This is a genomic window from Oribacterium sinus, assembly GCF_963553175.1.
GTDB classification, from domain to species: Bacteria; Bacillota; Clostridia; order Lachnospirales; family Lachnospiraceae; genus Oribacterium; species Oribacterium sinus_B.
This window is the reverse complement of the sequence record NZ_CAUVME010000017.1, coordinates 1-53,695: the sequence shown is the minus strand read 5'-3', so window position 1 is coordinate 53,695 and position 53,695 is coordinate 1. Positions and strand designations below refer to the sequence as shown.

Annotated in this window: 53 protein-coding genes; 30 read left to right on the top strand and 23 right to left on the bottom strand. The window is 42.1% G+C overall.

Annotated elements, in window-relative coordinates; translation table 11 throughout:
* The first annotated feature begins 106 nt into the window (after positions 1 to 106).
* The 30 genes from miaB (at position 107) to RYO92_RS06280 (ending at position 32,537) form a co-directional block, all read left to right on the top strand.
* Positions 107 to 1,540, top strand: a complete 1,434-nt coding sequence (gene miaB / locus RYO92_RS06425; protein ID WP_315369842.1) for a tRNA (N6-isopentenyl adenosine(37)-C2)-methylthiotransferase MiaB — start codon at positions 107 to 109, stop codon at positions 1,538 to 1,540.
* Positions 1,540 to 4,185: a DNA mismatch repair protein MutS gene (mutS, locus tag RYO92_RS06420; RefSeq protein WP_315369841.1), complete on the top strand. Its 2,646-nt coding sequence runs from the start codon at positions 1,540 to 1,542 to the stop codon at positions 4,183 to 4,185. The genes miaB and mutS overlap by 1 nt, the downstream gene beginning before the upstream one ends.
* Positions 4,182 to 6,332, top strand: coding sequence for a DNA mismatch repair endonuclease MutL (mutL, locus tag RYO92_RS06415; protein WP_315369840.1), 2,151 nt, complete (start codon positions 4,182 to 4,184; stop codon positions 6,330 to 6,332). Before mutS ends, mutL begins: the two co-directional genes overlap by 4 nt.
* A complete protein-coding gene (gene miaA, locus RYO92_RS06410; RefSeq protein WP_315369839.1) occupies positions 6,333 to 7,307 on the top strand; it encodes a tRNA (adenosine(37)-N6)-dimethylallyltransferase MiaA in 975 nt (324 codons plus the stop codon).
* Complete coding sequence (locus RYO92_RS06405) at positions 7,259 to 8,548, top strand: methionine gamma-lyase family protein (protein ID WP_007156100.1); 1,290 nt, start codon at positions 7,259 to 7,261, stop codon at positions 8,546 to 8,548. The genes miaA and RYO92_RS06405 overlap by 49 nt, the downstream gene beginning before the upstream one ends.
* Positions 8,549 to 8,724: 176 nt before the next feature.
* Positions 8,725 to 9,414, top strand: coding sequence for a RadC family protein (radC, locus tag RYO92_RS06400; protein WP_007156101.1), 690 nt, complete (start codon positions 8,725 to 8,727; stop codon positions 9,412 to 9,414).
* Positions 9,414 to 10,274, top strand: coding sequence for a rod shape-determining protein MreC (mreC, locus tag RYO92_RS06395; RefSeq protein ID WP_007156102.1), 861 nt, complete (start codon positions 9,414 to 9,416; stop codon positions 10,272 to 10,274). Before radC ends, mreC begins: the two co-directional genes overlap by 1 nt.
* Positions 10,275 to 10,305: 31 nt before the next feature.
* Positions 10,306 to 10,797 (top strand): rod shape-determining protein MreD, encoded by a 492-nt coding sequence (gene mreD / locus RYO92_RS06390; RefSeq protein ID WP_040648512.1) that lies wholly within the window; start codon positions 10,306 to 10,308, stop codon positions 10,795 to 10,797.
* Positions 10,794 to 13,664 (top strand): penicillin-binding transpeptidase domain-containing protein, encoded by a 2,871-nt coding sequence (locus tag RYO92_RS06385; RefSeq protein WP_315369838.1) that lies wholly within the window; start codon positions 10,794 to 10,796, stop codon positions 13,662 to 13,664. Before mreD ends, RYO92_RS06385 begins: the two co-directional genes overlap by 4 nt.
* A gap of 14 nt (positions 13,665 to 13,678) precedes the next feature.
* A complete protein-coding gene (locus RYO92_RS06380) occupies positions 13,679 to 14,818 on the top strand; it encodes an FtsW/RodA/SpoVE family cell cycle protein (RefSeq protein ID WP_183684019.1) in 1,140 nt (379 codons plus the stop codon).
* Positions 14,819 to 14,828: 10 nt separating this feature from the next.
* Positions 14,829 to 15,221: a methylglyoxal synthase gene (locus tag RYO92_RS06375; RefSeq protein ID WP_040648314.1), complete on the top strand. Its 393-nt coding sequence runs from the start codon at positions 14,829 to 14,831 to the stop codon at positions 15,219 to 15,221.
* Positions 15,214 to 16,221, top strand: a complete 1,008-nt coding sequence (locus tag RYO92_RS06370; protein ID WP_315364965.1) for a D-alanyl-D-alanine carboxypeptidase family protein — start codon at positions 15,214 to 15,216, stop codon at positions 16,219 to 16,221. The genes RYO92_RS06375 and RYO92_RS06370 overlap by 8 nt, the downstream gene beginning before the upstream one ends.
* Before the next feature lie 80 nt (positions 16,222 to 16,301).
* Entirely contained in the window at positions 16,302 to 16,721 is a 420-nt protein-coding gene (locus tag RYO92_RS06365) for a twitching motility protein PilT (RefSeq protein WP_183684018.1), read from the top strand.
* A gap of 2 nt (positions 16,722 to 16,723) precedes the next feature.
* On the top strand, positions 16,724 to 18,100 hold the full coding sequence (locus tag RYO92_RS06360; RefSeq protein WP_315364964.1) for an HlyD family efflux transporter periplasmic adaptor subunit: 1,377 nt from the start codon (positions 16,724 to 16,726) through the stop codon (positions 18,098 to 18,100).
* Positions 18,101 to 18,231: 131 nt separating this feature from the next.
* A complete protein-coding gene (locus RYO92_RS06355; protein WP_243155874.1) occupies positions 18,232 to 18,747 on the top strand; it encodes a cell division protein SepF in 516 nt (171 codons plus the stop codon).
* A 125-nt stretch (positions 18,748 to 18,872) separates the two neighbouring features.
* Positions 18,873 to 19,961, top strand: a complete 1,089-nt coding sequence (gene aroB, locus RYO92_RS06350) for a 3-dehydroquinate synthase (RefSeq protein ID WP_315369836.1) — start codon at positions 18,873 to 18,875, stop codon at positions 19,959 to 19,961.
* On the top strand, positions 19,958 to 20,461 hold the full coding sequence (gene lspA, locus RYO92_RS06345; RefSeq protein ID WP_315369835.1) for a signal peptidase II: 504 nt from the start codon (positions 19,958 to 19,960) through the stop codon (positions 20,459 to 20,461). The genes aroB and lspA overlap by 4 nt, the downstream gene beginning before the upstream one ends.
* Positions 20,458 to 21,372, top strand: coding sequence for an RluA family pseudouridine synthase (locus tag RYO92_RS06340; RefSeq protein ID WP_315369834.1), 915 nt, complete (start codon positions 20,458 to 20,460; stop codon positions 21,370 to 21,372). The genes lspA and RYO92_RS06340 overlap by 4 nt, the downstream gene beginning before the upstream one ends.
* Positions 21,373 to 21,562: 190 nt before the next feature.
* Positions 21,563 to 23,512: a C40 family peptidase gene (locus RYO92_RS06335; RefSeq protein ID WP_315369833.1), complete on the top strand. Its 1,950-nt coding sequence runs from the start codon at positions 21,563 to 21,565 to the stop codon at positions 23,510 to 23,512.
* 113 nt (positions 23,513 to 23,625) lie between these two features.
* A complete protein-coding gene (gene rplU, locus RYO92_RS06330; protein WP_007156118.1) occupies positions 23,626 to 23,931 on the top strand; it encodes a 50S ribosomal protein L21 in 306 nt (101 codons plus the stop codon).
* A gap of 26 nt (positions 23,932 to 23,957) precedes the next feature.
* Positions 23,958 to 24,215 (top strand): 50S ribosomal protein L27, encoded by a 258-nt coding sequence (rpmA, locus tag RYO92_RS06325; protein WP_007156119.1) that lies wholly within the window; start codon positions 23,958 to 23,960, stop codon positions 24,213 to 24,215.
* A 105-nt stretch (positions 24,216 to 24,320) separates the two neighbouring features.
* The gene (gene obgE, locus RYO92_RS06320; RefSeq protein WP_315369832.1) at positions 24,321 to 25,625 is read left to right on the top strand and encodes a GTPase ObgE; all 1,305 of its coding nucleotides are present in this window, start codon (positions 24,321 to 24,323) and stop codon (positions 25,623 to 25,625) included.
* The gene (locus RYO92_RS06315) at positions 25,622 to 25,927 is read left to right on the top strand and encodes a YhbY family RNA-binding protein (protein ID WP_007156121.1); all 306 of its coding nucleotides are present in this window, start codon (positions 25,622 to 25,624) and stop codon (positions 25,925 to 25,927) included. Before obgE ends, RYO92_RS06315 begins: the two co-directional genes overlap by 4 nt.
* Positions 25,924 to 26,529 (top strand): nicotinate (nicotinamide) nucleotide adenylyltransferase, encoded by a 606-nt coding sequence (nadD, locus tag RYO92_RS06310; RefSeq protein WP_315369831.1) that lies wholly within the window; start codon positions 25,924 to 25,926, stop codon positions 26,527 to 26,529. The genes RYO92_RS06315 and nadD overlap by 4 nt, the downstream gene beginning before the upstream one ends.
* Before the next feature lie 94 nt (positions 26,530 to 26,623).
* A complete protein-coding gene (gene yqeK, locus RYO92_RS06305; RefSeq protein ID WP_315369830.1) occupies positions 26,624 to 27,217 on the top strand; it encodes a bis(5'-nucleosyl)-tetraphosphatase (symmetrical) YqeK in 594 nt (197 codons plus the stop codon).
* Complete coding sequence (rsfS, locus tag RYO92_RS06300; RefSeq protein WP_007156125.1) at positions 27,218 to 27,547, top strand: ribosome silencing factor; 330 nt, start codon at positions 27,218 to 27,220, stop codon at positions 27,545 to 27,547.
* 13 nt (positions 27,548 to 27,560) lie between these two features.
* Positions 27,561 to 29,357 (top strand): oligoendopeptidase F, encoded by a 1,797-nt coding sequence (gene pepF / locus RYO92_RS06295; RefSeq protein WP_315369829.1) that lies wholly within the window; start codon positions 27,561 to 27,563, stop codon positions 29,355 to 29,357.
* A 366-nt stretch (positions 29,358 to 29,723) separates the two neighbouring features.
* Positions 29,724 to 31,145 carry a peptide MFS transporter gene (locus RYO92_RS06290; protein WP_314670327.1) on the top strand — a complete coding sequence of 474 codons (1,422 nt, stop codon included), beginning with the start codon at positions 29,724 to 29,726 and terminating at the stop codon, positions 31,143 to 31,145.
* A gap of 215 nt (positions 31,146 to 31,360) precedes the next feature.
* Positions 31,361 to 32,062: a transcriptional repressor LexA gene (lexA, locus tag RYO92_RS06285; RefSeq protein ID WP_304070224.1), complete on the top strand. Its 702-nt coding sequence runs from the start codon at positions 31,361 to 31,363 to the stop codon at positions 32,060 to 32,062.
* 67 nt (positions 32,063 to 32,129) lie between these two features.
* Positions 32,130 to 32,537, top strand: coding sequence for a hypothetical protein (locus RYO92_RS06280; protein ID WP_304070222.1), 408 nt, complete (start codon positions 32,130 to 32,132; stop codon positions 32,535 to 32,537).
* A gap of 87 nt (positions 32,538 to 32,624) precedes the next feature.
* Here RYO92_RS06280 and RYO92_RS06275 read toward each other — a convergent pair whose 3' ends face one another.
* The 23 genes from RYO92_RS06275 to RYO92_RS06165 all read right to left on the bottom strand — a co-directional run bounded on the left by RYO92_RS06275 (position 32,625) and on the right by RYO92_RS06165 (position 53,246).
* A complete protein-coding gene (locus RYO92_RS06275; RefSeq protein WP_314670328.1) occupies positions 32,625 to 33,701 on the bottom strand; it encodes a tyrosine-type recombinase/integrase in 1,077 nt (358 codons plus the stop codon).
* 325 nt (positions 33,702 to 34,026) lie between these two features.
* Positions 34,027 to 35,475: a TrkH family potassium uptake protein gene (locus tag RYO92_RS06270; protein WP_315369828.1), complete on the bottom strand. Its 1,449-nt coding sequence runs from the start codon at positions 35,473 to 35,475 to the stop codon at positions 34,027 to 34,029.
* Complete coding sequence (gene trkA, locus RYO92_RS06265) at positions 35,465 to 36,859, bottom strand: Trk system potassium transporter TrkA (protein ID WP_315369827.1); 1,395 nt, start codon at positions 36,857 to 36,859, stop codon at positions 35,465 to 35,467. The genes RYO92_RS06270 and trkA overlap by 11 nt, the downstream gene beginning before the upstream one ends.
* A gap of 55 nt (positions 36,860 to 36,914) precedes the next feature.
* Positions 36,915 to 37,463 (bottom strand): Holliday junction resolvase RecU, encoded by a 549-nt coding sequence (locus RYO92_RS06260; protein WP_315369826.1) that lies wholly within the window; start codon positions 37,461 to 37,463, stop codon positions 36,915 to 36,917.
* Complete coding sequence (gene trpS, locus RYO92_RS06255) at positions 37,436 to 38,575, bottom strand: tryptophan--tRNA ligase (RefSeq protein WP_315369825.1); 1,140 nt, start codon at positions 38,573 to 38,575, stop codon at positions 37,436 to 37,438. The genes RYO92_RS06260 and trpS overlap by 28 nt, the downstream gene beginning before the upstream one ends.
* A 106-nt stretch (positions 38,576 to 38,681) precedes the next feature.
* Positions 38,682 to 39,188 carry a YraN family protein gene (locus tag RYO92_RS06250; protein ID WP_315369824.1) on the bottom strand — a complete coding sequence of 169 codons (507 nt, stop codon included), beginning with the start codon at positions 39,186 to 39,188 and terminating at the stop codon, positions 38,682 to 38,684.
* A 16-nt stretch (positions 39,189 to 39,204) separates the two neighbouring features.
* Entirely contained in the window at positions 39,205 to 39,858 is a 654-nt protein-coding gene (locus RYO92_RS06245; RefSeq protein WP_315369823.1) for a ribonuclease HII, read from the bottom strand.
* A gap of 51 nt (positions 39,859 to 39,909) precedes the next feature.
* Complete coding sequence (gene ylqF / locus RYO92_RS06240) at positions 39,910 to 40,797, bottom strand: ribosome biogenesis GTPase YlqF (protein WP_315369822.1); 888 nt, start codon at positions 40,795 to 40,797, stop codon at positions 39,910 to 39,912.
* 9 nt (positions 40,798 to 40,806) lie between these two features.
* Positions 40,807 to 41,334 carry a signal peptidase I gene (lepB, locus tag RYO92_RS06235; RefSeq protein WP_315369821.1) on the bottom strand — a complete coding sequence of 176 codons (528 nt, stop codon included), beginning with the start codon at positions 41,332 to 41,334 and terminating at the stop codon, positions 40,807 to 40,809.
* 106 nt (positions 41,335 to 41,440) lie between these two features.
* Positions 41,441 to 41,794, bottom strand: a complete 354-nt coding sequence (rplS, locus tag RYO92_RS06230) for a 50S ribosomal protein L19 (protein ID WP_315369820.1) — start codon at positions 41,792 to 41,794, stop codon at positions 41,441 to 41,443.
* Positions 41,795 to 41,955: 161 nt separating this feature from the next.
* Positions 41,956 to 42,708: a tRNA (guanosine(37)-N1)-methyltransferase TrmD gene (gene trmD / locus RYO92_RS06225; RefSeq protein WP_315369819.1), complete on the bottom strand. Its 753-nt coding sequence runs from the start codon at positions 42,706 to 42,708 to the stop codon at positions 41,956 to 41,958.
* Positions 42,705 to 43,229 (bottom strand): ribosome maturation factor RimM, encoded by a 525-nt coding sequence (rimM, locus tag RYO92_RS06220; RefSeq protein ID WP_315369818.1) that lies wholly within the window; start codon positions 43,227 to 43,229, stop codon positions 42,705 to 42,707. The genes trmD and rimM overlap by 4 nt, the downstream gene beginning before the upstream one ends.
* Before the next feature lie 51 nt (positions 43,230 to 43,280).
* Entirely contained in the window at positions 43,281 to 43,508 is a 228-nt protein-coding gene (locus RYO92_RS06215; RefSeq protein WP_007156146.1) for a KH domain-containing protein, read from the bottom strand.
* Positions 43,509 to 43,534: 26 nt separating this feature from the next.
* Positions 43,535 to 43,774 (bottom strand): 30S ribosomal protein S16, encoded by a 240-nt coding sequence (rpsP, locus tag RYO92_RS06210; protein WP_007156147.1) that lies wholly within the window; start codon positions 43,772 to 43,774, stop codon positions 43,535 to 43,537.
* A gap of 189 nt (positions 43,775 to 43,963) precedes the next feature.
* On the bottom strand, positions 43,964 to 45,343 hold the full coding sequence (ffh, locus tag RYO92_RS06205; RefSeq protein WP_315369817.1) for a signal recognition particle protein: 1,380 nt from the start codon (positions 45,341 to 45,343) through the stop codon (positions 43,964 to 43,966).
* Complete coding sequence (locus RYO92_RS06200) at positions 45,333 to 45,647, bottom strand: transcriptional regulator (RefSeq protein WP_308580126.1); 315 nt, start codon at positions 45,645 to 45,647, stop codon at positions 45,333 to 45,335. Before RYO92_RS06200 ends, ffh begins: the two co-directional genes overlap by 11 nt.
* Before the next feature lie 271 nt (positions 45,648 to 45,918).
* Complete coding sequence (gene ftsY, locus RYO92_RS06195; protein ID WP_308580124.1) at positions 45,919 to 46,794, bottom strand: signal recognition particle-docking protein FtsY; 876 nt, start codon at positions 46,792 to 46,794, stop codon at positions 45,919 to 45,921.
* Between the two features lie 9 nt (positions 46,795 to 46,803).
* On the bottom strand, positions 46,804 to 50,067 hold the full coding sequence (gene smc, locus RYO92_RS06190; protein ID WP_315369816.1) for a chromosome segregation protein SMC: 3,264 nt from the start codon (positions 50,065 to 50,067) through the stop codon (positions 46,804 to 46,806).
* Positions 50,048 to 50,773 (bottom strand): ribonuclease III, encoded by a 726-nt coding sequence (gene rnc, locus RYO92_RS06185; protein WP_314328080.1) that lies wholly within the window; start codon positions 50,771 to 50,773, stop codon positions 50,048 to 50,050. Before rnc ends, smc begins: the two co-directional genes overlap by 20 nt.
* Before the next feature lie 2 nt (positions 50,774 to 50,775).
* Positions 50,776 to 51,012, bottom strand: a complete 237-nt coding sequence (gene acpP / locus RYO92_RS06180; RefSeq protein ID WP_183683992.1) for an acyl carrier protein — start codon at positions 51,010 to 51,012, stop codon at positions 50,776 to 50,778.
* Between the two features lie 21 nt (positions 51,013 to 51,033).
* Positions 51,034 to 52,062 carry a phosphate acyltransferase PlsX gene (plsX, locus tag RYO92_RS06175; protein WP_315369815.1) on the bottom strand — a complete coding sequence of 343 codons (1,029 nt, stop codon included), beginning with the start codon at positions 52,060 to 52,062 and terminating at the stop codon, positions 51,034 to 51,036.
* A gap of 186 nt (positions 52,063 to 52,248) precedes the next feature.
* Positions 52,249 to 52,614 (bottom strand): hypothetical protein, encoded by a 366-nt coding sequence (locus RYO92_RS06170; protein ID WP_314833243.1) that lies wholly within the window; start codon positions 52,612 to 52,614, stop codon positions 52,249 to 52,251.
* 20 nt (positions 52,615 to 52,634) lie between these two features.
* Positions 52,635 to 53,246, bottom strand: a complete 612-nt coding sequence (locus RYO92_RS06165; RefSeq protein ID WP_314833244.1) for a hypothetical protein — start codon at positions 53,244 to 53,246, stop codon at positions 52,635 to 52,637.
* Positions 53,247 to 53,695 lie beyond the last annotated feature (449 nt).

The window sequence follows — 53,695 nt, the reverse complement described above, 5'->3', positions numbered from 1 at the left end:
GGAATAAAATTTAGAAATTGATTTTGAAATTGAGTATAGGAATAAAATTTAGAAATTGATTTTAGAAATTGAGTATAGAAATAGATCTTAGAAATGTGAGGGAATTGTGGGAAATAAATTATTTACGGAAATATTGGAAAACGCACCTGCCAATGAGCCGGAGCGCCAGTTTTACTTTATAGAACAAATCAAAGCCCTGTTGGATGTAAAAAAGGGAGAGGGCTATGAGGCCAAGGCCATGGTGACCGTCATCGGTTGCCAGATGTCTGCCAAGGACGGAGAAAAGCTTCAGGGAATTTTACAGGAAGCAGGCTATAGCATTACGGAGAAGGAAGAGGAAGCGGATGTAATCCTCTTTACCACCTGTACCGTCCGGGAGAACGCCAATCAAAAGCTTTATGGTCGTATCGGACAGCTTAAGCATCTCTATCAAAGAAATAAGGACTTAATCATTGGAATTACCGGTTGTATGATGCAGGAAAAGGATGAGGTGGAAACCATTCAGAGAAAATATCCCTATGTGCATCTGATTTTCGGTACCCACAATATCTATAAGTTGGCAGAGTATCTTTTGGAAACCATGCTCTCCAAGGAGAAGAAGGTAGAACTTTTGGAGGATAGTACGGAAATCGTGGAAAATCTTCCCTCCAAGAGGAAATATAGCTTTAGAGCAGCCGTAAATATCAGCTTTGGCTGCAATAATTTCTGTACTTATTGTATTGTGCCCTACGTGAGAGGAAGAGAAAAGTCCAGAGATTCTCAGGAAATTTTGAAAGAATGTGAGGCATTAATTGCCGACGGCGTAAAAGAAATCATGCTCCTTGGGCAAAATGTGAATTCCTATGGCTTGGACAAGAAGGAGGAATGTTCCTTTCCGGAGCTTTTGGCAAAAATTGCAAAGCTTCCCGGTCTTAAGCGACTCCGTTTCATGACTCCGAACCCCAAGGATTTTTCCGATGAGCTTTTACAGGTTATGAAGGAAAATGAAAACATTTGCAATCATATTCACCTGCCCCTACAATCCGGCTCTACTGCAATTTTAAAGAGGATGAACCGGCATTACAGTAAGGAATCCTATATGGCTTTGGTGAAAAAGGTAAGAGAAGTTTTGCCGGATGTGAGTCTGACGACAGACATTATAGTAGGTTTCCCCGGGGAGACGGAGGAGGATTTTCAGGATACCATGGAGGTGGTAGCCTACTCCAAGTTTGATTCCGCTTTTACCTTCCAGTACTCTAAGCGTACGGGAACTCCGGCTGCTAAGTGGGAAGCAGTTCCTGAGGATGTGGTTAAGGAGCGATTCCAGCGACTGTTAGAGCATATTCGTCTTCATTCAGAGGAGCGAGAAGGAAGAGACCTGGGTAAGGTCATGGAAGTTTTAGTGGAAGAAAAGGACAAAGAGTCCGAGAATATGCTGACCGGAAGACTGAGCAACAATGTGCTGGTTCACTTTGAAGGTGGAGAGCGCTTAATCGGAGAAATTGTTCCGGTTCGTTTGGATAAATCTATGGGCTTTTATTACTATGGGAGTGTTCTTTAATGGATGAAGCAAAATTATCCCCTATGATGCGGCAATATTTGGAGAGCAAGAAGGAGGTACCTGATGCCCTCCTCTTTTACCGCATTGGAGATTTTTATGAAATGTTCTTTGAGGATGCCATCAAAGCCTCCAAGGCTTTGGATTTGGTGCTTACAGGGAAGGATTGCGGTCTGGAGGAAAGGGCTCCCATGTGCGGAATTCCTTATCATGCGGCGGATTCCTATGTCAGCAAATTGGTTTCCCAGGGCTTTAAGGTCGCCATAGGAGAACAGGTAGAGGATCCAAAGCTTGCCAAGGGACTGGTAAAGCGGGAGATTATCCGAGTGATTACCCCCGGAACCCAGACCGAGGAAACTGCTTTAGAGGAAGGGAAAAATAACTATCTTTCCGCCATCTATCCGGGAAACAGCGGCATTGGTCTTGCCACCGTGGATATCAGTACCGGAGAGCTATACAGTTTAAGTGTTTCCGACAGCAAGGAGCTTCTGGATGAAATTTCCCGTTTTTCCCCAAAGGAGATTCTCTGCCCCATAGGCTTTTTAGAGGATAAAGAATTAAGCTCTGCTTTGGACAGTCGCTTTAGCCTAAGCATTACAGAAAAGGAGAAGGATTATTTTGGAAAGGAAGAGGCGGATAAGATTCTTTCTTCCCATTTTTCTTCTTCCATCCCCGGCTTAGGGCTAGAGCATGCCCCCTTGGAAAGAAGGGCTTTAGGTGCCTGCCTACGCTACCTGTACGATACCCAGAAGAATATTTTATCCCATATCCGGCATATAGAGCGGTTTCATCGGGAAGACTATATGCTTTTGGACCTTTCCACCCAGAGAAATCTGGAGCTTTGGGAAACCCTTAGAGACAAGAAAAAGCGAGGAAGCCTGCTTTGGGTACTGGACAAAACCCATACCGCCATGGGAAGTCGTATGCTTCGCCATTTTCTGGAACGACCGCTTCGGGAAAGAAAGAAAATGGAGGAGCGTTTAGATTGTATAGAAGAGCTTTGTCAGCGTTATATTGACGGAGAAGAACTTAGAGAATATCTGGACTCCATCTACGATATGGAAAGACTGATTGGGAAAATCAGCATTTCCTCAGCCAATGCCAGAGATATGCTGGCTTTAAAATCCTCTTTACAATTCCTGCCTGTGATTAAAAGAACTTTAAGCTCCTTTTCCGGAAAGCTTTTACAGGGCTTAGGACAGAAAATGGATGGGCTGGAGGAGCTTTATACCAGGATTGATGAATGTATTGAAGAGGATCCCCCCCTTAGCATTAAGGAGGGAGGAATCATTAAGTCTTCCTTCCATGAAGAGGTGCGACTTTTCCGGGAAGCGGGAGAGCATGGGAAAGAATGGCTGAACCGGCTGGAAGAGCAGGAAAGAGAAAAAAGCGGAATTAAAAATCTGAAAATCAAATATAACCGTATTTTCGGCTACTGCTTTGAAATCTCCAAGTCCTATCAGGGGGAAATCCCCGACTATTTTATCAGAAGACAGACTTTGGCCCAGGCGGAACGATACACCACCGTAGAATTACAGGATTTACAGAATAAAATCTTGGGAGCGGCTGAAAATTTACAGCAGCTGGAATACAGTCTCTTTGTAAATTTGCGGGAAGAGCTTTCCCGAGAGCTAGGAAGAATGCAAAAAACCGCCAAGGAAATTGCCTTTTTGGATGCCTGCCTTTCTCTTTCCAAGGTAGCTATGCAGGAGCAGTATGTTCGTCCAAAAATCAATGAAGAAGGTAATTTAACAATTGTGGATGGTCGTCATCCGGTGGTGGAAAAACTTTTACAGGACCAAAGCTTTGTCCCCAATGATGCAAGTCTTGGCAAAGAGGAAAAAATAGCGATTATAACCGGTCCCAATATGGCAGGAAAATCCACTTATATGCGACAAGTTGCCTTAATCGTGCTGATGGCTTCCATCGGCTCCTTTGTGCCGGCAAAGCAGGCGGATATACCTATCTGCGACAGAATCTTTACCAGAGTAGGAGCTTCCGATGATTTGGCCTCCGGTCAATCCACCTTTATGGTAGAAATGAGTGAGGTTTCCAATATTTTACGAAATGCTACGGAAAATTCTCTGTTGATTTTGGATGAAATCGGAAGAGGTACCTCCACCTTTGACGGCCTTTCCATAGCCTGGGCAGTGGTGGAATATCTTGCCAGGGAAATCAAAGCAAAAACCCTCTTTGCCACCCACTATCATGAGTTAAGTGTACTGGAGGGGAAGCTGGAAAATGTGAAGAACTACTGTATAGCGGTATCCAAGGAGCAGGGGGAAATACAGTTCCTTCGTAAGATTATGCCGGGAGGGGCAGACGAAAGTTATGGTATTGATGTGGCCAAGCTGGCGGGTGTTCCGGCGCCCGTATTGGACAGAGCCAGAGAAATCTCCAGCTTCTTAAATGAAAAGGACCTTCGTCTTCAGCATTTAGATTTTGAAGAGGCCCCGGAAGAAAGCTTTGTAGAGGATTTTCCGGAAAATACCTTAAAGGCCGGAGAAACGAGAAGAAAAAATTCCGATTCAGAATTAAGTAAGGAAGAGAAAGAAGTTTTAGACTGTATTCGAAATGATTCCTTTGAAAGCATGAGTCCATTGGAAGCCATCAATCTGTTGTTTAGTTTAAAGGAGAAACTTCGTTGAAAATTCACCTATTAAGCCAGGAGTGCATCAATCAAATTGCCGCAGGAGAGGTGGTAGAGCGTCCCAGCAGTATCGTAAAAGAGCTGGTGGAAAATGCTTTGGATGCTAAAGCTACGGCAATTTCCATAGAGATTAAGGGGGGCGGAATCAGCTTTCTTCGGGTAAGTGATAACGGAGAAGGAATCTTTTCTGAGGATTTGGAGAGGGCCTTTATGCCCCATGCCACCAGTAAAATCCAAAATCCCAAAGACTTGGAAGAGATTTTAAGCTTCGGCTTCCGTGGAGAGGCCTTGGCTTCTATTGCTTCCGTGGCTAAAGTGGAATGTATCAGCAAAAGGCAGGAGGATTTTCTTGCCCACAGAATTCTTGTGGAGGGAGGAAGCTTCTCTCCGGTGGAAGAAGTAGGTGGAATGGATGGCACCAGCATTTTGGTACGGGAACTTTTCTACAATGTGCCTGCCAGAAAAAAGTTTTTATTAAGTGAAAGCACGGAAGCCAGTAGGGTAGAGGAAATGGTGGAAAAGCTGGCTCTAGCCAATCCGGGCATTTCTTTTCATTTTGTAAAGGATGGAAAAAGTCGATTCCAAACCCTGGGCGGCGGGAAGCTTTCCGATGTGGTATTCGGTATTTACGGAAAGAGCTTTGCCAAGGATAGCCTGGAAATAAAGGAATCCTATTATCCTTCCAGTCTAACAGGATTGGCTACCCTGCATATTGAGGGGCTTTTGGGAAAGCCAAGCCTTACCCGTTCCAACAGGCAATATGAAATTTTCTTCGTGAATGGTCGTTTTGTGCGGGATTCTTTACTAAGCAGAGCCCTAGAGGACGCCTATAAACCCTTTTTGATGCAGCATAAGTTTCCCTTTGCCATCGTCTTTTTACACCTAAGCCCGAGTCTTGTGGATGTGAATGTGCATCCACAAAAGCTGGAGGTGCGTTTTCAGAATCGAGAAAAAATTTATCAGGCACTCTTTGACTGTGTAAGCAAGACTTTATCCAAAGCAGACTTGATTGACCATAGTCCCCTTTCCCTTTTCCAAAAGGAGAAGGAGGATAAGAGTACGGCATTTCTTTCCCCTTCCAGTCAGCTTTGGGAGAAAAAAGAGGAGAAAAAAGAGAATAAAAAAGAGAATAAAAATGATATTCCCGAAGAAGCAGTTAGAAGTGATCAAAACGATAAGCAAAGTGCCGAACAGATTTCTACAATAAAAGAGCAAGAGAAGGAAAAAGCAGAAGCTGTAAATCAAGGGTATCCTATAGGGGAGGCTTCAGAAAAGGCTTCAGAAAAGGCTTCAGAGAAGGCTTCAGAGAAGGCTCCGTTTAGAATTGAAGTTCCGGTGCTGAATCAGCAGAAAGCAGCAACAAGGGAAGAGAAGCTTATTTATGAAGAGTTTGATTTAACTAAGGGGATTCGTTTAGAAGAAGAAAAGGCTTCTGAAAAGGAAGAGAATACTGTCCCAAAGGAAGAGAATACTGTCCCAAAGGAAGAGCAGCTTTTCTCCGAATCGGAAGATCTCCCATCAGCAGAGCAGGAAAGTCTATTTTCTCCTTCCTTTTTCTCCGAAGAGGGAGAAAGGGAATTTCGCCTGATTGGGCAGGTTTTTCAGACTTACTGGTTGATAGAATTTCAAAAGGAACTCTTTATTATGGATCAGCATGCTGCCCATGAGAAGGTGAACTTTGAAAAGATGCGAAAGAATTACCTGAAAAAGCCGGGAATCAGTCAGGGAATTCTTCCCAAAACCATGGTCTTTAGTGCGAAAGAAGAAGAGCTCTATGAAAAGACCAAGGACTATTTTACCCATCTTGGCTATAGAATCCGAAAGGAAGAAGAGAAGCGATATGCCTTAGAAGGAATCCCTGCGGACTTTCCTTCTTTGGATGCGGAAATGCTTTTCCATGAAATTCTGGATGCTCTTGCAGAAGAAGGGAATCTTTCCGAAGCGGAGAGCGTCTATGATAAAATTGCTTCCATGGCCTGCAAGGCATCTGTAAAGGGGAATCAGCTCCTTAGCTTTAAGGAAGCGGAGGCTTTGGTACAGAAGCTTTTTACCTTGGAAAATCCTTATGCCTGCCCCCATGGACGCCCTACGATTGTGGCCTTCAAAAAGCAGGATTTAGAGAAAATGTTTAAGAGGATTGTATAAATGAATCTTTGGGAAAAACATAAGCCCTTATTGATTTTGGCAGGTCCTACCGCAGTAGGAAAAACCGGTACCTCCATTGCCTTAGCCAAGGCTTTGGACGGAGAATGTATTTCCGCTGACTCTGTTCAGGTTTACAAAGGACTGGATATCGGTTCCGGTAAGGTGAAAGAAGAAGAGAAGCAGGGAATTCCCCACCATCTTCTGGATATCCTTAATCCTTCTGAGAATTATGATGCCAGCCTATTTCAAAAGATGGCAAGGGAAAAAATTGCCGAGCTTTACAGTAGAGAAAAGCTTCCCATTTTGGTGGGAGGAACCGGATTCTATATTCAAGCCATGCTCTATGATATAGACTTTCAGGAGGAGAATCAGGAAGAAAAGGATAGAATCCGAAGGGAGCTAACGGACAGGATGGAGAGAGAAGGGACGATTCCCCTTCACCAGGAGCTGTCCCAAGTGGATCCGGAAGCGGCAAAGGCTATCCATGAAAACAACAAGCAGAGAATCATTCGTGCCTTGGAATATTATTATCTGCATAAGAAACCCATTTCCCAACATAATCAGGAAGAGCAAAAAAAAGAATCTCTCTATGATGCTCTATTTATTGTATTGTGTAGAGAACGGGAGAAATTATATCAGGGTATCCATGACCGTGTTCTGCAAATGAAGGAAGAGGGCTTGTTTCAAGAGGTTCAGGCGCTTTATGAGCAGGGCTATCGGGAAAATATGCCGGGCTGTAATGCTATAGGCTATAAGGAGGTTTTTGCTTATTTAGAGGGACGATACACAGAAGATGAGTGTATCGAAAAAATTCAGCAGCATTCCAGAAACTATGCCAAAAGGCAGATGACCTGGTTTAGAAGAGAGAAAAATACCATCTTCCTTTCTGAGGAGGAATTTGCAGGGGGTAAGGAGGAAAGAATAGAATGGATTATCAAAGAATCTATGAAGAAATGGGCATTTCTCCGGAAGTAATTGCCTATAGTGAAAAAATATTAAAAAATCTGGAGAGTCGTTTCAAAGAGATTGATGAAATTGCGGAAATCAACCAATTAAAGGTTTTACAGGCTCTGCAAAAGGCAAAGGTTTCAGAGGCCCATTTGCTGGGCAGCACCGGATATGGCTATAATGATATCGGAAGAGATGCCCTGGAAGAGGTTTACGCCAATTATTTTCATACGGAGGATGCCCTGGTCCGTTCCCAGATTGTCTGCGGAACCCATGCTTTGGCCATAGCCCTGCAGGGAAACCTTCGTCCGGGAGATGAAATTTTATCCCCGGTAGGTAAGCCCTATGACACCTTGGACGAGGTTATCGGAATCAGAGACTCCCTAGGCTCCTTGAAGGAATTTGGTGTGAGCTACAAAGAGGTCGCTTTACTGCCGGATGGTTCCTTTGATTATGAGGGCATTAAAAATGCCATTTCCGAAAAAACCAGATTGGTGGAAATTCAACGTTCCAAGGGCTATAGCGACAGAAAGAGCTTCAGTCCTAAGGAAATTGGAGACTTGATTCGCTTTATCAAGGGCTGTAAGAAGGATTTGATCTGCATGGTGGATAACTGCTATGGTGAATTTGTATGTACGGAAGAGCCCAGTGACTACGGAGCCGATATGGTGGTAGGATCCCTCATTAAAAACCCCGGCGGAGGACTGGCTCCCATCGGAGGCTATATTGCCGGAAGCAAAGAATGTATTGAAAGGGCAGCGGTGCGACTGACTGCTCCCGGCTTAGGAAAGGAGCTTGGTCCTTCCCTACACTGTAACAAGGATTTCTTTCAAGGTTTTTTCCTGGCACCGACGGTTACCGCTTCAGCAGAAAAAAGTGCGATCTTTGCGGCAAGCCTTTTTGAATCCCTGGGCTATCCCTGTCACCCTAAAGCAGATAGTCCAAGAAACGATATTATTCAGGAAATTCGTATGGGCAATGGAGAAGCTTTGCTGGCTTTTTGTAGAGGAATTCAGGAAGCTTCTCCGGTGGACTCCTTTGTTCGCCCGGAACCCTGGGATATGCCGGGCTATGAGGATCCGGTGGTAATGGCTGCAGGGGCATTTATTTCCGGCTCCAGTATTGAATTGTCCGCAGACGCCCCCCTAAGAGAGCCCTATTCTGTATATTTTCAGGGCGGCCTGACCTTTGCCCACGGAAAATTCGGTGTAATCAAGGCTCTGGATAATATTTTCAAAGAAGGACTTGTGAATATTCCAAAGGAATAAATACCTAAGTAAATCTTACGAGAAATCTCAAGTGTCCCTTGTGCCGCTTGTTCGGAATAAAGGCTTTACTTTTGAAAGAATAAAAATATCCAAAGCTTAAGAAAAGTTTTTGCTCCTAAAGGGGAAAGCGTGTTAAAATAGAATCCTCTGTAGACTCCTCCGGATAGGAGGAAAATATGCATTTAACACTAAAAGAATCCGGGCAGGAATTGCCCAGAGAAAAAGCCATTCGTTTAGGCGTATCCGCTTTAACAGATGAGGAGCTTCTGGCTGTGATACTACGCACAGGAACCAGAGAAGAAAGTGTATTGGCTCTTGCGGAAAAGGTGCTTCATCTGAGTCCTGTTTATGACGGCTTAGTGGGACTTATGCAGTATAGTCTGGAGGATTTACAAGCTATTAAAGGAGTAGGGGAAACCAAGGCCTTAGAGCTGCAGGTCATAGGAGAGCTGGCCAAAAGAATTTGGAACCGAAAAATCCGGGAGGAAGTACAATCCTTTCGATCTCCCGGTTCCGTGCTTCAATATTTTAAGGAAGAATTACGGCATCTTTCCTATGAGGAAGTTCATGTTCTGTTTTTGGATACAAAAGCTCAACTGCTAAAGGATTTTCTTTTGTCCAAAGGTAGCTCTAATGCATCCATTCTTTCCGGAAGGGAAATCTTTATGGAGGCTCTTAGGGCTGCTTCCGTTTGTTTTATTTTGGTGCATAATCATCCCTCCGGAGATCCTCACCCCTCCAGAGAGGATGAACGGGCTACGGAAGAAATCTATAAAGCGGGAGAGTATCTGGGAATACACTTAATGGATCACATTATTATCGGAGATAATCAATATTACAGTTTTAAGGAACAGGGGAAAATATAGTGGAGCAGAAGAAAAATCAATATATTTTTATACTCTTAACGGTCTTATGCATTATGATGATCGTCTTGTCGTCTGTTAAGGATGGCTTTATGAATCCTCTTCGGAATGCTGTAGGAACCGTTTTGGTTCCTATACAGTCCGGTGTGAATTATGTAGGCTATAAGCTATATTCCCGTTGGGAAAAGCATAAAACCCTTTTGGAAGCTGAAGCGGAAAATGAAAAACTCACTGCAAAAATCGATTTATTGACTGAAGAAAACAATATCCTAAAGCAGAATGATGAAGAATTAAAACGCCTGCGGGATTTATATTCTTTGGACCAGCAATATTTACAATATGATAAAGTAGCCGCCAGAGTCATTGCCAAGGACTCGGAAAACTGGTTCCAAGTCTTCCGTATTGACAAGGGCTCCAAGGACGGCATTATGGTAGATCAAAATGTTATGGCCAAGGGCGGCCTGGTAGGGATTGTTACGGATGTAGGCCTGAATTATGCCACCGTACGTTCCATCATTGATGATGAGTCCAGGGTTTCCTGCATGGGAATTCAGTCCAGTGACACCTGTATCGTAGCAGGAGATTTACAGCTTTTTGAAGAGGGAAGACTCAGAATTACCAATATGAAGAAAGAAGCGGTCATTCAGGATGGAGACAGAATTGTTACCTCCAATATTTCCTCTAAATTTCTACCCGGTATTTTGGTAGGCTATGCCATCGGTATAGAAGAGGATGAGAAGCGTTTAATGAAAAACGGCTATCTGATTCCTGCCGCTGATTTTACGGATTTAAGGGAAGTCTTGGTGCTTAAAGAGCGAAAAGACGATCGTTTTCAAAAGGAGAGTAAGGACCTTGCAGAATAAGAAAGTAGGAAAGGCAAGCGCAAAAAGAATCATGGCAATGTTTTACTTTGCCCTTTTGATTCTGGCATTTTTATTGCAAACCAGTGTATTTCCCCTGCTTCCCTTTTTGTCCGCAAGTCCTAATCTGCTTTTGATTCTTTGCTTTTCCTTCGGCTTTTATTATGGCTCTTTACCGGGAATGTTTTATGGACTTTGTGCCGGACTTTTGATGGATTTGTTTTATTCCGGTCCCTTTGGATTCTATTCCCTGATTTTTGTATTGATCGGTTATGGTAACGGCTATTTTCATCATTATTACTATGAAGAATACATTACCCTACCATTGTTTCTTTGTGTAGTCAGCGGTCTTATTTATCACCTATATATCTATATTTTCCGTTTTGCCGTTCGGGGAAAGGGAAATATTCCTTATTATGCCTTGCATATTGTTCTCCCCTCTATTGTATTTTCCTTTTTACTTACCGTAGTTTTATATCGTTTTTTCTTTAGTGCCAGCAAGAAATTGGAGGAAAAAGTCTTATGATGAAAGAGTTATTCGGTTTTCTAAAAGAAATGCTAAACCGCCTGTTTTCCTCCAGACTCTTTGCATTATCCATCATATTTTTCCTTTTATTTTCTGTTTTAACGCTACATCTTTTTCGTCTGCAGATTTTGCATGGAAATGATTATTTACAGGAATACCAAAAAAACACTAAACAGGATTTGGTGATTCCCGGAACCAGAGGAAATATTTACGATAAAGACGGAAAGCTTTTGGCTTACAATGAATTACAATACAATATAACGATTGCGGAAACCGGAAGCTTTTCCGGAACCAGTGCCGGAATCAATAAAAGAAATTTAATGTTAAAAAAGCTGGCGGAAATTATTGAAAAGTATCAATATCCCGTCAAGAGCCAGTTTAAAGTACAAAAACAGGAAGACGGAAGCTTTGTCTTTACTACCACAAGCGATCAGGATAAGCAACGCCTCATTGCCAATGTTTTTCGAAAAACGCCGGAGAAGTTAAGTGAAAAGGAAGCTAACAGTACCGCTGAGCAATGCTTCTTACAGGCAAAAAAATTATACAACTTTACAAAGCTTCAGGATGAGAACGGAAAGCCCATCACATTATCGGATGAAACCGCTTTGGATATGATCGGTATTATTTATACCCTAAGGCTGACCTCCTATCAGCGTTATATGAGCACCACTATTGTAGATAATGTTTCCCGGGAATGTATGGCGGAAATTCTGGAATCCAAGTATGATCTCCCCGGCGTGGATATTGAAAATGTCTCTGTTCGAAAATACAATTATGCCCCTTACCTTTCCCATATCGTAGGATATACCGGTCAGGTACAGGAAAGTCAGCTGGCGGATTTACAAAAGCAGGACAGCTCCTATGCGGTAAATGATGTGGTGGGCGTTTGGGGACTGGAAAAGAGTGAGGATCTTGTCTTAAAAGGAAAAAAAGGATACAAGGAAATGTATCTGAACAACGTGGGAAGTATTATGGAGGTTATCTCCGAGGAAAAGCCCGGAGCGGGTAATGATATTTATACCACCATTTCCGCTAACGATCAGATTTCCATATATCATCTTTTAGAGCAGGAATTGGCAGGAATTTTAGCCTCCAAGATTACGGAACAGAATGAGCTGGACCAAAGTGCTTTAAAGCAGTCCCAGCTGATGATTCCCGTAAAGGACGCTTATTACCAGCTCATTAATAACAATGTCCTGAATAAAGAGCATTTTACCGCAGAGGATGCCGGAGATGCAGAAAAGCAGATCGGGGCTCTATTTCAAGAAAATAAAGAAGCCGTGCTTTCTCAAGTGGAAGCTGTCCTTATGCAGGATAGCGGCGGAGAATTATCCGCTCTTCCCCAGGAAATGCAGGGCTATATGGTTTATATCTACGATTACCTATTAGGAAAAGAAGGCGGAATCGTAAATCCGGAGGACTCCCGATTTAAATCTTCCCAGGCTCTTGCCTCCTGGAAAAGCGACAGTATATCCCTTCATGATTTTATCAAAAAAGGAATAGAAGAGGGGTGGATTGATACGACCAAGCTGAACTTATCGGAGGAGTATTCGGACAGTGCGCAGATTTACCAGCTCTTTGTTAATAAAATCATGAGTTTTTTACGAGAGGATTCCGGATTTGAAAAGCTGCTATACAAGTACGCTATCGCAAATCAAAAAATCAGAGGCAATCTTCTTTTGATGGCTCTTTTTGAACAAAACGTATTGCCCCAGGATGCCGCTTCCTATGATGCTTTAGCCCGGGGAGACAGTCATTTTGCCTATACCTTTCTGATTGATAAAATCAGAAAGCTGCAACTTACTCCCGCACAGTTCGCTCTGGATCCCTGTAACGGTTCCGTGGTAGTGACGGATGTAAAGACCGGAAAGGTTCGTGCTTTGGTCAGCTATCCCGGTTTTGACAACAATCGGATTAATGATGCCGCTTATTTAAAAAAATGTAATGAAGACTTATCCTTACCGCTGCTTAACGGTGCAACCCAAACCCAGTTGGCTCCCGGTTCCTCCTTTAAGCCCATTAGCTCCATTGCTTCTTTGGAAGAAAAGGTATTGGATTTAAGCACTGTCATTGACTGTACAGGTAAGTATGAGGAAGTTACACCTAATATTCGTTGCTGGATTTGGCCTTCCCGCCACGGAAATGAAACCTTGGTGGATGGTATCAAAAATTCCTGTAACTATTTCTTTGCGGATTTAGGACATCGTTTGGCAACGGATGCAGAGGGAAATTACAATGCGGAACTGGGAATGGAAAGAATCCGGAAATATGCGAGTGACTTTGGCTTAAACGAAAAATCCGGCATTGAACTGGATGAGGCAGAACCCAGAATTTCTGACTATGATCCGGAACGTTCCGCTATGGGACAGGGAAATCATGCCTATAATACTGCCCAGCTGGCAAAATACATTACCGCTGTTGCCAATGGAGGCAATCTTTATAATCTTTCTATAGTGGATAAAATTGCAGACCCTAAGGGAAAGACGGTGGAAGAAGTGGGTGCCTCTCTATTGAGACATTTGGACTATGCGGATAGCACATGGAATGCGGTACATGAAGGTCTTCGAAAGGTGATTACCGAGGGTGTAGCCAAGAATGTATTCTTAGGGCAAACTATTACCGTTGCCGGAAAAACCGGAACTGCGCAGGAAAGAGAAGATCGAGGTAACCATGCGGTGTTCGTTTCCTATGCCCCTTATGAAGATCCTCAGATCTCCGTTACGGTAAATATTCCCTACGGCTATTCCTCCGGAAACGCAGCCAGCCTGGCCAATATGGTTTATGACTATTGTTTCGGAAAACTCAGTATGGATACCATTTTACAAAGAGATGCCAGCTCCATTTTATCGGTCAATGTCAGTGACTAAAAGAAAGAGATGATATGAAGTGGAAATTAGATTATGACTTTAAGCAATATGATTTTCGGCTTGTCCTATACATGATTGCCTTAAATACCATCGGAATCTTTATCGTCCGCTCCGCAACATCGGCGGAAAGCTTTAAGGATCCCCTTGTGGTGCGACAGATTCTCGGCTCCTTTGTAGGACTGGCCATGTGTGTGGGCATCTCTTTAATTGATTACCGGAAGATTTGCAAATGGTCCCCTTGGATTTATGTTCTCTCCGTCCTGATTTTAGCCGGTGTTAAAATCTACGGTACCGCATCAGGACACGGTGCAACCCGATGGATTACCGTTCCGGTTTTGGGAAAGGTACAGCCCTCGGAGTTCGTAAAGGTGGGATTGATTCTATTCTTTGCGGACTACCTGCAAAAGTTAAAGGAGGATATCAATCACCCCCATGCCTTACTAATGGAAGCGCTTTACTTTTCCATTCCTGTGGGCTTGGTAATGATTCAGCCGAATCTATCCACAACCATTATTATGACGGTCATTGTTGCCGCCATGACCTTTGCCTCCCCCTTGAAATTAAAATGGATTTTCGCCTTTTTAGGGGTGGTAGTAGTGGTTTTGGGACTTCTTTTCTACCTTTTTTCCTCCGGACTCTATGATAAGATTCCGATATTACAGGGCTATCAGGTACAAAGAATTTTGACCTTTTTAAATCCTTCCGAAAACAGCAATGATTATTACCAGCAAATGTGGTCCATCATGGCCATCGGTTCCGGAATGTTTAACGGAAAGGGACTTTTTAATAATTCCATTTTCTCCGTAAAAAACGGAAACTTTTTGGTGGAAGAGGATAATGACTTTATTTTCGCGGTAATCGGAGAAGAATTGGGCTTTCGAGGTTCTTTAATAATTATTATAATCTTCTTGTTGATTATCTTAGAATGTCTTATAATAGCCTATAGGGCAAAAACCTTAAGTGGTCGGCTAATATGTGTAGGCGTTATGGCCTGGATCGGATTTCAGACCTATACAAATATTGCGGTGGCAACCGGACTGTTTCCGAATACCGGAATTACACTTCCCTTTTTTTCGCGAGGCGTTAGTTCCCTGCTGTCCGTATACTTTGGTTTCGGAATAGTCTTAAATGTTGCTTTACAAAGGAAGACGTAGGAGGGTAGAGATGAAGGTAGGTTTAATTGCGCATGATTCCAAGAAGAAGCTCATGCAAAATTTCTGTATTGCTTACAGAGGTATCCTGACTAGACATGAATTATATGCAACCGGAACTACAGGCACTTTGGTAGAGGAAGTTACCAATCTGAAAATCCATAAGTTTCTCCCGGGAGAAACCGGAGGAGCCAGACAACTGGCATCTCAAATCGAACAGGGAAATTTGGATATGGTGATTTTCTTAAGAGATCCCTCTCCGGTAAGGGATACGGAACCGGAAGTAAATTCCGTAGTCAGATTATGCGATATTTACAATATTCCTATTGCCACAAATCTGGCAACAGGAGAATTATTAATTCACGCTCTGGAACGTGGTGAGTTAGAGTGGAGGAATATTGGCTAGAAGAAAGGCTTTGAGTACTTTTTTAAGAAGGAAAAAAGCCTTTCTTTTGCTGTGTATTTTTCCTCTTTGCCTTAGCTCCTGTAAACCGAAGCTGGAAAAGGCCTTTCAGGAAGAACAAAGTATACAAAGATTATCTTCCATTACCGTGGAAGAGGATATTCAGAACAGCACCAAAAGCTTTGCCAAGGATTTGGCTATTCCTTCAGATACAAGCGCGCAAATCCAGGATATGGACGCGGAATATTTTCTTTTGGTGGAAGAAGACGGTAAGGAAGGAGATCGGGCTATCTCCTTTAATCATCCCTATGACAGAACTTATCCCGCCAGCATCACCAAATTAATGACTGCTCTGGTTTGTGTATCTTCCGTGGAAAATCTAGATCAGGAATTTGTGGTTTCCGGCTCCTCCGTAATCAAAGAAGCAGGTTCTTCCACCGCATTTTTACAGGTTGGAGAGAGTCTTAGCATCAGAAATCTCTTATACGGTATGCTTCTCCCCTCCGGAAATGATGCAGCTGTCGCTGTGGCAGAGGCTACGGCAGGTTCTGTTTCCGCTTTTGTAGACAGGATGAATGAGAAAGCTTTGGAACTAGGTTGCCTTTCCAGCCATTTTACCAATCCCCACGGTTTGCCGGATGATAATCATTATACTTCTCCCTATGATATCTACCTCATTTTAAAAGAATGCATGAAATATGACAGCTTACGGGAAATTCTGGCCACAAAAGAAATTCAGGTACAATACAAAGATAAAAACGGTATTCCCAAGTCTCAGGTATGGAAGGCAACAAATTTATATTCTACCGGAGAGAAGGAGCTTCCCGACGGTTTGGAAATCTTGGCGGCAAAAACAGGAACCACCAAAAAAGCAGGCTATTGCTTAGCCTTAAGTGTGGACAAAGCTTCCACTGCTATCCCCTATTATTCTGTTGTAATGAAGGGGACAAATAAAGAGAATCTATATGAGAATATGACAAACTTACTTGATAAGATTTCATGAATAGTCTATACTTTTTATAAAAAGCAGGGCATTGTAGCATAGGCTATCGTTTCTTGTTCAGAATTAAAGGAGGAATGCATATGGTTCAGTTTATTGTAGGACAAAGAGGAAAAGGAAAGACAAAACAGCTCATTGATCGGGCGAACAAAGCCGTTACGGAAGCAAAGGGAACGGTGGATTTTTTGGATCGCTCCTCTCAGCATATGTATGAGCTTAACAACAAGGTACGTTTGATTAATGTCAATGAATTCCAGTTGGAGTCGGAGGATGAGTTTGTCGGCTTTATCAGTGGAATTATTTCTCAGGATCATGATTTGGAATATTTGATTTTAGATAGTTTTTTAAAGCTGGCCAGTCTGGAAGGAAAGCCTATCGGAGACTGTGTACGTAAATTGGATGCTTTGTCCGAAAAATACAAGATTAACATCATCAGCAGTTTGTCCATGGACAAAGAAGATGTTCCACTTGAATTAAGAGACCATATTGCGATTGCACTGTAACTATGCCAAGTTCAAGAAAGAGCAAAAAGAATAGCATGTGGAATATAGAGGGAATAATCTTTGTGATTATTGCTCTCTATATTCTTTTTAGTGTATTTTCCTACAGCCGAAGACAAAGCCTTCGTTTTTATGAAGTGGGAGAGGGTAGTCTCGTGAGAGAAAAACAGTATACCGGATTGATCATTCGGGAAGAAAAAAGCTATTCCGCCAAAGAGTCCGGTTATGTGCATTTTTCCGTAGCGGACGGAAGAAGAGTCAGTAAGGGAGGAGAGCTGTACTTTATTGACGAAACCGGAAATCTGGAGAAGTATTTACAGGAACACCCCGAACTTTTAGGAGAATTTACCCAGCAACAGATAGAAGATATTCGCCTTCGTCTTCAGGACTTTGCAGGCAGCTTTCAAAACAATCAGTTTACCGGGCTGTATACCCTTCAGGGCAGTCTTCAAAACACTCTCTTATTTAATACGGAAGAGGGAGAAAATACGGTACAAAAGGCTCTTTCCCAGTTAGGGATTTCCTATACCGTGATGGATGCGGAAGAAGCCGGTATTGTCTCTTATACCATTGACGGTTATGAGGACTTTCAAAAAGAAAAACTTACGGCGGAGATTCTGCAAAATGCCCAAAGCTCTGTAAACTATGCCCAAAACGGCGTTCGTGTAGAAGCCGGCAATCCTTTATATAAAATAATTACCTCCTCCCAATGGGAAATTTTATTTCCTTTGGAGGAAGGAGATGCCAAGAAGATGGAAAATACTACTACGGTAAATATTCATTTTCCGGTAAATTCCATGGATTTGCAGGGAAGCTTTTCTCTATATCGAGGAGAAGACGGCAAAATCTATGGGGATATTAAGCTGGACGATTATTTGGACTACTTTCTGGATTCCCGCTTTGTGACCTTCTCCATGCAGGAAAAGGAAGAAAGCGGATTAAAGATTCCGGTTTCTTCTGTAGTTAACAAAGATTTTTACATTGTCCCAAAGGAATTTTTAAGGCAGGGACCGGATAAGAGTAGCGGTTTTTATCGTCAAAAAGCTGATGGCAGTAGAGAATTTCTTTCTACCGATATTTATATGACAGATGATCAATATTGCTATTTAAAAATTGAAACCAACCCCTCGGCCCAGGATATCCAAAGTGGAAATGTTCTGGTAAAGGAGTCGGGAAATGCTTCCTTTGTGGTTGGACCAAGGAAAGCACTGGAAGGTGTCTATGATATTAATCGAGGCTATGCAATTTTCCATCCTATTCAAGTGATAGAAAAAAATGATGACTATCTCATTGTAGACTCCCACAGTAAAAACGGCATTTCCGTATATGATCATATTGTTTTACAAGGAAATATGGTCACGGATGGGCAGATTATCTATTGATTATGCCCTTTTACCCTGTAGCTGTATGAGAGCCTTAAAATATTCAGGTAAATTGATATTTTTTAAGCTTGACAATATCTTAAAATTGAGTAAAATAATCTTGTTTAATTAGACCAAATTGGGAGATCGATATGAGCTTTTTTAGCAATTTAATGAAGAAAATGAATTTGGATCGTGAAGACGAGTACGATGACTTAGATCAGGATTATGATTTTGAGGACGAGTACGAGGAAGAAGAGGAAGCAGCACCAAAGAGAAGCTCTTTCTTCTCCAGAAGAGAAGAGGAAGAGTCCGCTGAACCGAAGATTCGATTGTTTGGTAAGTCCAAAGAAAAGGTAGAGCCTAAATCAGCCAGCATGCAGGTTGTTATGATGAAGCCCAGCTCTTTGGGAGATGCAATCAACGTCAGTGATTATCTTTTGGATGGCACCTCTGTTTTATTGAATATGGAAGGCCTTCATACTGAAATTGCTCAGCGAATTATTGATATTGTTTCCGGAACAGTGTATGCCATTGGCGGAGATATCAAGAAGATTTCCACTTATATTTTCATCGCTGGCCCAGAGGATGTGGAATTATCCGGTGACTTTGCAGGAAGTGTATTCTCCTCTAATGCGGAGTATAACGGCATTCATCTGAATATGTAATCTCGTTTATTAAGGCATATCCTATGGGGTATGCCTTTTTTTGTCTTTCCGGGATTTCTGTCAAGCTCGGAAAGCTTTAATATTCTTATTTGTCTTTAAGTAATAGATTAAGGGGAAGAATTGGCATGAGAAAGTTAGACATTTATCAGGAAGATTCATTAATCTACAGTATTTTTTTAGAAAAGGATTTTTCGGCATTACCGGAGCGTTTAAACTCTGTATCTTCTAAAAAGAAAAAAGCGCTGATTGTAACTGACGACCAGGTTGCCAAGCTTTTTTTGGAGGATTTGAAAAATACCATAGAGGACTCTTTTTCCGCTATAGCTGTATGTATACTTCCGGCAGGAGAAGAGTATAAAGATTTAGAGCATATCCAAAAAATCTATCAGGCTGCTTTGGATATGGAATTGGAAAGAAAAGACATGATGATTGCTCTGGGGGGCGGTGTTGTAGGCGATATGACCGGCTTCGCCTCTGCAAGCTATCTCCGGGGAATTGATTTTATTCAGATTCCTACCACGCTTTTAGCCCAGGTGGATTCTTCCATCGGCGGAAAGACCGGAGTGGATTTTTATCATTATAAGAATTTAATCGGTGCCTTTCATATGCCTAAGCTGGTGTATTCCTCCATGCATTGTCTTTTATCTTTACCGAAGGTACAGTATGCCTCCGGTATGGGAGAAATCATTAAGCACGCTTTAATTCATAACGAAAAATATCTGCCTTATCTCCTGGAACATAAAGAAGCTTTGCAGGAAAGAAATCCTGAAATTCTCTTGGAGACGATTTATCAAAGTAATCGTATCAAGAAATATTTTGTAGAAAAAGACCCCTATGAGCATGGGGACAGAAAATTTTTAAACTTCGGTCACAGCTTAGGACATGCCATTGAAAAGGTTGCGGATTTTTCTTATAGCCATGGACAATGTGTGGCCTTCGGAAGCCTTATGGCGCTATCTCTTTGCAAAAATATTGCTAAAGAAGATATTTTAAAGGTACAGGAGCTGATGGAAGATATGGGATTGGAGACCCGTTGCAAGGCTTTAAAGCATGAAGATATTTTTGAAGCCTTATCCAAGGATAAAAAACAAAAAAATCAGCATCTCCAATTTGTTTTGCTCCATCAACTTTGCAGTCCTTATATTGAAGAGGACATCAGCAAAGAACGCATTGAAGAGGTATTGAAGCAGTATATGAGAAGTGAGGAAGTATGAGTAAAAAAGGAACATCATGGATCGTTTTCTTCCTATGCAGTGCCCTGTTGATTTTTCTGGATCAGTGGACTAAGGCATTGGCAGTGGAATATTTAAAAAGCGGAAAAGAAATACAATTGATTCCCAACATTCTCTCCTTACTGTATGTGGAAAATGCGGGAGCGGCCTTCGGTATCCTACATGGACAACAAATCATTTTCCTGCTCATTACAATCTTTGTGCTGGCGGGAGTCCTGATTATTTTTTACAAAACGCCGATAAAGAAAAGGTATCTGCCTTTTCTTTTTTCCCTTCTCTTGGTGTTTTCCGGAGCTATCGGAAATTGTATCGATCGGCAAAGACAAGCCTATGTAGTGGATTTTATTTATTTTCGTCCCATTGATTTTCCCGTCTTCAATCTTGCAGACATCTATGTAACCGGGGCTTGCTTTTTCCTTCTGTTTTTATTCTTCTTTTACTATAAAGAAGAGGAGTTTTCCTTCTTAAAGGAGAAGAAATGATTTGGGAAGTAGCAAAGGATGAAGAAGGACAACGTCTGGATAAATATTTGTCTGAACAGAAAGATCATGATTTCAGTCGTTCCTATCTGGGAAAATGTATTCAGGAGGGCTGTGTTTCTGTCAATGGAGAAATGGCCAAGGCTTCCCTAAAGGTGAAGGCGGGAGACCGTATAGACTTTGATATACCGGAACAAAAGGATCCGGAGGTCCTTCCGGAAGCCATTCCCCTTGATATAGTCTATGAAGACAATGATCTTTTGGTGGTTAATAAAGAAAGAGGAATGGTGGTTCATCCTGCAGCGGGACATTACAGCGGCACTTTGGTGAATGCCGTCCTAGCCCATGCAGGAGCTTCTCTTTCCTCCATTAACGGAGTGAATCGTCCCGGAATCGTCCATCGCATTGACAAGGACACCACAGGTCTGCTTTTAATCTGTAAAAATGACCTAAGCCATCAAAGTCTAGCAAAGCAATTGGAGGAGCATAGTATCACCAGACGCTATCATGCCTTGGTTTTTGGAAAAATCAAAGAGGAAGAAGGCACCATTTCAGCGCCTATAGGCCGGGATGAAAAAGATAGAAAAAAACAAGCCATATCCTACAAGCACGGGAAGGAGGCGGTAACCCATTATAAGGTTTTGGAACGATTTTCCGACTCTACTCTGGTGGAGTGCCGTTTGGAAACCGGTCGTACCCATCAGATCCGTGTGCACATGAAGAGCATAGGCCATCCCCTTTTGGGAGATCCGGTTTACGGACTGAAAAACAGGAAGGATGGGATTTCCGGACAGGCCTTACATGCCATGATACTGGGGTTCCAACATCCCAGAACCGGGGAGTATATGGAATTTTCCGCTCCTTATCCTGCGGATTTTCAAGCCTTATTGGAAAAGCTTAGAAAAAAAGGATAGTGACAAAATGTTAAAAGAGTATTTCGAAAAAAGATAGAAGGATTTGCAAAGTTTTTGATACTTTAAAACAGCCGCGAAAAGTAGTAAGGGATAAATATCTTTATAAGGTATTTTTATAAGGTATCTTTATAGGCATCATTACAAGTAATGTAAAAACTTCATTTTAATAAAAAGAGTAGGGGATAAACACTTGTCAAAGAGTAGAAAGAAAAAAGGAAAATGGAAACCGGCTATAGAAAAAGCTAAGTTATTTTTGAAGAGCAAGAAGAAGGAAAGTTTTTTGCTCTTCTTTCTTTCTTTGTTTATGATTTTATGCCTGTCCATCGTATATGCCCAAAAGATGCATGACAGACAAAATGCTTTAAACAAGAGTAGTGACAGCCTTCTAAAAACCAGCGGTAGTGTGACGGAAAAGGGGAAATGGACCAATACCCTCCATACGGATCGTAAGGAGGATGAATTTTTAAATCCTCGCCCCTTTATTGACCGGTACAATCTTGTGGATATCCGTCAGGACGGAAATCCCCTGGACTCTGTTGGAGGAAGAATCTATCAGGAACTGATGGAAAGAGAAAGTGCAGATCTTGCCAAGATCTATGATAGTACCGGAGACACCCCGGAGCATACCGCAAAGCTTTTAGGCCTGAAGCGTTCCACTATTCTGGGAAGATACAATCCCCAGGCATCCGGCCAATCACCGGATCAAAAAAACAGCTGGGCCATCCCTTATTTTAAAAATATTCATTATCGATACTACAACGGAGACGGAAAGGAAATTCAGGAATCCAGTAATGTAAAGGATATTTTGGCTATGGCCAGTGTTTATACCTATCAGCATAATTATCTGGATGAAGAGCGTTTTCGTGCCATTGTTAATGAGCTATATACAAAGTCTCATTCCTATAGTTTAAGCATCGGTCCGGTCTATTATGACCAGGGCTGTATTCATAAGGATGCTAAAGAGGAAATGCTGGCGGAGGAGGCAGACAATACCGCCGCTCCCGTAGGCGGGGAAACAAAAGCAAGCGAAGAAAGCTGGGCGGAAAGTGCTTCCGAAAAGTCCTCCGAAACAGCGACTGACAGCAAAGCAAATCAGAACACAAACGCTACAAAGGAGAATAAACAGGCACAGGAAAGTAAACAAGCACAAGAAAGTAAGCAAACACAGGAAACAAAGTCAAATCAGGAGAACAGCCAAAGGAGCTCTGCCGGAGAAGGGGGAGAGAGTAACTCCGAATCCAAATCCATGACAGAGCAGTCGGAAAAGTCTAGTGAAAATAAGGAGAACAGCGCCTCCCAAAATGCTGAACTAAGTGCCTCAAATCTGCCGAAGGAAACAACGGGAACAAAGGCAGAGCAGAAAGCAAACAGTATTCAAGAGCAGAAAAACTTACCCAAAAATTATTGTCCCGGACATGTGGATTTAACCATTAAAATCACCGTTATCGGCTTCGATGATGAAAACGGACTGAGAAATATTCAACTGGATTCTATCAAGGATTTGGAGGAACAGGACCAAAAGCCGGGAAGCCGTTGGCATGGCTGGGATGACTATACCATAGCTGCCGTAAAGCGTTTGAAGGAACAGGACTGGTTTAAAGACTACGGTCTCAGTATCTCTTCCGTTGAAAAGAAGTCTCCTCTTACGGAGGAGGAAATATCCGCGTATATGAAGGATTTGCCGGAGGATCTTAGCGAGGAAAGAAAAGCTTTGATTCATTTTGCCTTATCATCGGTGGGAAAAGTTCCCTATTTTTATGGAGGAAAAGCCGGGGTAAAGGGCTTGGAAGGAAACCATTTCGGAGCCACCATTTCATCTTCGGACTATAAGGGAAGAAATCGAAAGGGCTTAGACTGCTCCGGCTTTGTACAATGGGCTTACTGGTCCAGTGTGGATAGGAGCTTGGATTTCGCCTCCAGCACCCAGGAATTAATCGGAAAAGGCCAGAAAATCAAGCGCAGTGAATTAAAGGCGGGAGATTTGATTATTCAACCCAGCGGAGAAAGCCATGTGGTTGTCTTTATAAAATGGACCAAGGAAGGGAAAATGCTGGCAGTCCATGAAAACGGCACAGCGGGTAATATTTCCGTAGATGAAGTTCAGGCAAATTATCCTTATTATCGCAGTATTTTGCCATAAAAAGCTTGACGAAGAGGGCAGTTTACTGTAAAGTAACCTGGATGCCGCCTAGCGAGGTTTAAGAAGCATGTCTCACCACAGCTAGCGAGTAAATTTTTATAGGAGGATTCCTAATGTACGCAGTAATTGTAAGTGGCGGAAAGCAGTACAAAGTCAGTGAAGGCGATGTAATCCGTGTGGAGAAGTTGGAAGTAGAAGAGGGAGCAAAGATTACTTTTGATCAGGTTCTTCTTCTCAATGACGGTTCTTTGAAGATTGGTACACCAACAGTTGCCAATGCAAAGGTTAGCGGAACTGTTCTTCAGAATGGTAAGGGTAAGAAGGTTATCGTTTACCGTTACAAGAGAAAGTCCGGATACCACAAGAAGAATGGTCACAGACAGCTTTTTACAGAAGTAAAAATTGACAAGATTGGTTAATTTTTAGGAAAGGATAGGTAAATTACATGGCTCATCATAAGGGTATGGGCTCTACCAAAAACGGTAGAGATTCCGAGTCGAAAAGACTTGGTCAAAAGAGAGCAGATGGTCAGTTCGTTAAGGCTGGAAACATTCTGTACAAGCAGAACGGAACCAGAATTCATCCAGGTCTGAATGTAGGCTTGGGAAATGATTTCACCTTATTTGCAAAGGTGGACGGAGTCGTTAAATTTGGCCGTCTAGGAAGAGATCGTAAGCAAGTATCTGTACTTCCAAAGGCATAAGGAAACATTAACCCCATGCTGGTTATCCGGCGTGGGGTTTTCCTATAGTAAAGGAAAATATTTTGCAGGAAATCGTCCTGCTTCTTTTTAGAAAAAGGAGTATTCATGTTTGCAGATATTGCAAAAATTTATGTTAAAAGCGGAAAAGGTGGCAACGGCCATGTATCCTTTCGCAGAGAATTGTTTGTTCCTGCAGGAGGCCCGGACGGTGGAGACGGCGGGAAGGGCGGAGATATTATCGTAGAAGTGGATAAGGGGCTGAACAGCCTGGAACCCTTCCGTCATAAAACAAAATATGCCGCAGAACCCGGACAGGAGGGAGACGGCCGGAAGATGCATGGAAAAAACGGTAAGGATCTGATCTTAAAGGTTCCGGAAGGAACGCTCTTAAAGGATGATGAGACCGGTAAGCTGATTGCGGATATGAGCGGAGAGAATCAGCGAATGGTTTTATTAAAGGGCGGTAAAGGGGGCTTAGGCAATATGCATTTTGCCACCCCTGCCATGCAGGCACCGAAGTTTGCTCAGCCGGGAGAAGAGGCCAGAGAAATTACCCTTCGTATGGAATTACGGGTAATTGCGGACGTAGGCTTGGTAGGCTATCCCAATGTAGGAAAGTCCACCTTACTTTCCATGTGCAGCAATGCCAGACCGGAAATTGCCAATTACCATTTCACCACCTTAAATCCTCACCTTGGCGTTGTGAATTTAAAGGGCGACCGAAGCTTTGTCATGGCGGATATTCCGGGGATTATCGAAGGCGCCTCCTCCGGTGTCGGACTGGGCTTTCAATTCCTTCGCCATATCCATCGTTCCAGAGTTTTGATTCATATGGTGGATGCTGCCGGAACGGAAGGCAGAAAGCCTCTGGATGATTTTTTACAGATCCAAAAGGAATGTGAAGAATATGATGAGGAAATTCTCCGTAAGCCTATGATTGTGGCCGCTAATAAGATAGAGCTGGTACAGACTAAAGAGCAGGAAGAAGACCTGGCCCTTTTGGAGAAGTATTGTTCAGAGCATAAACTCCCCCTTTTCCGTCTTTCCGCAGCTTCCAATCAGGGAATTTTACCAATATTGGAGAAAACCTGGGAGCTATTGGAAGAAAATAAAGAGCAGGCTGTGGTTTATGAAAGCGAAGTGGATCTGGAAAATCTTGGTGCGGTAGAAATGCTGGCCATCAGCTATGATCATCCTGAAGAGGGTGTATTTGTCGTGGAAGGCCCCAAGATGGAGAAAATGCTGGGCTATACCAACCTGGAAGCGGAAAAGGGCTTTCTTTTCTTCCAACGTTTTATGGTAGAGCAGGGAATTATTAAAGAATTAAAGAAAATGGGCTTAAAGGAAGGGGATACCATCAAGATTTACGCCCATGAATTTGAATATTATGATACGGAGGACGAGGAATGAAATCCTACATCAAAGACAGTAAAATGCGTTCCGCTTTAAAAGGAGCGGCACAGAAGATAGAACCAACCCTTTCTTTGGGAAAGAATTCCATTACTCCGGAATTTATTGAAGCGGTAAGGGAATATATGGAAAAACATGAGTTAATGAAGATTCATGTTTTAAAAAATTGTATCGATGATCTTCGAGAACTGGGAAATACCATTGCTGAACGTTCCGGAACGGAGCTGGTACAGATTATCGGTCGTATGATTGTTTTATACAAACCGGCAAAAGAAGAAAAAGACCGGAAATTCTCTCTATGAAATCCATAGCCATTTTAGGGGGAAGCTTTAATCCGGTGCATTACGGACATTTAAAAATGGCGGAGGCCGCCATGGAAAGCACTCATTTTTCCAAGGTTCTTTTTATCCCCACCGGCACCCCCTATCATAAAGAGCAGAAGGATTTGCTTCCCTTTGCCGATAGGCTGAAGCTTTTGGAACTGGCTATCGAAAAATATCCGGATTTTGATTGCTCTCCTATAGAAGGAGAGAGGGATGGGAATTCCTATACTATCGATACGGTAAGAGAACTTCTGCGGCAGAATCCGACGAATTCCTACAGTCTTTTAATCGGAACCGACCAGTTTTTAACCCTTCGTTCCTGGCATAAAATAGAAGAACTGGGGCAACTGGTGGATTTTTATGTTGCCAATCGAAACGGGGAGATGGAGTTCTCTACATTCCAAAAGGAAAGGAAAGCTTTGGAGAAAGATCTTTCTTTACATTGCATCTTATTTCCTATGCCGGCTATCGACCTTTCCAGTACGGAGATTCGGAATCGACTGAAAGAAGGAAGGCCTATCCAAGGAATGCTTCCAAAGTCGGTGGAAGAGTGCATTTTGAAAAAGGGCTTCTACCGTTAAAGAAGGAAATCATAAAGAGGATATCTATATAGAAGAAGATATCTATATCGAAGAAAATATCTATAAAAGAAGATATCTATAGCAAAGAGGAATCATGGAAGAAAAAGAATTTATGCAAAAAATCGAAGAAATTCGAAAGCATTTGCAGGAGCATTTAAAGAAGGAGCGTTATGAACATTCTTTAAGTGTGGCCTTTACCAGCATTTGTCTGGCTATGGCCCACGGGGTAGATCTCCAAAAAGCGGAGCTTGCAGGACTTTGCCACGACTGTGCAAAATACATGGGAAAAAAAGAATTACTGGAGGCTTGTCAGAGAGAGCATATCCCTCTGCTTCCCGAGTATTTGGAGGCGCCACAGGTTCTCCACGGTATTTACGGCGCCTGTTATGCCAAAAAACATTTTCAAATCAACAATGAAGAGATTCTCTCCGCTATTTACTATCATACCCTGGGAAAACCGGCTATGACCACTTTGGAAAAGATTGTATATCTGGCCGATTACATAGAAGTCAGAAGAGGGAATCGAGAAGACTTAAATGCAATCCGGGAAATTGCCTTTCGAGATTTGAATTTGGCAGTGAAGCTCTGTCTGGAGGCAAGTATAGCCTATGTGAAAGAAAAGGGACAGCATTGTTGCTCTTTATCCCTGGATGCGTTAGCATATTATCAAGAGAAAAAGGAGGTATAAATGGAATCTTTGGACTTATGTAAAAAAATTGTATCTGTTTTAGATGAGAAAAAAGGAAGTGACATTATCGTTTTAGACATTTCCGAAATCTCCGTTTTATCAGATTATTTTGTTTTGGTATCCGCAGATAATGTAAGACAGCTGGATGCCTTGAAGGATGCCCTGGAAGAAGCCGTTCATTTGGATAATCGTAAAGCGGAGGGAGAGAGCAGCTCCGGTTGGATTCTTTTGGATTATAAGGATGTTATCGTGCATCTTTTTGATAAAGAAACCAGATCCTTTTACAACCTGGAAAAAATCTGGTCTGATGCCAAGAGAGTAGAATTATAAGAAAGGCTATAACATGAAGAGTGTAAAAAGACATGAGCTAAGTAGAGAAGAGGTTTGGCACTTTGATGATTTATATGCCAATGACGAGGCATTTTTAAAAGCTTTGGCGGAATCCGAAGAGAAAGCAACGGAAATTGCTTCCTATGAGGGACGTCTCGGCAGTTCTCCGGAGCTTTTATTGAAGGCTTTGAAAGAGAAAGAGGCATTAGCCTTATTATCCAGCCACTTTTTGGCCTACAGCATGATGAAAAGCGATGTGGATACCAAAAACCAGGAAGCCTTAAGCTTAAATCAGAAAGCAATGGCGGTAGAGGTTCGAAACGGAGAAAAATTAGCCTTTTTCGATCCGGAGATTCTTTCCTTGTCTTCGGAATATCTGGATAAAGCATTTTCAGACTGTAAGGAATTGGAGAAGTATTCCGTCTATATTAAGGATGTCAGAAGATTAAAAGAGCATACTTTAGATAAAAATGCCGAAAAGCTTTTGGCATCGGCCCAGTCCATGGCCAGCGGTCCTTATCAGGCATTTTCCATGCTGCAAAATGCCGATCTTCAATTTCCTTCCGTGGAAATGAACGGGGAAGAAATTCCCGTCAGTAACGCCCGCTTTGTCCCCTTACAGACCGGAAATAACCGTCCGCTACGTAAGGCGGTATATGAAGCCTTTTATAAGGTATATCAGGAGCACAGAAATACCTTTGCCGCTTTGTTCGACGCTCAGCTAAAGCAGCAGTATTTCTTTGCCAAAGCAAGAAACTATCCTACAGCCTTTGCCGCCTCCGTAGGAGAAGTGGATGTATCCGAGAAGGTTTGGGATCATCTGATTTCCGCCGTTCACAAGAAGATTTCCGCCTTTCATGATTATGTAGCTCTTCGAAAGGAAATGCTTGGCTTAGAAGATCTTTCCATGTATGACGTTTACGCGCCTATGGTAAAGGACTATGAGTACCATATTGATTTTGAAGAAGCCAAGGAAGTGATTTTAAAAGGTCTAAAGCCTTTAGGAGAGGACTATCAGGAGCTTTTGAAAAAATCTTATTCCGAGTATTGGATTGATGCCAGGGAAAATGACGGAAAGAGAGTGGGAGCGTACTGCAACCCTGTTTTCGGTGTCCACCCCTTTATTCTTATGAGCTATCAGGGCACCATGGACGACCTCTTTACCTTAGCCCATGAGCTGGGACATGCCATGCATTCCTATTATTCGGAAAAGGAGCAGGGCTTCCTGAATTCTCAATACAAGCTTTTTGTTGCGGAAGTAGCTTCCACCACCAACGAAGTGCTGCTGTTATACTATCTGATGGAACAGGCTAAAAAAAAGGAAGAGAAGCTCTATCTTTACAACCATTTCCTGGAGAGCTTTAAGGGAACCTTCTTTAGACAAACTATGCTTTCCGAGTTTGAACGTAAAGCCGCCTCTATGTTGGAAGCAGGAGAAGCCATCACTGCCGATAGCCTGGAGAAGGTCTATTATGATTTGAATAGCTATTATTTTGGTCCGGATATGAAGATTGATGATCTGATTGCCGTAGAGTGGAGCAGAATCCCTCATTTTTACTATAACTTCTACGTATACCAGTATGCAACAAGCTTTGCCGTATCCTGTGCTATTGCCAAAAGAATTTTAGCCAAGGAAGAGGGAGCTCTGGAGCAATACAAGAAGTTCCTGTCCAGTGGCTGCACCAATGATCCTGTGTCCTTGTTACAGCTTGCAGGAGTGGATCTTTCCACGGAAAAGCCCATGGTGGATGCCATCAGTATGTTCCATAGCATCGTGCAGGAAATGAGAGACTTATACCACGAAGCATAATTTCCCATAATTTTTAAAGAGGAAGTGACTGTAAAAAATTAAAATATAAAAGTTTTCGGCAATATAGGTCTGATTATGGGGTAGTCTGAGCCCGTCGGTACTTGCGAAAAACAAGAGAAACGCAGTTTTTCGCTTAGTATCCGCTACGTGGCGAGGCTAGCGAGAGCGTGCCCCAATTTCAGACCTATATTGCTTAGAAAACTATTGTAATTTTTTACAGTCACTTCTCCTTTTTTGTATCTATGGAATTTTTTGCAATAATAATTACCTATAAATCAACTTCAATTTAAGCCTCTGCTTGCGATTTGTCCAATTTTGTTATAGAATTGACAAGTAACAAACATTTCTATTTTGAAGGAGGACAGTATGGAGGAAGTTCAAAAGAAAGAGAAATTCCATCATCCTAAAGGGCTTTGGTTAGCCTGCATTGGTATGGCCGGTTCCAGCTATCTGAAGTATGCGGTATCCGGTATTACTATTTTTTTCTACACCTATTCTGTAGCAATGGGCGGTCTTGGTTTAAGCGATAAACAAGCAGGACTTATCATTTCCATCGCCGGAGCTTTCGGTTCCGTGCTGCCACTCTTAGGCTCCATTATTACAGACCGTTTTCTGGGCATGCAGAAAGCGATGATTATGGCATTCTTTTTACAGAGTGTTGCCTATGCCATTTTCTTCTTCTTTACCCCCCATGTTCCCATGATTATTGTGGGTATCGTGATTAACATGTGCTCCATGGCTTTTATGAACAACAACTTAACAGCCATTGTAGGAATGCTTTACTCCAATAAAGAGCATGCCAGAAAGGATGCAGCCTACGGTATCTTCTACATGGCGGTAAATATCGGAAGCTTCTTTGGACCGATTTTCGGAGGACTTCTTACAGACCACTGGATGGCTGTGAAGGATGCAGAGGGTAATATTGTTAAATACGGTTATAAGTATGCTTACCTGATGGTTGCCATCGGTATGTTTATCGTATTCCTGATCTTCCTTGTTTTAATTCCGAAGTGGTTAGGAGAGGTAGGAAAGCACCCCGCAAATGCAAAGGGCGCTAACAAAGAAGAGAAGCAGAAGGTAGAATTCAAGTTTAGTCCGGTGGAGAAAACACGTTTGATAGGAATGGGTATTATCTTCATCCTGGTAACCGTTTACTGGACAGTGTACTTCCAGACTTCTTATACCATCAATACCCTGGCAAATGATTATGTTAACCTTAATGTAGGCGGCTTCCATGTGCCTGTAGTATGGTTGATTTCCTTTAACGGAATTTTATGTATTATTCTTGCTCCGCTTCTTGGAAATCTTTGGATGACTCTTTCTCAAAAGAAGATGGATCCTCCTGTAAGCTTAAAGATGGCTGTGGGAATGATTATTACCGGTCTTGCTTTCTATATCATTTTACTCGGTTTCAATACCTTACATGGTGTATTGGATAAGACGGTAAAGATGGATCTTTGGTATATGCTTCTTGCTTACGCCATTTTAACGGTAGGAGAACTCTTGGTATCTCCTGTAGGTATGGCTTTGTTTAACAAGCTGACTCCGGAGCGTTTCTCCTCCCTGGCTATGAGTGTATGGTATTTAACCTATACCTTCTCCGGTATTGCTTCCGGATATCTGGTAGCGGTAGCTAAGGATTGGGGATATGGAAAGATTCTGAATATCTTAGGTGCAGCCCTTATCATCAGCGGTGTGGTTATGTTGGTGATTATGCCCTTTATTGAGAAGCTGATTGCTGTAGACAAATTAAGCACAGAAGAAGCAGCAACAGAGACTGCAGAATAGCTTTAAAAATGACTCTTTTCATCTCTCAGTGAACTGTCATATAATCAAGCATAAAGCTTTATAAGGAAAGTAACCCTAATTAATACGAATCTCCGATATTTCAAAGACTTCTATGAGTCAGGAAATATCGGAGATTTTTTCGTACAAACGTTTGCATAAAAAGAAAGAATATGCTATACTTTTATAAATTTTAAATTCTAAGAAAAGAGGCCAGGATGGGAAGACCAAGAAAAGTACCAAGCAAAGATAATTTAACAGAGAAGCAATTAGCGATTTACAACTACATTAAAGAATGTGTTCAGATTAGAAACTATCCGCCTTCTGTTAGAGATATTTGCACAGAGGTCGGTTTAAAGTCCACTTCCAGCGTTTTTAGTTACTTAAATGACTTGGAGCAGGCCGGACTGATCCGTAAGGATCCATCCCATCCCAGAGCCATTGAAATCTTGGACAAAAGCCATAGTGGAAAAGCCTCTAAAAGCAGTAAGACAAAGGAGCTTTCTCCCGTACATAGCTCACCTGTTGAAGAAAGTATGAAGGAAATGGTGTCCGTACCGGTAATCGGTACCGTTGCCGCAGGAACCCCCATCTTTGCCGAAGAGAATGTTAGCGACCATTTTCCCCTTCCTACAGAGATTTTACCGAATCAGGAGACCTTTATTCTGAAGGTAAAGGGAGATTCCATGATTAATGTAGGTATTTTCGACGGAGACTATCTGATGGTTGCAAAGCAAAATACCTGCAGTGACGGTGAGGTTGTGGTGGCTTTGGTAGAGGATAGTGCTACCGTTAAGCGCTTCTACAAAGAAAAAGGATATATCCGTCTACAGCCGGAGAATGATACCATGGAAGATATCATTGTTAATGACTGTCAGATTCTAGGAAAGGCCATTGGGCTGATTCGTGTTGGACTATAAGCTATACGCTATAAGCCGTTTAATAGATGCGTCTAAATTAATATTGTCGTTTTTTTTGAGGAATAAAATGCTGGAAAAATGGTCCGAACCGGGCATCGGTCAATTTTTAAAAGAAAGCTTTTCCATTAGCTGTAAAGCCGGAGAAGAAGAATTTCAGAAACTACAGAAAGAATTCCTACAACTGAATAGCCATCTGGAAAAGCAAGGGGTGAAGCTGCGTCTAGGGAGTTTAAAGGATGACAAGCTATGTTCCTGTAGCCTAGAGTTATCTCTAAAGCATATGAAGAGAGATGCCGGTAAAAAAAGGGAATATGGTACCCATAAGAGTATCGGGGCAGTTTATCTGTATCGTAAAGAGCATAACAGTAAAGATACAGCGCTGTATTCCGGGCTCCCTCTGCGTTCTTATCAAAGAAGAGTAAAGAAATATAAGGAAGAAGGACGATGGACAGAAGAAGAGAAGGCTTTTTTTTAGCCTTCTCTTTTCAATCTTACTCTGTTCTTATTCTTATTCTTATTCCTGTTCTTATTCCTGTTCTTATTCCTGTTCTTATTCCTATTCTTATTCCCCTTCTTCTTTTCTGAGTCTTACCAGATTTCTGACACTGCGGCGTCTTTCTTCTTCCAAAGCGGCATAATGCTTTTTGGTGGTATTTACGTCACTATGTCCCAAAACATCCGCCACCAGATAAATATCTCCGGTTTCCTGGTATAGATTGGTACCATAGCTGCTTCGTAATTTATGCGGAGTAATATGCTTAAGGGGAGTTACCTTTTGCGCATATTTTTTCACCATCAATTCCACGGTTCGTACAGACATTCTTTTATTTTGTAAGGATAGGAACAAGGCATTTTCGTGTCCTGAAGCCGGGATTTTCCCCTTTCTTTCCTCCATATAGGCCCTTAAGCCTTGTTCTACCTCATCGGAAAAGTAAATGGAAACCTCCTTGCCTCCCTTTCTATGGATACGGATAGCATTGTTTTGGAAATCTACATCGGAACAGTTTAAACCTACGCATTCCGACACACGGATTCCGGTCCCCAACATTAACTGCATCATAGCCAGGTCTCTAACTTGATTTTTCTCATGATAAAGCTTTTCTTTTTTGCTTAAATCTTCTCCGGACTCTACCTGATCCAGAAACTGTGCAACTTCTCCCTGATCCATACGAATAATCTCTTCCTGAGAAAGCTTCGGCAAGGAGAGAAGAGCGGTCTTATTCTCTTTGATTTGCTCAGTTTTATATAGATAGCCAAAGAAGCTTTTTAAACTGGAAATTTTCCTCTTTATGCTCTTGTTATGATTTAAAACTTCAACTTCCTCAATTTGTCCCTCTTTACCGGTCTTTTTCTTCGTTCTATATTTCAAATATTCCATATATTCTTCTAAATCCACCAGAGATAAACGATCCAAATCCCTGGCTTCAAAATCATAAATATCGGAACGAAGCTTTTTTTCCTCTATTAAAAATTGAAAAAAGACCTTTAAATCATAGGCATAGGCAATCTTGGTTCTGGAGGAAGTAACTTGATCAATACCGCGAAAAAAAGAAGCACAAAAGGCCGGTAGATCCTTTTGTAGCTGTCTAAGCTTTAAAGTATTTTGTTTGTCTAATTCTAAATGATATTGTAATGGCATAGCTTATTCTCTCTAATAATTTTATTCACTCTAATAAGGTTTTTTCTCCATAATCAATACAGAGTAAATCGTTTTAGCTTGAATCCGAATTTGATAGATACCAAAGCCATGTTCAAGCCGTTGCATCTTAGTTTTACCAGATTATAGCATAATCCCTTTTTAAAAAGCAATAACTATTCGTTAAACAAGAGTTTAGCGAATAGTTATTTATCTTTTCATCCTACAGTTTTTCTACTAAGCAATATCCATACTCTTACGTAATCTCAATCTAATTACGGCTTGTCTCTATTCTTTATGGACTAATTCATTCTCTTCCGGCTTTGAACTAATTCGTTCTCTTCCAGGTTTTTGGAGAAAACAGAATCAACATAGGAAATATTTCCAATCTTCCTGCCAACATATCAAAGATCATAACCGCCTTTGAAAATGGCGAATAAATCGAGAAATTTTCTATTGGTCCAACCTTTGCCAATCCCGGTCCGATATTGTTAAAGGTTGCGGAAATTGCTGAAAAGTTTGTGGTGAAATCAAAACCGTCAAAGCTGATAAGAAAAATGGATATTATATAAACAAAGCAATATGCAATCAAATACGTACTTACCGAACGTACCACATTGTAATCCAGGCTTTTTCCTTCTAAACGAATCCTCTTGATGGCTTCCGGATGAATAATGAGGTGCAGCTCCTTCCCCATATTCTTCAATAAGATAATCAATCGGGAAACCTTTATACCACCTCCGGTGGAACCTGCACAGGCACCGGAAATCATTAAGAATAAAATCACCATTTGACTGGGTACTGCCCAATGATTGTAATCCAAAGTTGAAAAGCCTGTTGTGGTAATAATACTTCCTACCGTAAAAAAAGCATGGTGAAGGGCAAATAACAGGCCATTTCCCATTTCTTTTAAATTATTAAAAGCGATGAATAAAGTTGAGCAAAGGATAATTAAAAGATAGGTTCTGACTTCTTCTGAGGAAAAAGCTTCTTTCCACTTTCTTCTTTGTAAAAGATAATAAACATTGAAGTTAATACCGAACAAAATCATAAAAATGGTAATCAAGAACTGGCTAAACATGGAATAATCCGCCATTCCGGAATTCCTGATGGCAAATCCCCCTGTTCCCGCCGTTCCGAAGCCGATACACAAAGCATCAAAAAACGGCATTCCGGAAAGTAAAAAGGCAAAAATACAAATTACCGTTAGAACAAAATAAATCTTATAAAGGGCTTTTGCGGTATCTGCTACTCTAGGCACCATCTTGGACACATCCGGTCCCGGAGATTCCGCCTTCATAATCATCATGTTATAACCGCCACCTAAGGGAAGAACCGTTAAAACAAGGACTAATACACCCATGCCTCCCATCCAATGGGAAAAGGAACGCCAAAAAATCAATCCCTTTCCTAAGGCCTCCACATCGCTTAAGATGGAAGAACCTGTAGTGGTAAAGCCGGAAACAATTTCAAAAACCGCATCGATATAATGGGGAATTTTTCCGCTAATATAGAAGGGTAAAGCTCCCACTAAAGAAAGCACCAACCAGCAGCCTGCTACGATGACAAAGCCTTCTCTGGTATAAAAGGCTATTTTTTTCGGTTTTTTTCGCGTTAAAACCGCCCCTACAACCAAGGACATCGCCGACACGGATAATATAGCCGCGGCAGAATTATGCTCCCGATATATGATGGCACAAATAAAGGGAAGCAATAAGCTGATTCCCTCTATTCTCAGCACCCAAGCCAGGATGTAGACAATCATACTAAAGTTCATAATGAATATCCTCTTCCTTCTTTACTTCCAAAATATCTCGTAAATCATTAAATCCCGTGTTGGTGGTAACCACAATCACCCGGTCTCCCACCTTCATAACATCAGCTCCTCTAGGGGTAATAATTTTATTCTGTCGTATAATTCCGCAGATTAAAACTCCTTGCTTAAAGGACAGCTCCGCGAATGGAATATTGATTAAGTCCGGATCATTTAATACCTTAAACTCCAAAGCTTCTGCCTTTCCGTCAGCAAGCTTATATAAGGTCTCTACATTGGAGCCCTTGGAATTCTCCAAAGCCCTTACATACCGAAGAATGCTCTCTGCCACAATCTGCTTGGGATAAATGACAGAACCCAAATTCATTTCATTGGTAACATTTTCAAAGGCAATACGGTTGATTTTAGTAATCAAACGGGCATCGGAAAGCTTTCCCGCATAAAGAGAAAGCATAATATTTTCCTCATCAAATCCGGTTAAAGAACAAAAGGCATCCGTATTTTCTATTCCTTCCTTCTTTAAGAGCTCGGCATCAATACCGTCACCGTTAATGATAATACTATCCGGAAGTACATCCGCCAGATACTCACAACGTTCCTTATTGGAATCAATGATTTTTAAACGCATATTTAAGTGCATTTCATCGATATAACGGGCAATATAATAGCTGATTCTTCCTCCCCCTACGATGATACAATCTCTAACGGGAGTATAATCCACACCCAGTTTAATAAAGAACTTACTTACATCCTTGGGTGCTGCAATAAAGCTCATTAAATCATCCGCTTCCAAAGCATCAAAACCATTTGGAATAAGAATATCCTCTCCTCTTTGAATCAAAGTAATAAGGACATTTAAGCCTGTTTCTTTTTGGAAGGTATGAAGAGGAATGCCAATCAACTGACTCTCCTTTGGCACTTTTACACGAATCAAATCCAGCTTTCCGCGAGAAAAGCTGTCTACCTTCATTGCGGAAGGAAAACGAAGCAGACGTTCAATTTCCTTTGCGGCAGTCATATCCGGGTTGATTACCATGGCCAGGTTCAATTCATCTCGAAGATAAGAAATCTCCGTAGTATATTGAGGGTCACGGATTCTGGCTATTGTACGACAATTTCCTTCTTTTTTGGCAAAGAGGCAACAAAGCATATTGACCTCATCCCGGCTGGTTGCGGCAATTAAAACATCCGCATTCTGTACTCCGGCTTCCCTTAGCGTCTGAAGCATGGCACCGTTTCCGTGGATTCCCATGATATCCAGAAAATCCACCGCATGACGAAGAACCTTTTCATCCTGGTCCACAATGGTAATATCATGCCCCTCTTTGTTTAATTGATCTGCCAGGGTAAGACCTACCTTACCGCAACCTACCACAATAATATTCATGATTTTTCCTCATTTAACTGCAAAAAATACAAAATCTTTATCCAAACCAATTTCATTAAGACTTATTCATCTCGTTCAGGCACAAAATATCCTGATTTAAAGCCTCTAAGAAATGAACCAGCAAATCCCGTTTCGCCTCTACCGGAAAAGCTTCCCGTAATTCGTCATAACGAAAGCTTTTCTTGCCCCCCTCTTCCATCCTCCGATAGAAATGCTCCAGCTCCCGATAGGGAACATAGTACTTCTCTCCTCTTTTGCTGAAGGATAGGATAATGAAGCTGATACCTCCCTGTAGCATGAAGCGCTTCATAAAATCCATTTGATGAGCATGAAGGTTTTGCAAGGGAAAGGAGTCCTTGTGACATTCCTTAGCATCAAAACAAATGGGAATCCCCTGAACGATTCCCATATAATCCACCGTTGACTTCTTATCAAAATAGGCCAGGGTGATTTGTTTATGACTTTGATCCAGCTTAATAGGAGTAATGGGAGTAGGAATCTTTTGAATGAGAGCTAAATTCTTTTCCTCATAAAGCGCAATGGTATGATTAATTTCCTCTTCCAAAAGAGAGCCTCTTAGCCCTCGTGATTTCCATGTACCCATGTTTCCCATTCCTGAATGATGGAATTGCCCTGGAAGTAATTGATTTTCATAGCTTCACATACTTCTCCCAGGGTTTCCTCTGTTCGCTGTCTGGCAAGCTTCGTGCCTGCCAAAAGAATCTCATAGACTTCCGGAATATTGTTTTCCCAATACTTTCTTTTCTCCCGGATAGGCTGTAGGATTTCTTCCATTACAGCCAGTAAGGTCTTCTTACATTTCACATCTCCAAGACCGCCTCGCATATAATGCTCCTTCATTTCCTCCAGATTCTGATAATCCGGACAGAAACGAGAGAAATCCTCCTTTGGGGCAAAGGCATCCAGATAGGTAAATACGGCATTTCCTTCCACATGTCCCGGATCCGCCACATTAATGTGGGTCGGATCGGTATACATGCTCATAATCTTGGTTTTTACCGTGCTTGGATCATCGGAAAGGTAAATGCCGTTTCCTAAGGACTTACTCATCTTTGCCTTACCGTCTGTACCCGGTAGTCTTCTTTGGCTGGAATGCTCCGGCAGAAGAATTTCCGGCTCTAAAAGCACTTCCTTTTGATAAAGCTGATTAAACTTACGAACGATTTCCTTGCACTGCTCAATCATGGGGAGCTGATCTTCTCCTACCGGCACGGTAGTTGCCTTAAAGGCTGTAATGTCTGCCGCCTGAGAAACCGGATAGGTGAAAAATCCCGCAGGAAGCCCTACCTCATTATCATTGACACTTTCTCCCCCATGGAAGCCCCGGAGCTTCATCTCCGCCTTCACGGTGGGGTTACGGCTCAGTCTTTGGGTTGTGACCAGATTCAAATAATAAAAGCTAAGGGTATGGAGAGCCGGAAGACCGGACTGAATGCAAATAGTACTCACATTGGGATCAATGCCTACAGAAAGGTAATCCAAAGCCACTTCGATAATATTATCCCGAATCTTCTTGGGATTATCATAGTTATCCGTTAATGCCTGGTCATCCGCAATCAAAATATTGATCTGATCATATTCTCCGGAATTCTGTAAATCCACTCTTCTTCGTAGAGAACCCACATAATGTCCCAGATGTAATTTTCCTGTAGGACGGTCTCCGGTTAAAATGATTTTCTTTCCTGTACTTCCCATTTTTCTCTCCTTAAACCTTAGATACTTCTTTATTTCTTGAAGTATTTATAATAATCGAAAGTCTTTCTTCTTATTTATAACCTTGCCCAGTATACCATAGATTCTCTTAAAAGGCATTTTGAATCAGCTGAATCTTCTCTCCTTCTATACTGACCACATCAAAGCGACAGGCTGTTTCTGTCAAAGAATATGCATGTTTACAAAGATAGGCTGTAGCCCAGTTACGAAGGCGCTTTTGTTTTCCTCTATCCACCGCATAAAGGCCAGGCACAAGGCTATGCTCCTTTCTCCCCTTCACTTCTATAAAGCAGAGTGTGTCTCCATCCCTAGCCACCACATCCATTTCCAGATGATGAAAATGACTGTTACGCTCCAGGATACTATAGCCCTTCTCTTCCAAAAAGGCTACAGCCCTGTCTTCAAATACTTTTCCCTTCAGTGTATTAGAAATATTGGAAGCCTTCAGTGTATTAGAAATATTGGAAGCCTTAACAGTATTTGAAACCTTTAAAACATCTGAAGTCTTTGCACCGGACTTTATCATCTTCATTTTTTTTGCATTTGCTTTTTGCGCTTTATCTTTGTCTGCTATGTCTTCTTCTGTCTTTCCCATCTGTACTCCTAAAGTTTTACGATTGTCCGGCATAAAGTTTTTTTAAAAAGCTCCTCCTGTGTATAGGGCAAGGGCCATACTCTAAAATAGCTTCTGTATGGGCTTTGGTTCCATATCCCTTATGTTTCTCAAAGCCATATTCCGGATATTCCTTGGCATAGTCCAGCATAAGATGATCCCTACTGACCTTGGCCAGAACGCTGGCTGCCGCAATGGACAAAGACTTGGCATCCCCGTGAACAATAGGAATTTGAGGGATATCCACCATAGGAATCCTTACCGCATCATTTAGCATAAGGGAAGGGATAATAGAAAAGTTCTTCTCCATCTCCTCTATAGCCAGTCGCATAGCCTCATAAGTCGCCTGCAGAATATTTATTTCATCAATTCTTTCCGGAGAAACGATGCCGATTCCATAGGCTATCGCATTTTCCTTAATTTCAAGAAAGAGAGCTTCCCTTCGCTTTTCCGTCATTTTCTTGGAATCATTGAGAAAATAAAAAAGATGCTCTTTTGGTAAAATGGCGGTAGCCGCCACTACCGGTCCGGCTAATGGTCCTCTCCCCGCTTCATCAATACCGGCAACATAGGGAAGATGTGTATGTTCTTCCTCTAATTTCCACATTTCCTTTAAACGGGCTTCCTCTTTAAGTCTTTGTGCTTCTGTCATGCCTTGGCCTCATTTCTGTAAAGCGCTTCTTCCCGGTATTATCTTTCCACTTTATTCTACTGATGAATCCTCATCCCCTTCATCAGACCACTTACCGGGATGCTCCAGACTGATTTTTCCCAGTCTGCCACTACGAAAATCATCTAAAATCAGACGGGAGACTCTGGTGTAATCCACATCTCCTCCCTTTTTGATACAGGCTCTTTTTACGGCAATCTTATCCATAATGGAAAGAGCCGCTTCCCCCTCCTCCGGCTCTATACCATAACGCTCCAGAATGGCTTTAGGATAGTAGCGGACAAGATATTTCAAGAAATAAAAAACCAGATCCTCTATCGGCAAAATATCATCATTGATAGAACCAATCAGCGCCAAGTTATAGCCCACAATTTCCCGTTCAAACTTCGGCCAGGTAATTCCGGGAGTATCCAATAACTGTACATTTTTATCCAGCTTAATCCACTGATTCCCTCTGGTAACTCCGGGCTTATTCCCGGTTTTAGCAGTAGAACGACCTACAAAGGCATTGATAAATGTAGATTTTCCTACATTGGGGATTCCCAGCACCATAGCTCTCACCATTTGAGAGGAAATCCCTTTTTTTCTATTTTTTTCATAAAGAGGTTGAGAGGCTTCTTGAATCAATTTGCTTACTCTTTTTACACTGGCTCTGTTTCTGGCATCAATCCCTAAAGTAAAGAAGCCCCTTCTATGAAAGTCCTCCATAAAGAGCTTGCTACGCTCCTCATCTGCCAAGTCCAGCTTATTAAACAATAAAATTCTGATTTTATCCTTAGCCAGCTGGTCGATTTCCGGATTTCTGGAGGAATTGGGACAACGGCTGTCAATAACCTCAACGATTACATCACATAAAGGCAAATCCTCTTTCATTTTCCGCTTAGCCTTTGCCATATGACCGGGATACCACTGTATCTTCATTTTTCCTCCTTAGCCAATCAAGGATATTTTCCGAAAAGGAAAAATCCTGAACCAAACCCTGCCTATAATCTGGTTCTCCTGTATATTTCCCATATTTTGAAAACGACTGTCCTCCGAAGAGTCCGTGTTATCTCCCAAAAGAAAATATTCATTTTCCCCCAGCTCCACCGGATTCTTGGCTACTCCCTCAAGGACAATGGGAGAAAGCTTGTCTGTTTCCAAGAGAGTGCCGTTGATATACACACGACCGTTTTGGATTATCACGGTTTCTCCGGGCAGTCCGATGATACGTTTTATATTGTTGGACTTATCCTTTTTTTGAAATAGCACCACATCATAGCGTTTAGGCTTTTTAAACTGATAAAAAAATTCATCAACCAGTACCGTATCTCCCGCAGAAAGGGAGGGTTCCATGCTGTGACCGGAAACTCTGGCCAAGGAAAAAAAGCTGTGCACCACAAACCAGGCCAGAGAAAGGATGACAATAAAATCCACAAGATTTCGAATCCATTTTTGCAGTATTGCTTGTTCTTTCATGGGGCTCCTATCTACTCCTTCCTTATGGAAATGCGACAATTTTCACTCCTATAAGAATAGCACAAATATTAAAAAAGGTGTCCCCTGAGGAACACCGCTTTTACTCTTATTTTGCAGCCTTAACCTTAGCAGCCTTACCAACACGGTCACGAAGGTAGTTCAACTTAGCTCTTCTTACCTTACCTCTACGAACCACTTCAATCTTCTCTACGAAGGGGCTGTGGATTGGCCAAGTCTTCTCTACACCTACACCGTTAGATGTCTTACGAATAGTAAAGGTTTCTCTGTTGGATCCACCCTGAATCTTCAGAACAGTTCCCTCGAAAACCTGAGTTCTCTCTCTGTTACCCTCTTTAATCTTGTTGTATACCTTTACGGTATCTCCTGTGTTGAACTCTGCCAATGCTTCTTTTCTCAGCTGAGCATCTTCAATTCCCTTAATGATTTCATAATTTGACATTTCTTTGTCCTCCATAATGATTCCATGTTCATACACGTCTTGCGTCAGCGGAACATATGATACGGTTTTCGTTTTGTCCTATTACAAAACAGCCTTAATAAATTACCACAAAGCAGATAGAATTGCAAGAAAAATCCTTAACTTTGCTTTATTTTTTTCATTTACTCTGCTTTATTTTTTGATCTCTTCCGCTTCTTTTTTTCGATAAAAAGCTCAGGATTTTCCTCTCTGTACTTTTCATACAGCTCCGGTCTTTGTTCCTTCGTAACTCTAAGACTTTCTTCCCACCTCCACTGCCGGATTTTTTTATGATCTCCGGAAAGAAGAATTTCGGGAACCTCTCTATCCTGAAAGCTTCTGGGACGGGTATATTGGGGATATTCTAAAAGCCCCTGGGAAAAGCTTTCTTCTTCAAAGCTTTCCTTTTTGTTTAGAACCCCATCCTGTAAGCGGGCTATGGCATCAATCATAATCACAGCAGGAAGCTCTCCTCCCGTAAGTACATAGTCTCCTATGGAGACCTCCTCTACCTCCAGAATATCCAAGGCTCTTTGGTCTATGCCTTCGTAATGCCCGCAAAGAAAGAGAATATGCTCCTCTTTGGCCAATTCCATAGCCATGCTTTGCTGAAATACCTTTCCCCTGGGTGAGCAGTAAATGACTCTATCCGGTCTTCCTTCTCTTTGCACCAAGTCCTCAAAGGCGGAAACAATGGGCTGAACCTGCATTAACATTCCTGCTCCTCCCCCAAAGGGGGCATCATCCACATGGCCGTGGGGATCCTCTGTAAAATCACGAATATTGACACAATTTAAGGATAACTTCTCGTCTTCCATGGCTCTTTTCATAATGGAATGGGATAGGGCATTTTCAATCTGTTCCGGGAACAGAGTAAAAACAGTAAATTTACTCATAGCTCCAGCAATCCTTCCATCAGGTGAATGGCAATACGATTGTCCTTGATTTCATATACCACCGGAGGAATATGAGGAATAAGATATTCTTTGTCCGTTCCTTCTACGGAAAATACCAGGTTTGCCCCGGTTTCAATCACTTCCTTCACTTCTCCCAAGAGCTCTTTTCCCTCAATATAGACTTCCATACCGATATAATCCCCAAGGAAATACTCATTTTCCCCTAAAGGAAGAGCCTGCTCTCTAGGAATCATTAAAGATACGTTACGATATTTTTCCGCCATTTCCACAGAGTCAATCCCCTCTAATTGTAAAATCAGGAATTCTCCCTGAAAGCGAACGGACTTGATTTTTCTGCTTTCAGAAAAGGAAGTATCTCGAAGCCCCTTACTTTCTCTTCGTAAAATCAATTCCTTTAATTGAGTAAAACGTCTTGGATCTTCCGTTGTGGGAAAAACCTTCATTTCCCCCTTTAAACCATGGGGTTTCAAAATCGTTCCTACTCGTAGCTCTTTTAACATCTTCCCTCCCCTAGCGTGAAGAAAAGGTATGCCCTAAGACATACCTTCCCCTTACTGAATATCGATGGATATTCTGAGATTTTGCTTGGATGCAGCAGCATTCATGACAGAACGGATCGCCTTGGCGATACGACCTGAACGTCCAATCACCTTTCCCATGTCTTGCTCATTTACGGAAAGAGTCAAGTGGATTTCTCCCTCCTTCTCTTCCATCTCAGCATGAACATCTTCAGGAAACTGAACCAATGCCTTTGCAATGGTTTCCAGTAATTCCTTCACGACAGCATCCTCCTTTAAAAGTAGACTTAGATGTCAAACTTCTTCAGAAGTCTTGCAACAGTTTCTGTTGGCTGTGCTCCGTTTTGTAACCACTTCTTGGTCTCTTCTGCGTCTACCTTGAATACTGTTGGCTCCTTAGTTGGATCATAATATCCAAGCTCTGCAATGAACTTACCGTTTCTTGGGCTTCTGGAATCTGCCACAATAACACGATAGTAAGGTGCGTGAATCTGTCCCATTCTTCTTAATCTGATCTTAACTGCCATTTCTTTTCTCCTTTGTGTGTGTTTAGATAAATTTATTTCTACAGACTAGCTGTTGAAACGCTACATAAAATACTTGATAAAAAATACAAGTTTCCTATCCTTTAGAAAGTAATCCGCCTATTTTTTAGGAGCTAATCCGCCTATTCTTTAGAAGGGGAGTCCATCTACTTAGGAGGGGAATTCACCTATTTAGAAGGGAAATCCGCCGCCTCTTCCGAAGGGATTCTTCCCCATTCCCATTCCCGGGAAACCGCCGTGCTTACCCTTCATGGAACCGCCGAACTGCTTCATCATTTTCTGCATCTCTTCAAACTGTTTTACCAGCTTGTTGACTTCTGCAATATCCACCCCGGCTCCCTGAGCAATTCTTTTTTTACGGGAAGGATTCATAAGCTTCGGATTGGCTCTTTCCTTGAAGGTCATGGACTGAATCATGGATTTTACCTGCTTCATCTTCTTCTCGGAATCCTCCAAATCAATCCCCTGCATAGCCTTATTCATGCCGGGAAGCAGCTTTAAAATTCCTGCAATTCCTCCAAGCTTTTGCAACTGATTCATCTGATCCATAAAATCATCATAGTTAAACTGTCCCTTGGACAATTTCCGAACGGATTCCTTGGCCTTTTCCTCATCCATTTCGCTCTGGGCTTTTTCAATGAGGGAAAGTACATCTCCCATACCCAGAATTCTTCCTGCCATACGGTCCGGATAGAAGGGCTCTAAATCGGAAAGCTTTTCTCCCATACCCAAGTAAAGAATGGGCTGTCCGGTCATCGCCTTAATGGATAGAGCCGCTCCTCCTCTGGTATCTCCGTCGCACTTACTGAGGATTACGCCGTCGACTCCCACTTCCTTGCTAAAGCTTTCCGCAACATTTACCGCTTCCTGTCCGGTCATGGCATCCACGGTAAGGATGGTCCAATCTACAGGCACAGCAGACTTCATTCGCTTTAACTCTTCCATCAAAGCATCATCAATCTGCAATCTTCCGGCGGTATCCAAAATCAAAAGGTTATAGCCCTTTGCCTTGGCCTCTTCATAGGCCTTCTTTGCAATTTCCTCCGGCTTAACCTGGTTTCCCAAGCTAAAGAAGGGAATGGAAAGCTTTTCCGCATTGACACGAAGCTGTTCAATAGCCGCCGGTCTGTAAATGTCACAGGCTACCAATAAAGGCTTTCTGTGCTGCTTTTGGAACTTGCCCGCAAGCTTTGCCGCAGTGGTGGTTTTTCCGGCACCCTGTAAGCCCACCATCATCAAAACCGTGATTTCACTTTGGGGACGAAGCTTTAGCTCCGTATTCTCCTCCCCCATCATCTTGGTCAGCTCGTCCCGAACAATCTTAATAACGGTCTGAGCCGGACTTAAAGAGGAAAATACCTCTTCTCCGATGGCGGATTCCTTGACCTTGGCAATGAAATCCTTTACCAGCTTGAAGTTCACGTCTGCTTCCAGCAAAGCCATTCGAACTTCCTTTAAGGCAAGGTTTACATCTTCCTCGGAAAGCTTTCCCTTTCCGGATAAATTTTGAAATATATCACTTAAACGATCGGATAAACTTTCAAATGCCATGAATGATTTCTCCTGCTAATGCTTTGATTTCCGCATCCCGTGCCTTGCTCTGAATTTCTTCCGCACAACGCCGTATACTGAGCCACTTTTCTGCCAGGTGAAGATTCTCTTCGATGAACTTTAGCTTTTCGTCAGCCTTTCGAAATACCGCCTGGGCTGCCTGCCTGGTGATACCCATTTCCAAGCCAATCTCCGTAAAGCTCATGTCTTCCAAAATATGGTATTCATAAATCTGTCTTTGCTTCTCCTTTAACAAGCCGGAATACAGCAAAAACAGGTTTCCCTTTTCCACAAATGCTTCCATACTTCACCTCACGATATAGTAAAATAACAAAAAAGCTTCCTACTGTCAAGCGTTTTCGTTGACAGTATCAAGGAAAGGAGCTGTAATACTTTTCATAGTATATATGCAGTATGGGTCTGAAAGTGGGGCACGCTCTCGCTAACCTCGCCACGTAGCAGTACTAACTTCAAGCTTCGCTTTCAGTAAGTACTGACGGGCTCAGATTGCCCCTTTTCAGACCTATACTGCATATATAAAGTCTATTATTCTAAAATATTACAGCCCCTTTGCCTTAATGCAAGTCAAAAATGTCCTCTACATACTTCTTGGCATCAAAGCGCTGTAAATTCTCCACTTTTTCCCCGGTGCCCATGTATTTTACCGGGAGACCCAGTTCGGCCTGTATGGATAGGGCCATGCCGCCTTTAGCGGTGGAGTCCATCTTACTTAAGATGACACCGGTTACCTGGCTGCATTCTTTAAAGAGCTTTGCCTGGCTCATGGCGTTCTGGCCTGTAGTGGCATCCAAAACCACCAGAGTTTCTCTATAGCCTTCCGCAAATTCCCGGTCAATGATGCGGTTGATTTTTCCAAGCTCCTGCATCAGATTTTTCTTATTGTGCAATCTTCCTGCAGTATCAATAATCAAAACATCCGCATTTTTCGCCTTAAAGGACTGGAGGGCATCAAAAACCACCGCCGCAGGGTCGGAGCCCTCCTTTTGGTGAATAACATCCACCCCTACACGGTTTCCCCATTCCACCAGCTGCTCAATGGCTCCGGCACGGAAGGTGTCCGCCGCCGCAAGGATGACTTTCTTCCCTTTTTTCTTTAAATGATAGGCCAGCTTTCCGATAGAGGTGGTTTTTCCTACGCCATTTACACCGATGACGGAGATAATGCTTTTCTCCTGTTCAAAGGCGTAATAGCCTTCCTCCACCATCATCAGATCCAAGATATAATCCTTTAGAATCTTTTGCACATCCCGGGTGAGGTTGACTCCCCGCTGATTGGCCTCATGCTTTACCGCATCAATAATACGCATGCAGCTGCTATAGGAAACGTCACTGAGAATCATGGCCTCTTCCAGCTCTTCATAAAAGGCCTCATCAGCTACCTCATTGGATTGAAAAATATTATTCAGTATTTTGGTAAAAAAATTTGCCATGATTCCTCCTTATTGCAGCTGGTCTTCTACCAGGTCAACAGATACCAGGGTGGAAATCCCCTTTTCCTGCATGGTAACACCGAAAAGTCTGTCTGCCCTTTCCATAGTCCCTCTTCTATGGGTAATGACAATAAACTGGGTGTTCTTAATCAAATGATGCAAATACTCCGCAAAGCGTACCACATTGGAATCATCCAGTGCCGCCTCAATCTCATCTAATAAACAGAAGGGAGAAGGCTTTAGACTTTGCAAAGCAAAAAGCAGGGAAATAGCGGTTAGAGCTTTTTCTCCTCCGGAAAGCTGCATCATATTTTGTAATTTCTTTCCGGGAGGCTCTGCCACGATGCAAATGCCGCTTTCCAGCACATCCTCTCCCTCTTCCATTTCCAGTCTTCCCTGTCCTCCTCCGAAGAGAACCCGGAAAACCTTGTTGAACTCCACTTGAATCTTGGAGAAATTTTCATGAAACTGCTTCCGCATTCCCCGATCCAGGTCGGCGATAATCTCCTGCAAAGATTTTTCGGAAGTAAGAAGATCCTCCACCTGCTGATGCAGAAAGCTGTAACGCTCCGAAACCTCTTCAAATTGCTGAATACTGTCCAGATTTATGGGGCCAAGGCTCCTGATATTTCCCTTCATCTCCTGAATTGCCTTGGAAAGTGCAGGATCTTCGCTAAGCTCCTCCCGGTAATACTGCTTCACCTCGGAGAACTTTAGACCGTACTCTTCCAAAATATACTGGGCGGACTTGGCGCTTTGCTCCTCTAATTTTTCCTTTTGATTTTCCAGACGAAGAGCTTCCTTTTCCTGATTTAACTGAGCCTCTGCAAACTTCTCCTTTTCCGCAAAGTATGCCTTTTGTTTTTCGGCAATTTTTTGCTTCTGCTCCTGAATACTTTGCAGGCTTTCCTTTCTTTCGGAAAATGCTTTTTCTCCATCGGAAAGCTTTTCCTGCAGCTTTAGAATTTCCTCTTCCTGATGCAATACGGATTCCTTTGACTGCTTTTCCGCCTCTTCCAGATCAAATTTTTCCGCAAAGAGTTTTTCCAAAGCATCGCTGTAGCCATGCATCTGCTCCGTCAGAAAATCCGTCTTGGTGGACAAGGTTTGATACTCTAACTGCATCTTCGCCTGTAACATAAGCTCCAGCTCAGAAATCCCCTTCTCCTGTTGATGCCTTTCTTCTTCTTTAGCGGAGAGCTCTTCTTCCAGCCTATTGCAGGCCTTCATCTTCTCCTCTACAGCCTTCCGAATAGTGTTGCAGGATTCCTTTCCCTTCTCAATGCTCTCCTTAAGTTCTTCCATCTCTCTTTTTCTTCCCATAAGAGAGGAATTATTTTTATAGGCACCTCCGGAAATAGCTCCTCCTGCCTGTAAAAGCTCTCCTTCCAGAGTAACTATCCTTAGGCTGTGATGATATTTCTTTTCTAAGCTAAGAGCCTCCTCCATGCTTTTCACCAAAAGCACTCTGGATAAAAGGTAATTTTCTAAACCCTTACAGGAATCCGGAACCTTAATCAGGTCTGCAAATACCCCGATAACTCCCGCTTCCTTTTTTAAACTATCATATTTTTCATCTCTGTTTTTTCTAAGGGAAGGCAAAGGAAGGAAACTGGCTCTACCCTGCCTCTCCCTTTTTAATTTTTCGATCAGTCGTTTTGCGGTACTCTCATCTTCACAAACCAACTGTTGAAGACCGGAACCAAGAACCGTTTCCAGGGCTAATTCATAATCTTTGGGAACGGATATCAGCTCCGCCACAACACCGATAAGGCCTTTTTCCCTAGCCTTTTCCCTCATACAGAAGCGAACCGCATTTCCGAAGCCCTCATAACGCTCCGCAAGATTTTCCAGATTGTCCAAACGGAGGCTTTGGTTTTCCACCGCCCTCTCCTGAGCAGCCAAACGACTCTTTTCGGATTCCAGCTCCTGTCTTTTTTCCTGCAATTCCCGGGAAAGTCCCTGCATTGTTTGCAATAAAGACTGAAATTCTTCTCTGGCTTTTTTCAGTTCCTCCTCTTTTTCCTGAAAGGCTAAAAACTGCTCCCCAAGATTTTCTTCCTCTTCCCCCGAAAGCTTTGGAGCTTCTTCAAAGGCAAAATTATTTCCAAAGCAGTTTTGAATGGTCATTTCCGCTTCTTTAATAGTGGAACGGATAAAATCCACATCCAGCTGAACCTCTGCCTTATCCTTACTAAAGGGAAGCAGGGAGGAAAACTGCTCCTGCATAGCAAATAAAGTAGCCGCCAAATCCTCCATTTTCCCGAGAAGCCGGCTACTTTCTTCCTTTAGCTTTTCAATTTGCTCCTGAAAATGCTTTTTACTGCTTTCTTTTCCGGAGATATCCTCTCGAAGCTGAGAAATCCGGCGTTCTATCTCCGCCTTTTCCGACAGATACTGTTCTTCCCGCTGTCGAATATTCTGTTCCTCCGCATCTAAAGCCTCTCCCTCCCTTTCCATTTCTAAAAAGGCTTGGGTCAAACGATTTTGTTTCTCTTCCTCTTCCTTCTGAAAATAGCTTAAATTCTCGATTTTTTCCGCTAATTCCTCTAAGCCCTTCTCCGCCTCCTTCATTTCCAGAAGGAAAAGATTGGCTTCATAAAGTAAGAGCTTATCCCTAAGCTGTAAGTAATTCTTTGCTTTTCCGGACTGTCTCTCCAATGGGGCCAGCTGCTTTTCCAACTCTGACAGGATATCCTGAATACGCTCCATATTGGCCTGCTCTTCTTCCAGCTTTTTCTGGGAAATGTCCTTTCTTCTTTTGAACTTAACAATTCCCACCGCCTCATCAAAGAGGGCTCTTCGCTCTTCCGCCTTTCCGGACAAAATCTTATCAATCTGCCCCTGTCCGATTAGGGAATAGCCTTCTTTTCCGATTCCTGTATCATAAAAAAGCTCGTGAATATCCTTTAAACGGCATTCCGCATCATTTAAACGATATTCCGATTCTCCGGAACGATACAGTCTTCTACTAACGGTAATTTCTTCATAAGGAAGATTTAGAGCATGGTCTGCATTGTCAAAGCACATGCTCACATAGGCATAACCCTGGGCTCTTCTTAAGGCAGTTCCTGAGAAAATAACATCCTGCATGGAATTTCCACGCAGCTGCTTTACCTTCTGTTCTCCCAAAACCCAACGAACCGCATCAGAAATATTGGATTTTCCGGAACCGTTAGGCCCCACAATTCCGGTAATACCGGGAGAAAAATCCAAAACAGTTTTATTGGCAAAGGACTTAAATCCTTGAATTTCAATAGACTTTAAATACATCCCCTGTTTCCACCTTTATTTTTTCTAATGCAAAATAGGCAGCTGCCTGCTCTGCCTTCTTTTTGGAGCTTCCCTCTCCGATACCGTACACCTCTTCATTTACCTTTACGGACACCTTGTAAAAGCGCTGATGAAAGGGACCGCTTTCCTCCAATAAATCATACTCCAGAGGATAATGTTTTGCCGTACAATACTCCTGCAACATGGTTTTCGCATCCTGGAAGAGGGTTTTATGCTCAATATCGGATAAAACCTTTCCCCGAACAAAGCCTTCCGCCTTTTCCATACCGCCGTCAAGATAAATGGCACCAATTACCGCTTCCAATGCATCGGATAAGACGGAATCCCGAAATTGAATCCCCTCTCTTTCCTCTCCCTTTCCTAAAAGAAGATAAGAAGAAAGCTGTAGCGATTTTGCCACCACAGCCAGAGCTGATTCACATACCAATGCCGCCCGAAGCTTGGTCATCCTTCCTTCCTGAATCACCGGTTTCTTATGGTAAAGAAGGGTACTGGAAACCAACTCCAACACCGCATCCCCCAGAAATTCCAGCCTTTGGTTGGAGGCTTCCTTGGGATGACCCATCTCATTGGAATAGGAAGGGTGGGTTAAGGCGTGCAATAAGAGCTTTTGATCTTGAAAGTGGTACCCCAAGTCCTCCTCCAGCTTGGAAAGAGACGGAGTACTGCCCATGTTTTCCATCATTTTTATTTTCCTAAAGCCTTTAAAATAGCTTTGTGTGCTTCTCCAACGGTTTTAATTTGAAAGCTTGCTTCTTCCGGAATTTCAATGCCGAACTCTTCCTCAATTCCCATAATAATCTGTACAATATCCAAGGAATCCGCATTTAAATCCTCTACAAAACGAGAATCTTCCGTAATCTCCTCTTTCTTTACATGCTGTAATTCTCTGGCAATAATTTCCTTTAACTTATCCAATTCCATATTACTGTCCTTTCCTGTAATCTATTCTTCCTTGCTTTCCTCTTCTTTATCAGAGAAATCCAAGGCTTCCGCAATCTTCTTGGTCAAGCCCTTTTCTGCAAATTCCTTGGCCTGTCGAATGGCTGTGGTAATCTCCACTCCATCTGTATTGCCATGAACTTTAACCACCAAGCCCTTCAAGCCCAAGATGGGAGCTCCTCCATAGCTTTTGGCATCAAATTTTGTCATTCTCTTTCGTAGGGCAGAAGAAATCAAAGCACCGCCTACCAAAGAAAGAAGGCCACCCTCTTTAATGCCGGACTTGATTTCGGAAAGAAGCATCTTTCCTACACCCTCGTACATTTTCAAAACCACATTGCCCACAAAGGCATCTGCCACCACTACGGAACAGTTTCCTTCCACAATATCTCTGGCCTCCACGGAACCGATAAAGTTTAAGTCCTTTTCCTCCTTACACTTCTCCATGGCAGCTTTCACCAGAGCATTTCCCTTTTCTTCTTCCGCACCGATATTTACTAAACCTACCGTAGGAGAAGGAACCCCCAGCATTTCCTTCATATAGATGGCACCCATCTTGGCAAACTGTACCAGCCACTCCGGATGGGCATCCACATTGGCGCCGCAGTCAGTAAGTAGAGTTACCCCCTGTCTCGTAGGCATTAAAGCCGCAAGGGGAGGACGGAGTACGCCCTTTTCTCTTCCTACAATCAGCTGTCCTCCGGCTAAAATTGCTCCGGTGGAACCGGCAGAAAGAAAGGCCTCTGCCTCTCCCTCCTTAACCGCCTTCATTCCCTTAACGATACCGGAGTCCTTTTTTCTCCGAATGGCCATAACCGGAGACTCATGCAAGCTGATATTCTCGCTACAGGGAATAATCTCTATTCTTTCTGTATCATATTGGTATTTGGCACATTCCTCCTGAATAGCTTTCTCCTCTCCATAGAGAAGAAGCTTGGTATTTTGGCAGGAAGAAAGGCTATCAATTGCCCCTTTTACAATGGCAGCAGGCGCTAAGTCCCCTCCCATGGCATCAATGGCTATACGAATCATATTCACCTCATCTGAAAAACATTATTTCTTCTTAAGGAATCAGAAATATGATAGAGTATTCTTGATTTTCTGTCAATGTAAGCAGCAAGTCATTTCTTTCTTCTGATGCTTTGCTTTAATATAAAAAAGGAGGATTTCTGCATTTATACAAAATATCCTCCAAACTGATCGTTTATAGTATTCTGTTTACTGATGGCTCTTTCTAAATAATTGCTTTACTTTATACCCTACATCCCAAAACAAAAATCTATAAATCAAGATATAGCACAAAAGAACCGGAAGCATATACGCAATACCAAAATGCTCATACTCTCTAAACACATAATAAAGCGTTATGAAAAGGAGCGAAATAAATGAATCCAGAGTATTCATAAGTCCAACTTCTGTGTAAATTGCTTCAGCTTTTCTTATATTGTATACATCTTTTAATCTTTTCGATAGAAATGCTTTCAATATTGTAAAGGCAAGAACATAAGAAAAATACGTTAAAAACGCACTAATATTCAACAAATAGGAAACCGCACATACTACTATCGTGAATATTGTTAACATCTTATTTGCTCCTTCATATATTATGGTATATATACATTTCTGGACCAAGACACACCTGGAATGTGCCTACCAATTGGAACTGTTTTTAAATGATTCTTCACTGCCCAGGCAACAACACCTCCAACTGAAGCAGAAATTGCTGCCGCGACACCTGCCCCCCACGGTCCAGCTGCGGCAAGTTCTTTAAGATACCAGCCTACAAAGCCTCCTGCAAAAGCGCCAGCTGGAATTGCCGCCATGGATCTTATTTGTGGCCCTAATTTTAAATACAACCCCACGAACCCAAAAAGCTGGGCAGATGGTTCATACGTATTAGCTTCAGCATTAGGGTCACTTATATGTAAACTAGAATCTAATTGTCCTGCAAAAACATTTAATTCGTCAGATGTAAATGATAGCATAATTTTTGCATCTTTTTCTGAGATTCCTAAAGAAATAAGATCTGACTTTGTTGCTGTAAAATGTATATCTCCCTTATCATCTTTTGTAAAATAATGACTTAGTTCAGAAGATAATTGATTCTGTTTCGCTAAATACTTTGAAACGGGTTTATCTACTTTTGCAGCAAATACAGTAGATGATGAAATAAATATCATGCAGCAGACTAATAACATTGATAAAACTTTTTTCATTATGTTACCCCCTATTGTACTTAAAATGCAAACTCCAATTCTATTCATTAGAGAAAGACAATTATAAAGTTTCTTTCGATTCATAGTATCAGTGTTTTAAATTATCTACGATAAATCTCCGTTTTTATACCTCTGAGGATTGATGTTTTTCATATAAGATATCACCTCCTTTATATATTTTAAGATATTATAATATCTATTTATATACTTCCGTTTACCATCAAAAGTGAATGCTCAAAAAAATCACTAAAGCAATTTACTTTCTTTTGATATCCTTATCTCAATAACTATTTCCATGTTTTAAAGTAAACTAATACAATCTTAAATTACATTTTTCTCAAGTGATATCCAATAAATTTACTACATCCCGAATTTGTTATAATTAACTTATTTGAAGTTTATCATTATTGTAGTTTATTTTCAAGTATTTACTGCTAAATTTTGAAATA

Coding starts and splice junctions, on each gene's coding strand:
- ylqF (WP_315369822.1), bottom strand. CDS start 40,797: ATGAAGATACAGTGGTATCCCGGTCATATGGCAAAGGCTAAGCGGAAA.
- rpmA (WP_007156119.1), top strand. CDS start 23,958: ATGGCTCATCATAAGGGTATGGGCTCTACCAAAAACGGTAGAGATTCC.
- ftsY (WP_308580124.1), bottom strand. CDS start 46,794: ATGGCAAATTTTTTTACCAAAATACTGAATAATATTTTTCAATCCAAT.
- RYO92_RS06315 (WP_007156121.1), top strand. CDS start 25,622: ATGAAATCCTACATCAAAGACAGTAAAATGCGTTCCGCTTTAAAAGGA.
- RYO92_RS06405 (WP_007156100.1), top strand. CDS start 7,259: ATGGATTATCAAAGAATCTATGAAGAAATGGGCATTTCTCCGGAAGTA.
- RYO92_RS06355 (WP_243155874.1), top strand. CDS start 18,232: ATGAGCTTTTTTAGCAATTTAATGAAGAAAATGAATTTGGATCGTGAA.
- rplU (WP_007156118.1), top strand. CDS start 23,626: ATGTACGCAGTAATTGTAAGTGGCGGAAAGCAGTACAAAGTCAGTGAA.
- mreD (WP_040648512.1), top strand. CDS start 10,306: ATGGCAATGTTTTACTTTGCCCTTTTGATTCTGGCATTTTTATTGCAA.
- RYO92_RS06365 (WP_183684018.1), top strand. CDS start 16,302: ATGGTTCAGTTTATTGTAGGACAAAGAGGAAAAGGAAAGACAAAACAG.
- rsfS (WP_007156125.1), top strand. CDS start 27,218: ATGGAATCTTTGGACTTATGTAAAAAAATTGTATCTGTTTTAGATGAG.
- RYO92_RS06375 (WP_040648314.1), top strand. CDS start 14,829: ATGAAGGTAGGTTTAATTGCGCATGATTCCAAGAAGAAGCTCATGCAA.
- RYO92_RS06385 (WP_315369838.1), top strand. CDS start 10,794: ATGATGAAAGAGTTATTCGGTTTTCTAAAAGAAATGCTAAACCGCCTG.
- RYO92_RS06250 (WP_315369824.1), bottom strand. CDS start 39,188: ATGGGAAAGACAGAAGAAGACATAGCAGACAAAGATAAAGCGCAAAAA.
- RYO92_RS06280 (WP_304070222.1), top strand. CDS start 32,130: ATGCTGGAAAAATGGTCCGAACCGGGCATCGGTCAATTTTTAAAAGAA.
- mutS (WP_315369841.1), top strand. CDS start 1,540: ATGGATGAAGCAAAATTATCCCCTATGATGCGGCAATATTTGGAGAGC.
- smc (WP_315369816.1), bottom strand. CDS start 50,067: ATGTATTTAAAGTCTATTGAAATTCAAGGATTTAAGTCCTTTGCCAAT.
- rplS (WP_315369820.1), bottom strand. CDS start 41,794: ATGTCAAATTATGAAATCATTAAGGGAATTGAAGATGCTCAGCTGAGA.
- RYO92_RS06260 (WP_315369826.1), bottom strand. CDS start 37,463: ATGGGTACATGGAAATCACGAGGGCTAAGAGGCTCTCTTTTGGAAGAG.
- plsX (WP_315369815.1), bottom strand. CDS start 52,062: ATGATTCGTATAGCCATTGATGCCATGGGAGGGGACTTAGCGCCTGCT.
- RYO92_RS06200 (WP_308580126.1), bottom strand. CDS start 45,647: ATGGAAGCATTTGTGGAAAAGGGAAACCTGTTTTTGCTGTATTCCGGC.
- trmD (WP_315369819.1), bottom strand. CDS start 42,708: ATGAGTAAATTTACTGTTTTTACTCTGTTCCCGGAACAGATTGAAAAT.
- RYO92_RS06290 (WP_314670327.1), top strand. CDS start 29,724: ATGGAGGAAGTTCAAAAGAAAGAGAAATTCCATCATCCTAAAGGGCTT.
- trpS (WP_315369825.1), bottom strand. CDS start 38,575: ATGGGAAGTACAGGAAAGAAAATCATTTTAACCGGAGACCGTCCTACA.
- trkA (WP_315369827.1), bottom strand. CDS start 36,859: ATGAATATTATTGTGGTAGGTTGCGGTAAGGTAGGTCTTACCCTGGCA.
- ffh (WP_315369817.1), bottom strand. CDS start 45,343: ATGGCATTTGAAAGTTTATCCGATCGTTTAAGTGATATATTTCAAAAT.
- radC (WP_007156101.1), top strand. CDS start 8,725: ATGCATTTAACACTAAAAGAATCCGGGCAGGAATTGCCCAGAGAAAAA.
- RYO92_RS06170 (WP_314833243.1), bottom strand. CDS start 52,614: ATGTTAACAATATTCACGATAGTAGTATGTGCGGTTTCCTATTTGTTG.
- yqeK (WP_315369830.1), top strand. CDS start 26,624: ATGGAAGAAAAAGAATTTATGCAAAAAATCGAAGAAATTCGAAAGCAT.
- obgE (WP_315369832.1), top strand. CDS start 24,321: ATGTTTGCAGATATTGCAAAAATTTATGTTAAAAGCGGAAAAGGTGGC.
- RYO92_RS06275 (WP_314670328.1), bottom strand. CDS start 33,701: ATGCCATTACAATATCATTTAGAATTAGACAAACAAAATACTTTAAAG.
- lspA (WP_315369835.1), top strand. CDS start 19,958: ATGAGTAAAAAAGGAACATCATGGATCGTTTTCTTCCTATGCAGTGCC.
- RYO92_RS06165 (WP_314833244.1), bottom strand. CDS start 53,246: ATGAAAAAAGTTTTATCAATGTTATTAGTCTGCTGCATGATATTTATT.
- miaA (WP_315369839.1), top strand. CDS start 6,333: ATGAATCTTTGGGAAAAACATAAGCCCTTATTGATTTTGGCAGGTCCT.
- RYO92_RS06245 (WP_315369823.1), bottom strand. CDS start 39,858: ATGACAGAAGCACAAAGACTTAAAGAGGAAGCCCGTTTAAAGGAAATG.
- RYO92_RS06380 (WP_183684019.1), top strand. CDS start 13,679: ATGAAGTGGAAATTAGATTATGACTTTAAGCAATATGATTTTCGGCTT.
- lepB (WP_315369821.1), bottom strand. CDS start 41,334: ATGAAAGAACAAGCAATACTGCAAAAATGGATTCGAAATCTTGTGGAT.
- RYO92_RS06340 (WP_315369834.1), top strand. CDS start 20,458: ATGATTTGGGAAGTAGCAAAGGATGAAGAAGGACAACGTCTGGATAAA.
- pepF (WP_315369829.1), top strand. CDS start 27,561: ATGAAGAGTGTAAAAAGACATGAGCTAAGTAGAGAAGAGGTTTGGCAC.
- rimM (WP_315369818.1), bottom strand. CDS start 43,229: ATGTTAAAAGAGCTACGAGTAGGAACGATTTTGAAACCCCATGGTTTA.
- lexA (WP_304070224.1), top strand. CDS start 31,361: ATGGGAAGACCAAGAAAAGTACCAAGCAAAGATAATTTAACAGAGAAG.
- aroB (WP_315369836.1), top strand. CDS start 18,873: ATGAGAAAGTTAGACATTTATCAGGAAGATTCATTAATCTACAGTATT.
- RYO92_RS06270 (WP_315369828.1), bottom strand. CDS start 35,475: ATGAACTTTAGTATGATTGTCTACATCCTGGCTTGGGTGCTGAGAATA.
- rpsP (WP_007156147.1), bottom strand. CDS start 43,774: ATGGCAGTTAAGATCAGATTAAGAAGAATGGGACAGATTCACGCACCT.
- nadD (WP_315369831.1), top strand. CDS start 25,924: ATGAAATCCATAGCCATTTTAGGGGGAAGCTTTAATCCGGTGCATTAC.
- RYO92_RS06360 (WP_315364964.1), top strand. CDS start 16,724: ATGCCAAGTTCAAGAAAGAGCAAAAAGAATAGCATGTGGAATATAGAG.
- acpP (WP_183683992.1), bottom strand. CDS start 51,012: ATGGAATTGGATAAGTTAAAGGAAATTATTGCCAGAGAATTACAGCAT.
- rnc (WP_314328080.1), bottom strand. CDS start 50,773: ATGATGGAAAACATGGGCAGTACTCCGTCTCTTTCCAAGCTGGAGGAG.